General features: G+C 37.3%; 55 protein-coding genes and 3 tRNA genes (2 of these 58 running past the window's edge). 34 read left to right on the forward strand and 24 right to left on the reverse strand.

Annotation, left to right across the window (positions count from 1 at the left end; translation table 11 throughout):
- The 11 genes from BXY82_RS13445 to BXY82_RS13500 all read left to right on the forward strand — a co-directional run.
- A protein-coding gene (locus tag BXY82_RS13445) for a glycosyltransferase family 2 protein (RefSeq protein ID WP_243835842.1) crosses the window boundary here: on the forward strand, positions 1–1,199 show its 3' portion. It extends 91 nt beyond the left edge of the window; 1,199 of the gene's 1,290 nt are visible here — the last part of the coding sequence; the start codon falls outside the window, past its left edge; its stop codon occupies positions 1,197–1,199.
- Between the two features lie 148 nt (positions 1,200–1,347).
- Entirely contained in the window at positions 1,348–2,439 is a 1,092-nt protein-coding gene (locus tag BXY82_RS13450) for a glycosyltransferase family 4 protein (RefSeq protein ID WP_133758759.1), read from the forward strand.
- The gene (locus BXY82_RS13455; RefSeq protein ID WP_133758760.1) at positions 2,436–3,560 is read left to right on the forward strand and encodes a glycosyltransferase; all 1,125 of its coding nucleotides are present in this window, start codon (positions 2,436–2,438) and stop codon (positions 3,558–3,560) included. Before BXY82_RS13450 ends, BXY82_RS13455 begins: the two co-directional genes overlap by 4 nt.
- An 80-nt stretch (positions 3,561–3,640) precedes the next feature.
- Positions 3,641–4,447 carry a transglutaminase domain-containing protein gene (locus BXY82_RS13460; protein WP_133758761.1) on the forward strand — a complete coding sequence of 269 codons (807 nt, stop codon included), beginning with the start codon at positions 3,641–3,643 and terminating at the stop codon, positions 4,445–4,447.
- Positions 4,448–4,535: 88 nt separating this feature from the next.
- Complete coding sequence (locus BXY82_RS13465; RefSeq protein WP_243835843.1) at positions 4,536–5,900, forward strand: O-antigen ligase family protein; 1,365 nt, start codon at positions 4,536–4,538, stop codon at positions 5,898–5,900.
- Entirely contained in the window at positions 5,851–6,876 is a 1,026-nt protein-coding gene (locus tag BXY82_RS13470; RefSeq protein ID WP_133758762.1) for a glycosyltransferase family 4 protein, read from the forward strand. The genes BXY82_RS13465 and BXY82_RS13470 overlap by 50 nt, the downstream gene beginning before the upstream one ends.
- Before the next feature lie 249 nt (positions 6,877–7,125).
- On the forward strand, positions 7,126–8,517 hold the full coding sequence (locus BXY82_RS13480; protein WP_133758763.1) for an exopolysaccharide biosynthesis polyprenyl glycosylphosphotransferase: 1,392 nt from the start codon (positions 7,126–7,128) through the stop codon (positions 8,515–8,517).
- Between the two features lie 284 nt (positions 8,518–8,801).
- Positions 8,802–9,248: a DUF2061 domain-containing protein gene (locus BXY82_RS13485; RefSeq protein WP_133758764.1), complete on the forward strand. Its 447-nt coding sequence runs from the start codon at positions 8,802–8,804 to the stop codon at positions 9,246–9,248.
- 4 nt (positions 9,249–9,252) lie between these two features.
- Positions 9,253–9,852: an adenylyl-sulfate kinase gene (gene cysC, locus BXY82_RS13490; protein WP_133758765.1), complete on the forward strand. Its 600-nt coding sequence runs from the start codon at positions 9,253–9,255 to the stop codon at positions 9,850–9,852.
- A complete protein-coding gene (gene cysD, locus BXY82_RS13495) occupies positions 9,849–10,754 on the forward strand; it encodes a sulfate adenylyltransferase subunit CysD (protein ID WP_133758766.1) in 906 nt (301 codons plus the stop codon). The genes cysC and cysD overlap by 4 nt, the downstream gene beginning before the upstream one ends.
- Before the next feature lie 88 nt (positions 10,755–10,842).
- A complete protein-coding gene (locus BXY82_RS13500) occupies positions 10,843–12,099 on the forward strand; it encodes a sulfate adenylyltransferase subunit 1 (RefSeq protein ID WP_133758767.1) in 1,257 nt (418 codons plus the stop codon).
- A 190-nt stretch (positions 12,100–12,289) separates the two neighbouring features.
- On the opposite strand, the gene lnt is transcribed toward BXY82_RS13500, so the two are convergent.
- Complete coding sequence (gene lnt / locus BXY82_RS13505) at positions 12,290–13,879, reverse strand: apolipoprotein N-acyltransferase (protein ID WP_133758768.1); 1,590 nt, start codon at positions 13,877–13,879, stop codon at positions 12,290–12,292.
- A 36-nt stretch (positions 13,880–13,915) separates the two neighbouring features.
- Between lnt and BXY82_RS15490 the strand changes: the two genes are divergently transcribed.
- The gene (locus BXY82_RS15490) at positions 13,916–14,137 is read left to right on the forward strand and encodes a hypothetical protein (protein ID WP_166643307.1); all 222 of its coding nucleotides are present in this window, start codon (positions 13,916–13,918) and stop codon (positions 14,135–14,137) included.
- A 14-nt stretch (positions 14,138–14,151) separates the two neighbouring features.
- On the opposite strand, the gene BXY82_RS13515 is transcribed toward BXY82_RS15490, so the two are convergent.
- Positions 14,152–15,189, reverse strand: coding sequence for a putative type IX sorting system protein PorV2 (locus tag BXY82_RS13515; protein ID WP_133758770.1), 1,038 nt, complete (start codon positions 15,187–15,189; stop codon positions 14,152–14,154).
- A 239-nt stretch (positions 15,190–15,428) separates the two neighbouring features.
- Here BXY82_RS13515 and BXY82_RS13520 point away from each other — a divergent pair, with 239 nt between their 5' ends.
- Positions 15,429–16,190, forward strand: a complete 762-nt coding sequence (locus tag BXY82_RS13520; RefSeq protein ID WP_133758771.1) for a CDP-alcohol phosphatidyltransferase family protein — start codon at positions 15,429–15,431, stop codon at positions 16,188–16,190.
- A 28-nt stretch (positions 16,191–16,218) separates the two neighbouring features.
- Positions 16,219–17,094, forward strand: a complete 876-nt coding sequence (locus tag BXY82_RS13525) for a DUF808 domain-containing protein (RefSeq protein ID WP_133758772.1) — start codon at positions 16,219–16,221, stop codon at positions 17,092–17,094.
- Positions 17,095–17,300: 206 nt separating this feature from the next.
- On the opposite strand, the gene lptB is transcribed toward BXY82_RS13525, so the two are convergent.
- Genes lptB through BXY82_RS13545 form a run of 4 tightly spaced genes read right to left on the reverse strand, consistent with a single transcriptional unit; the run spans position 17,301 to position 20,195 of the window.
- Positions 17,301–18,041 (reverse strand): LPS export ABC transporter ATP-binding protein, encoded by a 741-nt coding sequence (gene lptB, locus BXY82_RS13530; RefSeq protein WP_133758773.1) that lies wholly within the window; start codon positions 18,039–18,041, stop codon positions 17,301–17,303.
- A 48-nt stretch (positions 18,042–18,089) separates the two neighbouring features.
- Positions 18,090–18,440, reverse strand: a complete 351-nt coding sequence (locus tag BXY82_RS13535; RefSeq protein ID WP_133758774.1) for a carboxymuconolactone decarboxylase family protein — start codon at positions 18,438–18,440, stop codon at positions 18,090–18,092.
- A complete protein-coding gene (gene tatC / locus BXY82_RS13540) occupies positions 18,433–19,257 on the reverse strand; it encodes a twin-arginine translocase subunit TatC (RefSeq protein WP_133758775.1) in 825 nt (274 codons plus the stop codon). The genes BXY82_RS13535 and tatC overlap by 8 nt, the downstream gene beginning before the upstream one ends.
- Positions 19,257–20,195, reverse strand: coding sequence for a KpsF/GutQ family sugar-phosphate isomerase (locus tag BXY82_RS13545; RefSeq protein WP_394345933.1), 939 nt, complete (start codon positions 20,193–20,195; stop codon positions 19,257–19,259). The genes tatC and BXY82_RS13545 overlap by 1 nt, the downstream gene beginning before the upstream one ends.
- A gap of 114 nt (positions 20,196–20,309) precedes the next feature.
- Between BXY82_RS13545 and recQ the strand changes: the two genes are divergently transcribed.
- The gene (recQ, locus tag BXY82_RS13550) at positions 20,310–22,511 is read left to right on the forward strand and encodes a DNA helicase RecQ (RefSeq protein WP_133758777.1); all 2,202 of its coding nucleotides are present in this window, start codon (positions 20,310–20,312) and stop codon (positions 22,509–22,511) included.
- A 129-nt stretch (positions 22,512–22,640) separates the two neighbouring features.
- Here the strand turns inward: recQ and BXY82_RS13555 are convergent, their stop codons facing one another.
- Positions 22,641–23,159, reverse strand: coding sequence for a hypothetical protein (locus BXY82_RS13555; protein ID WP_133758778.1), 519 nt, complete (start codon positions 23,157–23,159; stop codon positions 22,641–22,643).
- Positions 23,160–23,361: 202 nt separating this feature from the next.
- On the opposite strand from BXY82_RS13555, the gene BXY82_RS13560 reads away from it, so the two are divergent.
- Positions 23,362–24,363, forward strand: a complete 1,002-nt coding sequence (locus BXY82_RS13560; protein ID WP_133758779.1) for a lipoate--protein ligase — start codon at positions 23,362–23,364, stop codon at positions 24,361–24,363.
- A 131-nt stretch (positions 24,364–24,494) separates the two neighbouring features.
- On the opposite strand, the gene azu is transcribed toward BXY82_RS13560, so the two are convergent.
- Positions 24,495–25,007, reverse strand: coding sequence for an azurin (azu, locus tag BXY82_RS13565; RefSeq protein ID WP_133758780.1), 513 nt, complete (start codon positions 25,005–25,007; stop codon positions 24,495–24,497).
- A 222-nt stretch (positions 25,008–25,229) separates the two neighbouring features.
- Between azu and BXY82_RS13570 the strand changes: the two genes are divergently transcribed.
- Positions 25,230–26,162 (forward strand): peptidylprolyl isomerase, encoded by a 933-nt coding sequence (locus tag BXY82_RS13570; RefSeq protein ID WP_133758781.1) that lies wholly within the window; start codon positions 25,230–25,232, stop codon positions 26,160–26,162.
- A gap of 335 nt (positions 26,163–26,497) precedes the next feature.
- On the opposite strand, the gene BXY82_RS13575 is transcribed toward BXY82_RS13570, so the two are convergent.
- Complete coding sequence (locus tag BXY82_RS13575) at positions 26,498–26,737, reverse strand: hypothetical protein (RefSeq protein WP_133758782.1); 240 nt, start codon at positions 26,735–26,737, stop codon at positions 26,498–26,500.
- A complete protein-coding gene (locus tag BXY82_RS13580; RefSeq protein WP_243835844.1) occupies positions 26,730–27,110 on the reverse strand; it encodes an SRPBCC family protein in 381 nt (126 codons plus the stop codon). The genes BXY82_RS13575 and BXY82_RS13580 overlap by 8 nt, the downstream gene beginning before the upstream one ends.
- A 421-nt stretch (positions 27,111–27,531) precedes the next feature.
- Between BXY82_RS13580 and BXY82_RS13585 the strand changes: the two genes are divergently transcribed.
- The 7 genes from BXY82_RS13585 to BXY82_RS13615 all read left to right on the forward strand — a co-directional run bounded on the left by BXY82_RS13585 (position 27,532) and on the right by BXY82_RS13615 (position 37,007).
- The gene (locus BXY82_RS13585) at positions 27,532–29,481 is read left to right on the forward strand and encodes a peptidylprolyl isomerase (RefSeq protein WP_133758784.1); all 1,950 of its coding nucleotides are present in this window, start codon (positions 27,532–27,534) and stop codon (positions 29,479–29,481) included.
- Entirely contained in the window at positions 29,478–30,347 is an 870-nt protein-coding gene (locus tag BXY82_RS13590; protein WP_243835845.1) for a peptidyl-prolyl cis-trans isomerase, read from the forward strand. The genes BXY82_RS13585 and BXY82_RS13590 overlap by 4 nt, the downstream gene beginning before the upstream one ends.
- Positions 30,310–31,761: a peptidylprolyl isomerase gene (locus tag BXY82_RS13595; RefSeq protein WP_133758785.1), complete on the forward strand. Its 1,452-nt coding sequence runs from the start codon at positions 30,310–30,312 to the stop codon at positions 31,759–31,761. Before BXY82_RS13590 ends, BXY82_RS13595 begins: the two co-directional genes overlap by 38 nt.
- Before the next feature lie 4 nt (positions 31,762–31,765).
- Entirely contained in the window at positions 31,766–32,719 is a 954-nt protein-coding gene (locus tag BXY82_RS13600) for an AAA family ATPase (protein WP_133758786.1), read from the forward strand.
- A gap of 40 nt (positions 32,720–32,759) precedes the next feature.
- On the forward strand, positions 32,760–33,869 hold the full coding sequence (locus BXY82_RS13605; RefSeq protein ID WP_133758787.1) for an acyltransferase family protein: 1,110 nt from the start codon (positions 32,760–32,762) through the stop codon (positions 33,867–33,869).
- 240 nt (positions 33,870–34,109) lie between these two features.
- Positions 34,110–36,374: an aconitate hydratase gene (locus tag BXY82_RS13610; RefSeq protein WP_133758788.1), complete on the forward strand. Its 2,265-nt coding sequence runs from the start codon at positions 34,110–34,112 to the stop codon at positions 36,372–36,374.
- Between the two features lie 66 nt (positions 36,375–36,440).
- The gene (locus BXY82_RS13615) at positions 36,441–37,007 is read left to right on the forward strand and encodes a TlpA family protein disulfide reductase (protein WP_133758789.1); all 567 of its coding nucleotides are present in this window, start codon (positions 36,441–36,443) and stop codon (positions 37,005–37,007) included.
- On the opposite strand, the gene BXY82_RS13620 is transcribed toward BXY82_RS13615, so the two are convergent.
- The 6 genes from BXY82_RS13620 to BXY82_RS13645 all read right to left on the reverse strand — a co-directional run bounded on the left by BXY82_RS13620 (position 36,993) and on the right by BXY82_RS13645 (position 42,102).
- Positions 36,993–38,150, reverse strand: coding sequence for a lycopene cyclase family protein (locus BXY82_RS13620; RefSeq protein ID WP_243835846.1), 1,158 nt, complete (start codon positions 38,148–38,150; stop codon positions 36,993–36,995). The two genes, BXY82_RS13615 and BXY82_RS13620, sit on opposite strands and share 15 nt — an antisense overlap.
- 19 nt (positions 38,151–38,169) lie before the next feature.
- Positions 38,170–38,619, reverse strand: a complete 450-nt coding sequence (locus BXY82_RS13625) for a sterol desaturase family protein (RefSeq protein ID WP_133758790.1) — start codon at positions 38,617–38,619, stop codon at positions 38,170–38,172.
- 8 nt (positions 38,620–38,627) lie between these two features.
- Complete coding sequence (locus tag BXY82_RS13630) at positions 38,628–39,467, reverse strand: phytoene/squalene synthase family protein (RefSeq protein WP_133758791.1); 840 nt, start codon at positions 39,465–39,467, stop codon at positions 38,628–38,630.
- The gene (locus tag BXY82_RS13635) at positions 39,451–40,938 is read right to left on the reverse strand and encodes a phytoene desaturase family protein (protein WP_133758792.1); all 1,488 of its coding nucleotides are present in this window, start codon (positions 40,936–40,938) and stop codon (positions 39,451–39,453) included. Before BXY82_RS13635 ends, BXY82_RS13630 begins: the two co-directional genes overlap by 17 nt.
- A gap of 45 nt (positions 40,939–40,983) precedes the next feature.
- Entirely contained in the window at positions 40,984–41,886 is a 903-nt protein-coding gene (locus tag BXY82_RS13640; protein WP_133758793.1) for a MerR family transcriptional regulator, read from the reverse strand.
- Positions 41,887–42,017: 131 nt separating this feature from the next.
- Positions 42,018–42,102 (reverse strand) — tRNA-Leu (locus tag BXY82_RS13645).
- Positions 42,103–42,534: 432 nt separating this feature from the next.
- Here BXY82_RS13645 and ku point away from each other — a divergent pair.
- The 4 genes from ku (at position 42,535) to BXY82_RS13665 (ending at position 47,691) form a co-directional block, all read left to right on the forward strand.
- Positions 42,535–43,308 carry a non-homologous end joining protein Ku gene (ku, locus tag BXY82_RS13650; RefSeq protein WP_133758794.1) on the forward strand — a complete coding sequence of 258 codons (774 nt, stop codon included), beginning with the start codon at positions 42,535–42,537 and terminating at the stop codon, positions 43,306–43,308.
- A gap of 3 nt (positions 43,309–43,311) precedes the next feature.
- Positions 43,312–45,738: a DNA ligase D gene (gene ligD / locus BXY82_RS13655; RefSeq protein ID WP_133758795.1), complete on the forward strand. Its 2,427-nt coding sequence runs from the start codon at positions 43,312–43,314 to the stop codon at positions 45,736–45,738.
- Positions 45,739–46,116: 378 nt separating this feature from the next.
- The gene (locus BXY82_RS13660; RefSeq protein ID WP_133758796.1) at positions 46,117–46,584 is read left to right on the forward strand and encodes a hypothetical protein; all 468 of its coding nucleotides are present in this window, start codon (positions 46,117–46,119) and stop codon (positions 46,582–46,584) included.
- 156 nt (positions 46,585–46,740) lie between these two features.
- Complete coding sequence (locus BXY82_RS13665) at positions 46,741–47,691, forward strand: helix-turn-helix transcriptional regulator (RefSeq protein ID WP_133758797.1); 951 nt, start codon at positions 46,741–46,743, stop codon at positions 47,689–47,691.
- Here BXY82_RS13665 and BXY82_RS13670 read toward each other — a convergent pair.
- Positions 47,688–48,302 carry an SOS response-associated peptidase family protein gene (locus BXY82_RS13670; RefSeq protein ID WP_133758798.1) on the reverse strand — a complete coding sequence of 205 codons (615 nt, stop codon included), beginning with the start codon at positions 48,300–48,302 and terminating at the stop codon, positions 47,688–47,690. The two genes, BXY82_RS13665 and BXY82_RS13670, sit on opposite strands and share 4 nt — an antisense overlap.
- A gap of 207 nt (positions 48,303–48,509) precedes the next feature.
- On the opposite strand from BXY82_RS13670, the gene BXY82_RS13675 reads away from it, so the two are divergent.
- From BXY82_RS13675 to BXY82_RS13685, 4 genes are all read left to right on the forward strand, one after another.
- Positions 48,510–48,746, forward strand: coding sequence for a hypothetical protein (locus BXY82_RS13675; protein WP_133758799.1), 237 nt, complete (start codon positions 48,510–48,512; stop codon positions 48,744–48,746).
- Between the two features lie 50 nt (positions 48,747–48,796).
- The gene (locus BXY82_RS15495; RefSeq protein WP_166643308.1) at positions 48,797–48,973 is read left to right on the forward strand and encodes a hypothetical protein; all 177 of its coding nucleotides are present in this window, start codon (positions 48,797–48,799) and stop codon (positions 48,971–48,973) included.
- Between the two features lie 217 nt (positions 48,974–49,190).
- Positions 49,191–49,829: a hypothetical protein gene (locus tag BXY82_RS13680; protein ID WP_133758800.1), complete on the forward strand. Its 639-nt coding sequence runs from the start codon at positions 49,191–49,193 to the stop codon at positions 49,827–49,829.
- A 12-nt stretch (positions 49,830–49,841) separates the two neighbouring features.
- Positions 49,842–50,630, forward strand: a complete 789-nt coding sequence (locus BXY82_RS13685) for a YlmC/YmxH family sporulation protein (protein ID WP_133758801.1) — start codon at positions 49,842–49,844, stop codon at positions 50,628–50,630.
- Between the two features lie 125 nt (positions 50,631–50,755).
- Here BXY82_RS13685 and BXY82_RS13690 read toward each other — a convergent pair whose 3' ends face one another.
- The 5 genes from BXY82_RS13690 to BXY82_RS13710 form a co-directional block, all read right to left on the reverse strand.
- A complete protein-coding gene (locus BXY82_RS13690) occupies positions 50,756–51,913 on the reverse strand; it encodes a baeRF7 domain-containing protein (RefSeq protein ID WP_133758802.1) in 1,158 nt (385 codons plus the stop codon).
- 373 nt (positions 51,914–52,286) lie between these two features.
- Positions 52,287–53,567, reverse strand: coding sequence for an MFS transporter (locus BXY82_RS13695; RefSeq protein WP_133758803.1), 1,281 nt, complete (start codon positions 53,565–53,567; stop codon positions 52,287–52,289).
- 293 nt (positions 53,568–53,860) lie between these two features.
- Entirely contained in the window at positions 53,861–54,709 is an 849-nt protein-coding gene (locus tag BXY82_RS13700) for a universal stress protein (protein ID WP_133758804.1), read from the reverse strand.
- 231 nt (positions 54,710–54,940) lie between these two features.
- Positions 54,941–55,013 (reverse strand) — tRNA-Lys (locus tag BXY82_RS13705).
- Between the two features lie 125 nt (positions 55,014–55,138).
- Positions 55,139–55,211, reverse strand: a tRNA-Lys gene (locus tag BXY82_RS13710).
- A 126-nt stretch (positions 55,212–55,337) separates the two neighbouring features.
- Between BXY82_RS13710 and BXY82_RS13715 the strand changes: the two genes are divergently transcribed.
- On the forward strand, positions 55,338–55,856 hold the full coding sequence (locus tag BXY82_RS13715; RefSeq protein WP_133758805.1) for a shikimate kinase: 519 nt from the start codon (positions 55,338–55,340) through the stop codon (positions 55,854–55,856).
- Here the strand turns inward: BXY82_RS13715 and BXY82_RS13720 are convergent.
- Both BXY82_RS13720 and BXY82_RS13725 read right to left on the reverse strand, forming a co-directional pair.
- Positions 55,848–56,351, reverse strand: coding sequence for a phosphoribosyltransferase family protein (locus BXY82_RS13720; protein ID WP_133758806.1), 504 nt, complete (start codon positions 56,349–56,351; stop codon positions 55,848–55,850). The genes BXY82_RS13715 and BXY82_RS13720 overlap by 9 nt on opposite strands.
- A gap of 39 nt (positions 56,352–56,390) precedes the next feature.
- Positions 56,391–56,768 carry an RNA-binding S4 domain-containing protein gene (locus tag BXY82_RS13725; RefSeq protein ID WP_133758807.1) on the reverse strand — a complete coding sequence of 126 codons (378 nt, stop codon included), beginning with the start codon at positions 56,766–56,768 and terminating at the stop codon, positions 56,391–56,393.
- A 155-nt stretch (positions 56,769–56,923) separates the two neighbouring features.
- Here BXY82_RS13725 and BXY82_RS13730 point away from each other — a divergent pair, with 155 nt between their 5' ends.
- Positions 56,924–57,671, forward strand: the 5' portion of a protein-coding gene (locus tag BXY82_RS13730; RefSeq protein ID WP_133758808.1) for an FKBP-type peptidyl-prolyl cis-trans isomerase. Its footprint extends 314 nt past the window's final position; 748 of the gene's 1,062 nt are visible here — the first part of the coding sequence; its start codon is at positions 56,924–56,926; its stop codon lies off the right edge, out of view.

Here is a 57,671-nt window from a genome sequence, read left to right on the forward strand (position 1 = left end):
CCTCCCAATTAGCTAAAGATTATGATTTATCATATCAGGCTGTACAGTTAGGTTATATAGGCGTGGCTGATACGTATACTGATTTTGAATCTGTTTCAATACGGGATAACTATCATTTTATTCGCAAACACTTCCACCCTGCCTGGGTGTTTTATGTTATGTTGATGCGAATTGTAACACACCATAATCCGATTAAGGAATTGCGCGCATGGTGGCAAACATCGTCTGTTAACCGCTCTGTTTCCAATTTAAATCCTCTAGTCTACCCCGAATGGCAATCTTATACCTCCAATTTAATAGCCCAACAGCCTTTAGTCAGCGTAATCATTCCAACTTTGAATCGTTATGAATATTTAAGCGATGTTTTAAAGGGTTTTGAAAAACAGGATTACGGGCATTTTGAAATTATTGTGGTAGACCAGTCGGAGCCCTTTCAATCCGATTTTTACAATAATTTTGATTTAAACCTTCGGGTCATTCGTCAGGACGAAAAAGCGTTGTGGTTGGCACGGAATAGAGCCATACAAAAAGCTAAAGGTGCGTTTATTGCGCTATCTGAGGATGATGTACGCATCCAACCTGATTGGATCTCGACACATTTAAAAGTGTTGGACTTTTTTAAGGCGCAAGTGTCGGCAGGTGTTTTTTATCCAGAAGAGCAAAGCATCCCAAAAGAAAGGTCTTATTTTGCATTGGCAACACAGTTCGCTACAGGCAATGCCATGCTTTATAAATCAGTTTTTGAAAAGGTAGGATTATTCGATCGACAATTTGAAAAACAACGGATGGGTGATGGTGAATTCGGTTTACGTGTATATTTAGCGGGTATTAAAAGTGTTTCTAATCCGTATGCGAGTTGTATAGATGTAAAAGCAGGAACCGGTGGATTAAGAGAAATGGGAAGTTGGGATGCGTTTAGGCCATCCTCGTTTTTTGCACCAAGACCTATCCCTAGCGTATTGTATTATTTTAGAAAATATTATGGCAATTCAGCGGCCCGATGGGCATTGCTACGAACGATACCTTTGTCAATCATGCCGTATCAGTTTAAAAAAAACAAACCACTGTTGTTGATTGGAGTGCTCTTGAGTATCTTGCTACTGCCTGTAGTGCTTGTTCAGGTGATGAGAAGTTGGCGCTTGGCGAGTGAAAAGTTGAAGGAGGGGGACCGGATTGAAAGATTAGAGATTGAAGATTGAAGATTGAAGATGAATTTACGACCCTATGGTGGTCGTTCCAATAAGGGATTGCCACGCTGCGCTCGCCATGACGATTGGTGGAGCTTCGCTCGCAAGGACTGAGATTGCTTCGCTACGCTCGCAATGACTGATTAAATAATTAAACGCGTTGAAGAAAAAAATACTTATCGTGACTTCAGAATTTCCACCACAGCCTGGGGGGATAGGCAATCATGCGTATCATTTGGCGTTGTATTTGTCTAAAAACGATTATGAGGTAACTGTTGTTGCGGATCAGCGTGGGGAGGAACAAGTGGAGAATAGGTTTGATGCTGGTTTGCCATTTGTAGTTAAACGGATTGCACTGCGTCATCTACGATTGTGGATGTATTTGAATAGGATTATAGAAACTTTAAAGGTTTTGAAGAGTTCAGATGTTGTGATTGCGACAGGAAAGTTTGCTTTATGGAATGTCGCTTTTTGTTCACTTTTTTATAAGTTCCCCAAGATGGCAGTGATTCATGGCACGGAAGTGAATTTTAAGTCAGCTATTTTAAAAAAAACAATTGACCTATCCTTGAAACGTTTTGAATCTATTATCGCTGTATCGCATTATACGAAACAATTAGTAGTGCATTTGAAACGAGACGTACACATCATTCCTAATGGCATTGATATAAGTGATTGGTTAGTTGACAATGTTTCTAAGGTGCCATTGAAGGGGAGCCCTGTGTTAACTACAGTGGGGCGGGTGAGTTCACGTAAAGGGCAATTACAAGTTATTCGATTGTTACCGGAATTGAAGAAGCAATTTCCAGATCTTCATTACCATTGCATTGGAATTCCAACACAAGCCGAAGCGTTTTTAAGTCAAGCGAAAGTGTTAGGAGTAGACGCCAATGTGACTTTTCATGGCGCTGTGGATGATGCCACTTTAAAAGCATCACTTTTAGCTACGGATGTTTTTGTGATGTTAAGTACAGAGAGCAAAACCGGCGATGTGGAAGGTTTTGGAATAGCCATTTTAGAGGCCAACGCTTTAGGAGTACCGAGCATCGGTTCTAAAGGGTGCGGGATACAAGATGCCATCAATGATGGTGTTTCTGGGTTCTTGGTTGATGCTCAGGATGTGGCTGCCGTCGGTGCGAGTATTAGTGCATTAATCGGTCATCCTCAAATATTCAAGTCTCAAGCAGAACAATGGGCTCAGCAACATAGCTGGGACCATATTATACAACAGTATCTCATACATTTGCCATGAAAACCTTAACCATAATCTCTCATACAGAGCACTATCTGCTTCCTGACGGAAGTGTTGTCGGGTTGGGGTCTACAGTGACAGAAATCAATCATCTTTTACAAATTTTCGATAGCATTACGCATGCGGCCATGTTGCACGATTCACCAGCACCGCCCAATACGATGCCTTATCTTTCTGATCAGATTACATTTGTGGCATTACCTGCGGTTGGCGGGCGTACTATAAGCGCTAAACTGGGAATCCTAATTCAAATTCCAAAAGTCATTGCGATTATCCGAAAGGCTCTTAAAGGAGCTGACTATTTTCAATTTAGGGCCCCTACAGGGATAGGTGTGTTTGTAATACCTTATTTATTATTTTTCAGCCGTAAAAAGGGATGGTATAAATATGCCGGAAACTGGAAACAAAGAAATGCGCCTCTAGCGTATTCAATTCAAAAATGGCTTTTAGAAAAACAATTGCGCCCAGTCACTATTAATGGATTTTGGGAAGATCAACCAAAACACTGTTTAAGTTTTGAAAACCCATGTTTGACTGAACAAGAAATCAAAATAGGACAAATGGTAATGTCCTCCAAATCGCTTCAGTTTCCTTTAGAACTCTGTTTTGTTGGACGTTTGGAAGCGGCAAAAGGGGTAGATTTAATCATTGCTGCTATAGAAGAGCTAGAATTAGAGACACGGAAAAAAATTGGGGTCATTCATTTAGTGGGTTCTGGACCAGAAATAGACACCTATAAAAAACGTGTGGATGCCTTAAAATTGCCGTTTATAATTTATGGCCATCTCTCCCGAGTGGCAGTGCATCAAATTTACATGACATCACATGCTATTTTATTGCCATCAGCATCTGAAGGCTTTCCAAAAGTGATTGCTGAGGCCATGAATTATGGTTGCATTCCTATAGTTTCAAATGTGTCTTCCATTAGTCATTATATCAGGGATGGTGAAAATGGATTTGTCATGACAGGCGTAAATAGTTCAGCCTTAAAGCAGTGTCTATTAAAATTAGTGTCTATGAGTCCGTCTACTCATCAATGGATGAAAGGGAATTCTATAGACTTTATTAGACGCTGTAGTTACGATTATTATAATCAACGCATATTAAATGAAATATTATAAAATTCATTTTTATAAACATGGCCCCTCTTTTAAATAAAAATGATATTTTTAACTCAAACTAATTCTAAGTCATTTAGTTAATGTTTTTAAAAAAACTACATTGGACTTTTAAACGCCATCCATTTTTATATATCAGCCGATTTTGGTTGTTATCCAAAAATTCAAGCGCATCAGCTATAGCCAATACTTCTTATAATACATTGAATACTAAGGAGTCGATTCCATCATGCTTTTTTAAAGTTAATGAACGTATTTTTGAACACGGTAAACCGGATACAGATTTGGAGTGCATTAAAAAGTTGGTCACATGGTTAAATCGTCATACACATGTAGGCCCTGGTGTAAGTGCTCCTTCAGATCGAGCCCTTCAAATTATGATGTATGGAAAGGGAGGTGTTTGTAGTGATATTGCACAAATATTTAATAATTTTTGTGTGATTAATGACATTCAGGTAAGAGAATGGGGCACTACAAGTGTACCTTTTAATGTAGGCAATGGAGGACATTCCTTTAATGAGTTTTATAGTAAAGAATTACAAAAATGGATTCTAATCGATGCTTCCCTAGGAGTATTGTTTTATGGTGCCCAAAACAATCTTTTATCAGTATTAGGGCTCTATAAAAAAGTCAGATTAGGACATGCTATTGAGTACCGTACTATTTTTAAAAATAATGCAATTGAGAATGAACAAATTGTAAAAAATTATTTGAATTCAGATATTACGCCATTCTTAATTTGTGATTACAGAAATGCAACTTACGATCGATTTTTGAAAATTGGAAGACCTTTTATACCTGTATTTGTAATTCATTTTTTAGTGTATTTGCTTGGAAAAAGCTATCATTACAAGTTTCCATTAGACAATTATAAAAAAATTTTTAACTAATGGCGCTTTTAATTTGGATTCTGCCACCTTATAATCGTATAAAACTATCTTCCAATCGTATCTAATTTAAATTGCAATCCACTTTAATTTGAAGACTAATATTACCTATATCAGTATTGTTGGGTTCCATGTCGCTCTGGGAATTTTAATTTACATGAATGAAAGTCTTGCTAAACTCTATTTTTTTGCGGCAGTAATTTATTTCACCTATCGCATCATAATAGTTTCTGGGAAAGAAAAAACATTTGAAGTTTTAAAGGCCTGTGCCTATTTTGTGGGTGCTGAGGTGTTTTTAAGAACTACTAAAGGAGCCATTTCTTATGAGGCGGGAAAATATATGGTTATTCTATTTTTATTGATAGGGATGTTCTATAAAGGACTTTCAGGAAAAGGGTATGCGTATTTTATTTACCTCATGTTTTTGGTTCCCTCTATTTTTGTTGCCTCTACGACTTTAAGTTTTGATGCCAATTTTAGAACAAATATTGCCTTTGTGTTAAGTGGTCCTATTTGTTTAGGTTTAGCAGCCTTATTCTGTTATGATAAAAAAATTAGTCATGCACAGCTTTCCCAAATATTACTGTTCATGGTGCTTCCAATTTTAGCACATACAGCTTATATTTATCTATATACACCTAACTTGCGGGATGTTTTAACAAGTACTGCGTCTAATAGAGCTGCAGCAGGAGGTTGGGGAGCAAATCAAGTGGCTGCGGCATTAGGTCTCGGAATGTTTATCATGGCGATTCGTCTCTTTACCAAATCGCCGAGCCTGGCATTGAAATTATTCAATGCTACCTTACTAGGTTTGATTTCATTTAGAGCGATTACCACTATGAGTCGTGGAGGGGTAATTGCTGCTATTGCTGCCGTTGGCATATTTTTATTATATTATTTTCGCCACGCCAAATCTCGGAAGCGTCAGGAAGTTATTGCAGTGTTTGGGTTGTTTTGTATCAGTTTAATATTCACATGGGCAGTTAGTATAAATCAGACGGATGGATTAGTGAATCTACGCTATGCAAACAAGGATCACTTAGGACGCGATAAAGAAGATTTAACCACGGGGCGTGGTGAATTATTTCAAGAGGAGCTGTCCGGTTTTATTGCAAGTCCATTTTTGGGCATCGGTTCTAGTCGCGCTAAAGATCAGCGGATTGAAGATGAAGGACAGGGGGTCACCTCTCACAGTGAAGTGAGTCGCACTTTAGCGGAGCATGGTATTTTTGGGGTTATTATTCTAGTCATTCTTATTTTTAAACCTTTAGATATTCGTTCCCGAAATAAAGGCAACTATTATTTCTATGCCTTTTTAGCATTTTGGTTTTTAACCGTGAACCATATGTCCATGCGTATTGCAATGCCTGCCTTTATTTACGGCCTCGCCTTATTAAACGTTACTCATGAAAAACGTACTCTACGTAGGAAACCATCTCCAGAACTCTCAGAGTAATACTGGTTATAGTTCTGTTTTAGGACCTTTGCTTGAGCAAAGTGGCTATGACGTGCGTTATACTTCTGAGAAGTCTAATAAGGCCTTGAGACTTTTAGAGATGCTTTGGACAACATTTAGCACTCGAAAAAAGACAGCTGTTGTCCTTATTGACACTTATAGCACTCAGAATTTCTATTATGCAGTGTTGGTGAGTCAACTGTGCCGGGTTTTGAAGTTACCATACATCCCGATTCTTCATGGTGGTAATTTGCCATTCCGTTTAAAGAAGACTCCTTATTTGTCCAAAGCACTTTTTAAAAACGCTTTGGTTAATGTGTCTCCGTCTACATATTTAATAGAAAACTTTGCAACATTAGGATATCAAAATGTGGTTTATATTCCGAATGTCATCACTCTAGAAAACTACACATACAGTCCAAAACCAGTTGATGTTCCAAAATTGCTTTGGGTGCGCTCTTTTTCTAAAATTTACAACCCTAAGCTAGCAGTTGAGGTTTTAAATGAACTTCAACAACGTGGTTATAAAGCTACATTAGCAATGGTTGGTCCTGATGCAGATGGGAGTTTAGTTGAGGTCAAAACTTTAGCCAATGCACTCAATGTAGAAGTTGCTTTTACAGGAAAGCTTTCAAAAACAGATTGGATTGCACTTTCTAAAGACTATAATGTATTTATCAATACCACCAATTACGATAATACACCTATTAGCGTGATTGAAGCTATGGCCCTGGGGCTTCCTGTAGTTTCTACAAATGTGGGTGGGATGCCGTATTTGATTACTGATGGTGTTGATGGAATTTTAATCCTACCTGATGATAAAGTAGTAATGGCAGATGCCATTTGTGCGCTTTTTGAGAATCCTTCTCATGCTGCAGCATTAGCGGATAATGCAAGACTTAAAGTGGAGCAATTTGATTGGCGGAAGGTTCGGGGGCTTTGGGATGAAGTGTTGAGAGTAAAGAATAGAGAATAAAGAATAAAGAATAAGGAATAGAGAGAAGAGAGAAAGGGGAATAATGAATACTGAATTTTGAATAACGAATACCGTATTTTGAATAACGAATAACGAATTTTGAATAGCGAATACTGAATATTGGATTCTGAATACTGAAGACTGAAGACTGAGGACTGAAAACTGAATACTGCGTTAAAGGCATAATTTCTTGAAAATTCTTGCATAATTGTGTAGACTTATTATCTTCGCCTCAAGTCCAACCTAACCATGTCAAAGAAAGCCATTCATTTTCAAGTATCCGAGCGAAAACTTATGCTCAGAGCTATGGATTTGTTTTTCATAGTGTTCGGGCTTTATGTCTTGGGTACTTTTTTTCCATACGCGTATTTGGAGATATCATGGAACAATCGCGTGGCCATTTTTGTACTCTTTTTTTATATCCTGGTTTTTGGAACTGTCTTTGAAATTTATGACCTTCAGAAATCGAGTCAGTTGGATGTGTCATTTAAAAATATAGTATTGGCTGTGTCTACTGCGGTCATATTTTATTTCTTAACACCCGTACTTACACCTTTTCTACCCGAACGCCGACTTCAAATTGTCTATTTCTATCTCACCATTATAGTGTTCATGTTTTTCTGGCGGATAACCTATGTCAAGTTAATAGCTTCTCCCAGATTCTATAAAAAAGTTTTGATGATTGGCGAAGTGGCCTACTTAAATGATTTTGTGGAAGGCCTTGTCAAATCTGATCCTAATTACAGAATCGTCGGTTTTATCAGTTGCGAAAATAAAGTCAACCCTAATAAAAGCAACAGGGTAATTCAAGAATATGCCCCAAAGGATTTAATGAGGGTTATAGAGGAAGAACATATTTCAGAGGTGGTGGTGGCCAGCTATAATTCTGAGACCATTACTGAAGACATCTATAGTGATTTAATGTTGCTGTTAGAACGTGGTTTTACCATTAGAGAATACACCCAAGTATATGAAGAGATTACACATCGGGTGCCCTTACAGTTTGTAGGCAAGGAGTTTTATAAATATTTTCCCTTTAGCCGAAGCAATCATAACACCTTGTACATGTTTTTTAGTCGCGTGTTTGATATCTTGTTTTCAATAATTGGCCTAGTATGTGGACTGTTTCTATTGCCTTTTGTTATGATTGGTAATTTTTTTGGTAATAGAGGTCCGCTTCTTTATAGACAAAGACGCGTTGGTAAAAATGGTACCATTTTCGAAATTATAAAATTAAGGAGTATGGTAATTGACGCGGAAACCAATGGTGCACAGTGGGCCGAGCGCAACGATGTGCGCATCACAAATTTTGGAAGGTTCTTACGTCGAAGTCGGATTGACGAAATTCCACAATTTATCAACATCATAAAGGGGGAGATGAGTGTCATCGGCCCACGACCCGAACGCCCGGTATTTGTTAAGGAACTCGCCCGTACCATTCCCTTTTATGAAACGCGCCATATTGTAAAACCTGGTCTTACTGGGTGGGCCCAAGTGAAAACCCGTTACGGTGCTTCGGTTGATGAAAGCTTATTGAAATTACAGTACGATCTATTTTATATCAAGCGAAGAAGCTTCTTTTTGGATTTGAATATCATGGTCAAGACCATTAGTACGGTGTTGTATTATAGAGGGCAGTAGATTTGAGAGTTACGATTTTCGACCCGTCCGAACATCCCTTTTCTATACGGGCGGGTTGAAGATTGCTGAAGTTGAAATTGAAGCTGAAGTTGAAATTGAAGTTGAAGTTTAATGTGGGAATGTTTTTACTGCTTCGTGAAACTTAGTGTTTGTTATGTAATTCTTTATGTAGTAACAAACGAGCCATATAAAATGTAGTGAACTTTAGCATAAGGGTGTTCATCATTTATTTTAAACCAAAAAGCCTTCTCGTTGCTAACATTGAGGAGTGTAAAAAGAAATTAATGCAATGGGAAATATTGAAAATTAGCAAACGGCATTTTGCCAAAACCATTTCATATAGAATATTAGGGACCTTAGATACACTTTTGTTATCCTGGTTTATTTCAAGCGATATTACTGTTGGAATTAAAATAGGTGTTTTGGAGCTTGTTACAAAAATGATATTATACTATTTTCATGAACTTTTATGGTTTAGATCAACAATAATATCCTCTAATCGGCGCCATATATTAAAAACACTAGCTTGGCGTGGCATTGGCACATTGGATACGTTTATACTGGGATGGATAATCACCGGAGATCCGTTAATAGGTCTAAAAGTTGGAGGTGCAGAACTAATTACTAAAATGGTGCTTTATTTTCTGCATGAAAAATTATGGTATCGAATTGATTATGGTTTGGATGACAATATGCGAAGATCGAGAAGAATAAAGTTAAAACGCACTTAGAAACATGAGTCTTAATTTATACGATTATAATTATAAAATTACGAGAGCTGATCGTGAAAAGCTTCATGGACATGAAGGGTTTTTGATTTGGTTTACCGGATTGTCAGGTTCTGGGAAATCTACTTTGGCAAATGCCGTGGAAACCCAACTACATAAAATGAACATTTCTACCTTTACTTTAGACGGCGACAATGTTAGACAAGGTATAAATAAAGATTTGGGCTTTTCACCTCAAGACAGATCTGAGAATATAAGACGAATTGGAGAAATTGCCAAGTTAATGGTAGATGCAGGTGTGGTTACCTTAGCGGCGTTTATTTCACCTTATATAAAAGATCGCCACGCCATTAAAACAGTTGTAGGCAATGGTAAAGTTATTGAAGTTTATGTGAATACTTCTTTGGAAGAATGTGAACGACGGGATGTGAAAGGCTTATACAAAAAGGCTCGCGAAGGAAAAATTAAAGAAATGACCGGCATTTCTTCCCCTTATGAAGCACCAATAAGTCCAGATCTTGAAATCGTCACAGATCATCAATCTGTAGAAACATCTGTTGCATTAATTCTAGAATTTATCATCCAAAAATTAAAGAAGGGAATATGAGTAATTATGTTATTAGTCATCTGAAGGAACTGGAATCGGAAGCTATTTACGTTATTCGTGAGGTTGCTGCCCAATTTGAAAATCCAGCCATTTTATTTTCGGGCGGCAAGGATTCAATTGTGTTAACACATTTAGCTAAAAAGGCATTCTTTCCAGCCAAAATCCCATTTCCTTTAATTCATATTGATACTGGTCATAATTTCCCTGAAACTATCGCATTTCGTGATGCATTGGTTGAAAATCTAGGGGTGAGGCTCATTGTTGGATTGGTACAGGAAGCTATTGATAAAGGCCGAGTTAGAGAAGAAAACGGTGCTGATGCCTCGCGCAATTCGCTTCAAATAGTCACCTTGTTAGATACACTCGAAACGTATAAAGTGGATGCTGCCATGGGGGGCGCAAGAAGAGATGAAGAGAAAGCGAGAGCCAAAGAGCGTTTTTTTTCACATCGTGATGAGTTTGGTCAATGGGATCCTAAAAATCAGCGACCTGAGCTGTGGAATTTGTTTAATGGACGTCAGAATTATGGTGAGCATTTTAGAGTATTTCCAATTTCTAATTGGACTGAAATGGACGTATGGGAATATATCAAACAAGAGAATATTGACTTGCCCTCGCTTTATTTTTCGCACCAACGCGATTGTGTACAAAGAGATGGCGCAATATTAGCCAATTCTGACTATATCAAGTTAAAGGAAAACGAGAAAGTCATGCCCATGACCGTTCGTTACCGTACATGCGGCGATATGACCATTACAGGAGCTGTAGAATCAACAGCAGATTCTTTAGATAAAATTATCAAAGAAATTGCAACCACCCGTACCACTGAACGTGGTGGACGTGCCGATGATAAACGCGCAGTAACCGCTATGGAGGATCGTAAAAAACAAGGATATTTTTGAATGATGGAGAGATGTGAACTTCCGATTTTTGACGGTAGCATCTATCATAAAATTGGAATACAAATAGAAAATTGAGAATAGAAAACGAATGGAATATCAGGATATAGAACTTTTACGATTTACGACGGCAGGAAGTGTTGATGACGGTAAAAGCACCTTGATTGGTCGGTTGTTATATGATAGCAAATCGATTTTTCAAGATCAACTTCAAGCTGTAGAAGAATCGAGTAGAAGCAAAGGGTATGATTACGTAGATTTATCCTTACTTACAGATGGTTTAAAATCTGAGCGAGAACAAGGTATAACAATTGATGTAGCCTATCGCTATTTTGCTACTCCCAAGCGTAAATTCATTATTGCGGATACCCCGGGTCATATTCAATATACTCGCAATATGGTAACAGGAGCCTCTACGGCCAACTTGGCTATAATTTTAATAGATGCCCGAAAAGGGATGATGGAGCAAACTCATCGTCACGCCTTTATCGCATCCTTGCTACGGATTCCACATGCAATAGTGTGTATTAATAAAATGGATTTGGTGGATTATAGCGAGCATATTTATAATGATATCGTGTCAAGTTTTAAAGCGTTTTCATCCAAATTAAGTATCAAGGACATTCAATTCATTCCAATTTCTGCGTTACACGGCGACAACGTGGTCAATCGATCCAAGAATATGGACTGGTATGCGGGAAGCACTCTGATGTATCATTTAGAGAATGTTCATATCTCCAGTGATCTTAATCTGGTCGATTGCCGCTTTGCTATTCAATCAGTCATTAGGCCACATACCTTTGATTATCAAGATTATAGAGGTTTTGCAGGACGTATTGATGGGGGTGTGTTTAAGCCTGGAGATAGAGTAAAATCTCTGCCTTCAGGATTTATATCTACAATAAAAACGATTGAGCTCAATGGTGAGGAAATATTAGAAGCATTTTCGCCAATGTCTGTAACTATTACATTGGAGGACGACATTGATAACAGTCGAGGAGATATGATTGTGCGCGAAAACAATGTGCCAAACATTGGTCAGGATTTGGAAGTTTTAGTTTCTTGGATGAGTACGAAGCCTATTCAAACTCGTACAAAAGTTATCATCAAACATACCACTAACGTATGTGTGGCCATAATAAAAGAGCTCAAATACAAAATAGACATCAATACTTTACATCGAATTGAAGGCATTGATCAAGTGGAGATGAATGATATTGCGCGAATGTCTATTAGAACCTCAAAACCTATTTTTTATGATTCCTACAAAAGGAACCGCCAAACAGGTAGTGTCATTATTATAGATGAACAGACTAACGAAACGATTGGCGCAGGAATGATTATTTGAAGTTCAAGTTGAAATTGAACTTGAATTTGAAAATGATATTGATTGAGAGATTGTTTTTGTTGATTGATTATAAGCTGTGATAAGAAGTAAGTAGGATTTTTCGGCCTCAAAACGAAATTTCGAACTTCTACACTTCTCACTTCTCACTTCTCACTTCTCACTTCTCACTTCAAACCTCACACCTCAAACCTCACACCACTCTGCTCCTTCTAAACATCGTAATCAAAAACACAAACAGCGCCACAAATATGGCGATGCGTGCTATATAATCGCCGGCCCATGTGTAGAAGGTAATTTTCTCGTTGCTAGTTAACGTTCCTGCTAAAGCACCTTGGGTATTATAAGCTAATGACGAGGTGATTTCCCCCTTTGCATTTATCAACGCTGAGATGCCCGTATTGGCGCTTCTCACAATATCCCGACGTGTTTCTATCGCTCTTAACCGTGCATAACTTAAATGCTGTTTATGGCCTTGTGTTTCGCCCCACCACGCATCGTTGGTGATGATGGCTAAAATTGTAGCGCCATTTCTGACATAACCTGTCACAAATTCGCCGTAAACCGATTCATAACAGATGATGGGCGCGGCAATAAGGTTCGGCTGGTCTGTCGTAAACACGCTACGCTCTTCTTGGGTGGTTTTCATGGCCAAAGTGCCGCCCAAATCGATCATAAAATCGCCAATTAATGGTTTTATAATCTCCTGATAGGGTAAAGTCTCCACCCCAACTACCAACTTCGATTTATGATATAATTGTACACTATCGCTTTGATTAAGAAGCATGGCAGAATTATAATCGTCATACCAAATGCCGCTCCTGTGATAGTTGGATTGTTTTCGTATTTGTGAAGAGTCGGTGATAAAATTGATGAATGAGATGCCGGTTAAAAGATTAGCATTAGGATGCTCAGCGAGGTAAACATCCAATTTCCTCTTAAAGTACATGTCTTCCAATTGATGAATCTTGACATTGTCAGCAAAAACAGTTTCTGGTGCCACCACAAGATCTGTTTGGTCGGTGATTTTTGTATCCGTCAATTGTAATAACAAGTCTGCAATGGCTTCATTGGGGACGTTATATTTTTCAGAATACGGATCGATATTAGGTTGTAAAGCGATAACATTCATTTTTTCGCCTTCAATGGTATAGCTGTGGAAGATGGCCAATGAAATTAATATTGGTCCTACAATGATGCTGAGTATCAGAATAGCATTGCTTTTAAGTGCTAGAATCGATTGGTCGGTAAGATATTTTATTACGGTTTTAAAGATGAGAATGTTAACGACCCAAATCCATAAGCTTCCGCCAAAGGTCCCGGTGTACTCGTACCACTGAATCCAAGTGAAGTATTCTGAAAAGCCATTCCCTAAATTCAACCATGGCCACGAAAAATCCCATCCTAAATGCAGTTTTTCAAACGCCATCCATAGACACATTAAAAACAATAGGCTAATGTTGGCAGTGGTACGCTTGGCAATGCTGTGGTAAAACACCATTAGTATGGCCATCAACATAGAGTTGACCAAAATGGCAAAGCTCGCGCCAAATACATCAGCATATTGCAGCCAGTTGGTGGTGATGTAATTCCAGATGGCAAACGCTGTATAACTCAATCCGAAAACGGCTAGTTTTTTCCAGCGTAGTTTGGAAGTTCTTATGCGGTGCTCGGCCAATAAAAGCGGCACAAACCCTATAAAAAGCAAAAGCGGAAAGCCGTAAGTGGGCCAACCAAAGGCCAAGATGAATCCTGAAAGTAGCGCTAATAAGAAATTTTTCATTGGGTAAATTTACAAACTAATTGGTTAGGATGGAATATGGAACAGCGAATACAGAACAGAGAATATAGAACAAAGAATATAGAACAGAGAATTAAGATACAAGTATTAAGAATTAAGAACAAAGAATTAGGAATCAAGAACCAAGAACCAAGAATCAAAAACCATGAACCAAGAAGTAAGAACCAAGAACCAAGAACCAAGAACCATGAACCAAGAAGTAAGAACCAAGAACCAAGAACCAAGAACCAAGATACATAAAACCTGAAACTAAATTATCTAAACACGCTGAAATCTAATTTTAATGAAAACACGTTGGAGTAGAGGGCTGCGCTTTGGTCGCCAATATCCGTAAACGCATAGTCTATTTGAATGCCTCTATATTTAAAACCCACTCCAAAATTGGGTTGAAAAGTTAAATCTTCAGAATTGTCAAGTTGGAGCTCATTTTGAAAATTGCCAACTCCTGCTCTTAAAAACACTAATTCTGTATAGCCAAATTCAAAGCCCAATGCAGGTGTGATGCTTGCAAACGAACTGGAAATGATATCGTTATTTTGCTCAAAACGCACATTTAAATCGAGTGCGGTTTCTAATGTGTAATCATAGTGAAATACAAATTTCTTAGACATGCCTAGCTGTAATTTCGGAATGGTCAATTCCGTAGTTTCGGGAACGGTCTGATTTTGACCTTCCACAGCATCCTCAATAGTGGCAAGTTTTTCTTTATTAAACGACCAGGCATTGAAAGTCGTGGTGATGTCTCTCGCCATCAATCCAAATTTCCAGTCGTTTTGTGATTGGAATTGTATGCCTAAATCAAGTCCAAATCCCCAAGAAGACGCAAAATCGCCAATAAGTCGTCGGATCACTTTTGCATTGACCCCATAACTAAAACCGTCTATAGGCATTTTACGGGCGTAGGAAAATGTTAAGCCATAATCGGCAGTAGAAAACAAACTGATCCGATCGTAATTGATATTGCCTTGATCATCAATTAATTGTGTCGTGTCTAAAATATCATCCACACCAAATCTGATCAACGAGATACCCACCGCACTTCTATCATCCAAAGGCATGGCAAAAGCCATATAATTATAATTGGCAATATTGGCAAAATAGCTAGAGTGCATTAGGGCTATCTGGTTATCTTCCAGTTCTGTTAAACCTGCGGGGTTCCAATACCCAGAATTGACATCAGCCGATTGCGATACCACTGCATTACTCATGCCCAAAGCGGCAGCATCTACGCCAATATTCATAAATTCATTGGAATATTTACGGGCCGTCTGTCCATAAATCAATGTTGCCATGAGGAAAAATGCTAGGAAAGCAAGCGTTTTCAATACTTAAAGTTTTTACAAAGATGCATAATATTTTTATTCTAAATACCTTGAGGGGGTATCTGTTGTTGCGATAGTGTTAGTAACAACAAATATTCAACCTTAATAGGAATGGATAGAACCAAATATTTGATTATTAAGGACCTCAAATATGCCAAATAAGCATTTTCTTATAAAAATAGTTTGTTATTTTTACACAAACTTATACCATGGCTCTAAAAAGACATCTTCCAAATATTATCACGCTCCTGAATTTATTTAGTGGTAGCATTGCGGTACTATTTGCCGTTCAAAATAATTTTATTGCAGCTGCCTTATTTGTATTCTTAGGCATCTTTTTTGACTTTTTCGATGGACTGGTGGCCAGAAAACTTAATGTTCAAAGTCCACTAGGTCTGCAGTTAGATTCCTTGGCTGATATGGTAACTAGCGGATTGGTACCTGGTATTGTCATGTTTAAGTTACTCACCTTGGCCACTGATAGCCATACCTACACGTTTGGTGATGAGTGGGGTAGCGCGATGCATTGGATTTCAATTAAATTTTCTCCAATAGCCCTAGTCGGACTCTTTATTACCTTAGCCTCAGCTTACCGATTGGCTAAATTCAATCTGGATGAAGACCAGCAGACTTCATTTACAGGGCTACCAACACCTGCCAACGCCTTGCTGATAATGTCATTACCATTAATTATGGAATTCCAAAATAGTAACGCCATCAATACCGTTATTCTAAATCCTTGGTTTTTGGTAGCCATGACCTTTTTGAGTTGCTATTTGTTAAATGCTAACATTAATCTCTTTGCCTTGAAATTTAAAGATTGGAGTTTTAAAAGCAATGCCGTTCGCTATATTTTCATCATTTTAAGTGCAATTTTTATCATACTGTTCAAATTTGTTGCGATACCGATCATTATCGTTTTTTACGTCTTATTATCTTTGTTTTCTAAAACCTTAACAAGGCAAGCTTAAAACAAACTTATAATACTACTATAACGCTATGGCTTCAGGATTTTTTGCATTATTGGATGATATTGGTGTCCTTATGGACGATGTAGCCGCTATGGCTAAGATTTCTACTAAAAAGACTGCGGGAATTTTAGGTGATGATTTGGCTGTTAATGCCGAAAAAGCTTCCGGATTTGTTGCCTCACGAGAAATACCTGTGCTCTGGGCCATTACAAAGGGATCCTTTATTAATAAGCTCATTATTTTACCTGTGGCTTTCTTACTCAGTGCCTTTTTGCCTGTAGCAGTAACAGTCATCTTGATCTTAGGAGGTATTTACCTGGCTTATGAGGGCGCAGAAAAGTTGTATGAATATTTGGTGCCACATCAGCATGGCGTTGAAACGGTGCAAACGGTAGGTCTGTCTGAAGCCGATATCCTTGAAATAGAAAAATCCAAAATCAAGTCGGCTATTGTTACAGATTTTATCTTATCTGTAGAAATTGTAATTATTGCATTGGGCAGTGTTGTTGGTCAATCGCTGATCGTTCAAATTTTAGTGGTGAGTATTGTGGCACTGATTGCAACAGTAGGTGTTTATGGGATTGTAGCATTAATTGTTAGAATGGACGATTTTGGCTACCGATTGATCCACTTAAATGATAAGGATAAGAGTGTCTCTGATTTCTTTGGACATTTATTGGTCAATGCGCTGCCTTGGGTCATTAAAAGCCTTGGTGTTATTGGTACGATTGCCTTGCTGCTCGTAGCTGGTGGTATTTTTGCTCATAATTTAGAATTTTTACACCACGTTTTAGAGTCGTGGCCGGGTCTACTAAGAGAATTTGTAATTGGACTGGCTGTAGGGTTGGTAGCTTTTTTGATTTTTACTGGCGTTAAGAAGCTGATTGCGGTTTTTAGGAAGTAGGGAGTGTTGTGCTGGTTTAGAAGGTTTAGATGAGAGTTTAGGGAGTTTAAAAGTTGAGGAGGTTTAGAGGGATTATAGTTTGCTGATTTACTTACAACAACAGAATGGTATTAACTAGTGTCTAAATTAGTTTAGGAGTTTTAGGTGTGGGTGTGTTGAAAAATTCAGCTAATTAAAACTTCGCATGAGTGAGGTAAATTAACGCTCTAAAAAAGGATTTTCTTCTTACGCAGCTCGAAATTCTGACCCAAATATACTTTACGGACCATCTCATCTTCAGCCAATTCTTCAGGTTTTCCGGCTTTTAAAATATTCCCTTCAAACATCAAATAAGTTCTGTCTGTTATGGCTAAGGTTTCTTGTACATTATGATCAGTAATAAGAATACCAATATTCTTTTTGGTCAGTTGCGCAACAATACGCTGAATATCCTCAACCGCCACAGGGTCTACACCTGCAAACGGCTCATCCAATAAAATAAAGTTAGGGTTTGTGGCTAGTGCCCTTGCAATCTCCGTACGACGACGTTCGCCCCCCGATAATAAATCGCCTCTACTTTTTCTGATGTGTCCCAATCCAAATTCTTCAATTAACGACTCCATCTTGTCCAGCTGTTCCTTTTTAGAGAGTTTTGTCATTTGAAGCACACTCAAAATATTATCCTCAATACTCAACTTTCTAAATACAGAAGCTTCTTGCGCTAAATAACCAATGCCATGTTGTGCGCGTTTGTACATTGGGAATTTAGTAATTTCCTGATTGTCTAAATGAATTTTTCCACCGTTAGGTTTAATTAAGCCTACAATCATATAAAATGAGGTGGTTTTTCCAGCACCGTTAGGGCCTAACAAGCCTACAATCTCTCCTTGATTGACTTCTAAAGAGACATTTTTTACAACTTGGCGCCCACCGTAGGACTTCATTAAATTGGTTGCACTTAACTTCATCTGATGTATTTATTGAACAAACTTACAATTTTTATTTTTTAGAAGATGCTAAGAGTGTTGTTCTAAGGCTTCCCAAAATTCGTAAGCTTTACGCAAATGTGGTACTACAATGGTACCACCAACTAACGTAGCAATTCCTAATGCTTCATTGATTTCAGCTTTGGTGAGGCCGTGCTTGTAGCTAGTTTCTAAATGGTATTTGATACAATCATCACAGCGCAGGACAGCCGAAGCTACCAAGCCTAAGAGTTCTTTGGTTTTTACATCTAGAGCACCTTCTGCGTAGGCATTAGTATCTAAATTAAAAATACGCTTGATGATTTTGTTGTTATCATCGGCCAAAATTTTTTCGTTCATTTTGGTGCGATAGGTATTGAATTCATTTACAATGTCAGACATGTTTCTTGGCTTTACGTTTTTGATTTCTGACCACAATGGCCGAGATATAAATACTAACTTGATATAAGATCAGGATTGGGATTGCGACGATTACCTGACTGGCGACGTCTGGTGGAGTGATTACCGCAGAAATAATCAGCACGCCTACAAGAGCAAATTTTCTATATTTTCTAAGAACTTGAGGGGTTACTAAGCCTACTTTGGTTAGGAAATAGATAATGATTGGCAACTCAAATACCAATCCTGCAGCAATGGAAGACGAACGTACCAGACTAATATAAGAACTGATATCAAATTGATTGGTAATCTCACTACTTACGGAATACGTTCCTAGAAAATTTATAGATAATGGCGTGATTACGTAATACCCAAAAAGTACTCCTAAAAAGAATAATAATGAAGATATGATGATAAAACCACGCGAGCTCTGACGCTCATTGTCCAATAAACCTGGGCTAATAAAGCGCCACAACTGGTAAATAATGTACGGGAAGGCAATCACAAATCCCGCATAAATAGACGTCCAAATATCGGCAGAAAATTGCCCACTCATGGTTCTACTCTGAATGGTAAAAGGAAAGGATTCTGCACAGAATGTAGAATCCATATTGAAAAACGTGGATAATTTACAAAGGTACTTATAGGTTGGGAAATCCATGCTTTTCGGACCAAAAATGATCACATCAAAAATCCATCTTGAAAATATGAATGCTACCCCTCCAGCAATAACAATGCTCAAGGTGATGCGGATTAAATGCCAGCGTAAATCTTCGAGATGGTCTAAAAATGACATCTCATTAATGTTTCTTTTTGCCATTATATAATGCCTTCTTTAATGAGGTCATGAATGTGCACTACACCAGCATACTTCCCATCGTGTTCTACTAATAGTTGCGAAATTCCATTGCTTTCCATAACATCCTTAGCATCTACAGCCATGGCATTGTCATCTATGCGTTTTGGATTGGTACTCATAATGTCTTTTGCGGTCAGGTGAATAAAGGCATCACTTTTGGTGAGCATCCGCCTTAAATCGCCATCTGTTATAATTCCGATAATTTTCCCATCTTCCACAACTGCGGTTACCCCCAGCATCTTTTCAGAAATTTCAACTATAACTTGCTTGACATTTGTATCTGCTTCCACCTGCGGTTTTTGGTTCATAGAGGATAAATCGCTTACCCTCATATACAAACGCTTTCCAAGGGCACCTCCAGGATGGTATTTGGCAAAATCTGTACTGGAAAAGCCTCTGAGTTCCAAGAGGCAAACCGCCAATGCATCGCCAATAACCAATTGGGCAGTAGTACTTGTAGTGGGCGCCAGATTGTTGGGGCAAGCTTCCTGCTCTACATATGCATTTAACACATAGTCAGCCTGTTGTCCTAAAAAGGAAGAAATATTACCTGTAATGGCAATCATTTTATTTTTTGCATTCTTTATCAATGGCACTAAAACCTTAATTTCAGGAGTGTTCCCACTTTTTGAAATACAAATGACCACATCATCCTGCAGGATGAGTCCTAAATCGCCATGAATAGCATCTGCAGCATGCATAAAAACGGCTGGTGTGCCTGTTGAATTTAGTGTGGCTACAATTTTATTGGCAATAATGGCGCTCTTTCCAATACCTGTAATAATAACCCTTCCCTTCGATTTGTAAATGAGCTCTACAGCGTTGGCAAAATCATCATTCAATAAATTGGCAAGATTGGAAATTGCTGTGCTCTCTAAGTTGATGGTTTTTTTTGCCATACTTAGAATAGAATTTTTAATATTCAAAATTTATTGATTTTTCGGTTTGATGCATATAAAGAATATTGTATCTTTAATCCTATGCAAATGTATATAAAATACTAATAGGGATTAATGAACAAAGAAGAAATTGACTTACATGCATCACTAAAAAAATACTTTGGATTTTCGAAATTTAAAGGTCTTCAGGAGGGTGTTATTAAAAGCTTAGTTGCTGGAAATAATACTTTCGTAATCATGCCAACCGGTGGTGGCAAGTCATTATGTTACCAATTACCTGCTTTAATAAAAGAAGGTACCGCAATTATTGTTTCACCGCTAATTGCCCTAATGAAGAATCAGGTAGATGCCATTAGAGCGGTCTCCCAACATGACGGTGTTGCCCATGTGTTAAACTCCTCGTTAAATAAAACTGAAATAAAACAGGTTAAGGAAGATATTTCCAATGGCATTACAAAACTGTTATATGTTGCGCCAGAGTCCTTAACAAAGGAAGAAAATGTGCAATTCTTAAGATCTGTAACCGTCTCTTTTATGGCGGTAGATGAAGCACATTGTATCAGTGAATGGGGGCACGATTTTAGACCTGAATACCGAAATCTCAGACATATCATTAAACGCATTGGTGATAATATTCCCATTATAGGGTTGACCGCTACAGCAACTCCTAAAGTGCAGGAAGATATTTTAAAAAGTTTAGACATCACAGATGCCAATACTTTTAAGGCGTCGTTTAATAGACCAAACCTCTATTATGAGGTGCGACCAAAGACTAAAAATGTCGATTCTGACATTATACGTTTCGTTAAACAGAATGAGGGTAAGTCAGGCATTATCTATTGCTTGAGTCGTAAACGCGTGGAAGAGCTAGCACAGGTACTGCAAGTAAACGGTATTAAAGCGGTTCCTTATCATGCAGGATTGGACGCTAAAACCCGTGTAAAACATCAAGACATGTTTTTGATGGAAGATGTAGATGTGGTGGTGGCCACCATTGCTTTTGGGATGGGAATAGACAAACCAGATGTGCGCTTCGTAATTCACCATGATATTCCAAAAAGTATTGAAAGTTATTATCAAGAAACTGGGCGTGCGGGACGTGATGGTGGCGAAGGTCATTGTTTGGCGTTTTATGCCTACAAGGATATAGAAAAATTGGAGAAATTCATGTCTGGTAAGCCTGTAGCGGAACAGGAGATAGGGCATGCCTTATTGCAGGAAGTAGTTGCTTTTGCAGAAAGTTCTATGTCTAGACGTAAATTTATCCTTCATTATTTTGGCGAAGAATTTGATACGGAAACTGGTGAGGGAGGTGATATGGATGACAATGTACGGTTTCCTAAAAAGTTACACGAGGCGCAGGACGATGTGGTGGTACTGTTGCAAACCGTATCCCAAACCAATGATAAGTATAAGTCTAAAGACTTGGTCCATGTTATTACAGGAAAATCAAATGCCTTGATTGCGTCGCACAAAACAGATACCTTACCATTTTTCGGGATTGGTCAAGACAAAGATAAGCGCTATTGGATGGCACTTATTCGTCAGGTTTTAGTGGATGGATTGCTTAAAAAAGATATTGAAACCTATGGTGTACTCCGGTTGACTGAAGCGGGAAAAGAATTCCTGAAAAAGCCAAAATCTTTTATGATGTCTGAAGATCATGTGTTTGACATTGCCACTGATGACAGTATCATTACGGCAGCCAAAGGTGAGGGTGGTGTAGCCGATGAACGTTTAATGGCCATGTTAAAAGACCTCAGAAAACGTAATGCCAAGAAATTGGGGGTGCCGCCTTTTGTAATTTTTCAAGATCCTTCACTTGAGGATATGGCGCTGAAATATCCTGTGACATTGGAAGAATTGAGTAATGTACATGGCGTTGGTGATGGTAAGGCGAAAAAATATGGACCAGACTTTTTAAACTTGATAGCACAATATGTTGAAGATAATGATATTGTAAGACCTGATGATTTAGTTGTTAAGAGTACCGGTACCAATTCGGCTTTAAAGCTTTATATCATTCAGAATATCGATCGGAAATTGCCTTTAGATGATATTGCATCTGCAAAGGGAATGTCTATGAAAGACTTTATTAAGGAATTGGAAGCCATTGTCTATTCTGGTACGAAATTGAACATCAATTATTGGATTGATGATATTCTCGATGATGACCAGCAGGAGGAAATTCACGACTATTTCATGGAATCTGAAACTGATAAAATTGATGTCGCAATTGATGAGTTTGATGGCGATTATGATGACGAGGAATTGCGCTTGTATCGCATTAAATTTATAAGCGAAGTCGCAAATTAATTAGGAGTTATAAAGGTCTTCCGCAATTATGACGTGTAAGGGTGTTTTTCAATATTGAAAGCTTTAATTTCTATTAATCGTACTTGTCTCTAATGGTAGATCATCCTATACATTTTCTGAATTAAAATATTAATGATCCTTAGCGGGTTCATCAATATCATTGGCGTCTTCTAACAATCCAGCTGTAGAAAGGCCTTCGTCATAACCTCCTTCAATAATAGAAAAGGTTAGATGGTTTTTTTTGGCGCTGAATTCAATGCTTTGAACACTCTCCCTTGAAATTTTAGAAATAGCGTCTTTATCAATTTCAAAATCAATTCTGGTAAGGCGACGATCAGATCCAATAGTCGCTTCAGATTCCAGTTCTTCCATGTCAGATTTTAACTCTAATTTGTAGTCGGAACCATTTATTATCAATGTCGCACCTTTAAAAGTTTTTAGTTGCAATGTGCCAATAATGATGGTTTTAAAATAGTGATACCCCGCTAACTCACTCAGTCCGGCGTACATTACATTAGTATCAGAAATTGCAAATGGCACCCCTTCTACATCTTTAATAATGTCATCAACGTAGGATGCTGCCACGGAATCATTTGTTGTTTTGGAGTTGCTAAAAGCAGATCGAAGCTTATTAATGGAAAATTTCATGGATTTATGTTCAATTTTGGTAAAACTAAACTTATAAATCTGAAAAACCAAAGATCGGTTTTTTTATAATTATAAGAAAGCGCTATAGAGAACGAGAGTTTAAACTACAAAATTTCAAGGCTCTACTAGCAGTAATTACTACTTGTAAATGGGCTGTTTTCGTGCCGCAATTATTTATATTTGTTTAAAACTCGAAAGCCTTATGATTTTTATTGAAAACGATGGCCATACCAATCCGAAGTTAAATTTAGCCTTAGAAGAATATGTATTGAGGCATTTTAGCGCTGATCAGGATTATTTACTGTTCTACGTCAATGAACCATCCATTATTATTGGTCGTAATCAAAACACTCTAGAAGAGATTAATTACAGCTATGTGGAAGAAAATGACATTCATATTGTTAGACGTATTTCTGGAGGTGGTGCGGTATACCACGATTATGGCAATTTAAATTTCAGTTTTATCACCAATCATGATGCAAAAAGCTTGAGTAACTTTAAGAAATTTACGGCGCCCGTTATCAAGGTGCTCAATAGCTTGGGGCTTAATGCCGAATTGAAGGGTAGAAATGACATTGAAGTGGACGATAGAAAAATATCAGGTACTGCTCAATTTTCTACGGGCAAGCGCATGGTGAGTCATGGTACTTTATTGTTGGATACTGATTTAAATGAAGTTGCTAAAGCATTGAATGTTAAAATGAGTAAGATTCAATCTAAAGGTCATAAATCAGTGAGAAGCCGTGTCGCCAATATTTCCGAATTTTTGAAAACGCCCTTAACCATTGAGGCGTTTCGTCAGTTGGTTTTGGAAGGCTTATATGATGAAAGCGAACCCTTTCAAACCTATCAACTGACTTTAGAAGAGTGGAGCGCCGTTCACCAATTAAAGGCAGAAAAATATGACACTTGGGATTGGAACTATGGGCGTTCTCCAAAATTTAACATCCGTAGGAGCAAACGGTTTCAGATAGGTGAAATTGATCTCAGAATTTTTGTAGAGAAAGGTTATATTACTGATTTTAGAATTTACGGCGATTTTTTTGGCAAAGAGCCTGTAGCGCATTTAGAACAATTACTCACAGGAGTGCGCTATGACTATGTTGATATTACTGCAGCCTTGAAACCTGTTGATTTAAAGGATTATTTTGGAGAGGTCAATAAAGCAGAATTTATTGATTTGGTCTATGGAGAAGATGCGTAAATAGAGGAATGAATTGAGTTTTATACGAAACAAGGTCTACCCAATCGTATTTAGGACAAAAAAAATGTCAGTTTCATTTGAAACTGACATTTTTTATGGCCCATAAAAAGGGCTTTAAAGTATAATTTTAATTATTCAACTATAAACTTACCTTGCATTAAGGCATAGTGGCCAGGGAAAGTACACATAAAGATATATGTTCCGGGTTCAGGCGCTTCAAATTCTATAGTTTCGCTCTCGCCGCCACCAAGCATTTTAGTGTGAACAATAAATTTATCAGTCATATCAGCAGGAATATAATCGTTGTCCACAGCAGTTGCGGCAGCTTGTCCTACGGTAGCCATATCAGCATCTTTTGTTAATAAGGCCCAGTTATGACCCATAACCGCTTTTTCCATTTTACCAACATGCTTTAATGTAAGTTTTACAGTTTGTCCGGCCTTAACGCGAATGATGCTCTTATTGAATTTCATCTGGTCATTACCTTCAATTGTTACTTCGGCTACTTTGGCGTCAGCAGTTTCAACAGGTGTTGCTTTCTCTTCAATTCGAGTGTCCGCATTCATTTCAGTTTTATTCTCTTTTTTGCTCTCGCCACAGCTAAACGATACGGCGGCTAAGAATACTAAAATTAATTTTTTCATTGGTCTTAAATTTAAGATTATTACTAAGTTAACTACAAAATTAAGGGCAATTTTCAGCATTGCAAAATCATTCCTCATAATTCTTTCACATATTTACGACTGGATTGTCCGAATTAAGTAGGTTTTGTGAAATTTTATTCCTCTTTGAGGTAATTCCCTATTCAAAAATAATTTTTACCAATCAATTTGTATCTTTGCAACTTCAAATAAAAATAAAATACAATGCAAGACGGCTTATATGCGAAATTCATCACCAACAAAGGTGAGATTTTAGTGAATTTAGAATACAAAAGAACTCCAGGTACAGTTGGAAATTTTGTGGCTTTAGCAGAAGGAGATTTAGAAAACTCTGCAAAACCACAAGGCAAACCTTATTATAATGGTTTGAAGTTTCACCGCGTTATTCCTGATTTTATGATTCAGGGCGGGTGCCCTCTAGGTACAGGTACCGGAAATCCAGGATATAAATTTGAAGATGAGTTTCATCAAGATTTGAGACATGATGCACCAGGTGTATTGTCAATGGCTAATGCAGGGCCTGGAACTAACGGAAGTCAATTCTTTATTACTCATATTGCAACGCCTTGGTTAGATGATAAACATACGGTATTTGGACATGTTGTTGAAGGACAAGATGTAGTAGATGCTGTAGCACAAGGAGATGTTATTGAAGCTGTGGAAATTGTAAGACAGGGGGATGAGGCTAAGGCCTTCAATGCCATTGAGGCTTTTAGAACTTTTGAAGGTTCAAGAGAACAACGTTTGGCAGAAGCACGCAAGGCGAATGAAGCTGAACTTGATAAATTAGCAGCTGGTTTTGAGCGTACCGATAGCGGTTTGCGTTACCAAATTCTCCAAAAAGGCAATGGTAAGGCAGCTGAGAAAGGCAACATGGTTTCTGTGCATTATAAAGGCCAATTGGCTGACGGCACGGTATTCGATTCGTCATATAAACGCAAACAGCCTTTAGATTTTCAAGTTGGTGTTGGTCAGGTTATTGCAGGATGGGATGAAGGCATCTGTTTGTTAAATGTTGGTGATAAGGCTCGATTGGTTATTCCTAGCGAACTAGGATACGGTGCTCAAGGCGCGGGCGGCGTCATTCCTCCAAATGCTATTTTAGTCTTTGATGTGGAATTGATGGATGTTAAATAACGATCAGTCACGATAAAAAAAAAACGCAATGCTTAGGCTTGCGTTTTTTTTTTGTTTAATTTTTTGAACAGAGAGAATAACAGAGAGAATAGAACAGAGAGAATAGAACAGAGAAAAGAGAATAGAGAAAAAAGAATAGAATTGTATTTCAGATCAGAATCGTATCAAAATTAATTTTACATAATTACTACAAATTGAACTTCTAACTCTTCAGCCTTCAGTATTCAGTATTCAGTATTCAGTATTCAGTATTCAGTATTCAGTGTTCAGTGTTCAGTCTTCAGTTTTCAATCTTCATTCTAACTTCTAACTCCAAACTTCTAACTCCAAACCCCTCATTCCTCACTATACACCTGGCCTCGATGTGGTTTTAGGGCATCGCGTAAAGGTTTCATTTGATCTTCAGGTATTATTAGAAAAGCAATGGCATGTACGTCAGTCAACGCTTCAAATCCAATAGGCATATGTTTATAATTTTCAATTTCTGCAAATTCCTGTAAATGTTTAGCGTGATGTTCTGCTATCTTAAGACCATCAGGACCTTTAAAATCCCATATTAATTTTAGTTTACGCATGTGCTACTGAAGTTCCGTTTTCAACAAAGGTCTTAAAATCTTTCATGTATTGCAAAGACTGCTTTTTGAAAGTTTTAGGCATGAGCAGGATCATTAACCGGGTCATAAAGCTGAGTGGAAGAAATTCGTTGATGCTTATCCACTGTGTATGGTTTTCTGGTGTCGCCTCAAAATAGTTTTCTTGAATATTATCCATGCCCTCAGTGCTGTAAATGGCATGCCATTCGTGCGGGATGCGTTTATGTGTTATAGTTTCAAGCAGCACCATTTGGCGTTTCCCTAGCTCATAATGCAATTTCATTTTTGCTCCAAACTCCCCTGGAGTCCCTGAAACGTGTTCCATAGATTGTAGGCCGCGTTGCCAATGTTTCATGTTTTCTGAATTGAGAAACGTTTCAACACATGTGCGCAACGGTACTTTTATTATAATGTCGCATCTATATTTCATGATAACTATCAAATGGTCAGTTCCATAAATATACAATGGATAGCTGATTGGGTGCGCATCTCAAAGTTCAACAGTTAAAAAATACTGTTCAGTGGTTTTATTAGCCTTCAAATGTACAGTATCACAAAAGTGGGCAATACCTTGTTCGCATTTTAAGATGTTAGTTTAATGGGATATAAAATACTAAAATTGAATATCAACCGTTTGAAAAAGCAACTTGTATAATACGCTAATTATATTATTTTTGCAGCCATCACCAACTGAGTTTTCTATTAAAAAGTTGAGGTTGTTCTTTAATGAATTGAAAAGAATAGCGTATCTTAATTTAACGATATCAATAGCGTACATGAAATTATATGTTAGTTTACTGTTGTTTTGGTTTATAACTACGATGGCTACAGCACAAATGTCTTCATCAGATGTGCTCATTACGGTTGATGGTGATCCAATACGTGCAACAGAATTTATAAGGGTTTACAACAAGAATTTAGACTTGGTAAAAGATGATTCACAAAAAGATATTGATGGATACCTCAAACTGTTTATTAATTACCAATTGAAACTTAAAGAAGCTAAACGTCTTGGTTTGCACAAAAAGGCTAGCTATCTTAAAGAATTTGGCAATTACAAGGCGCAACTGGTCAAAAATTATGTTTCAGATTCTAGAGTCACCGAAGCTTTGATCAAGGAAGCATATAATCGAATGAAGTACGATGTAAAAGCTTCGCATATTTTAATACGATTGGATGAGAATGAAACTGACACCTTAAAAGTTTATCAGGAGTTAGAAAATCTTAGAGACCGCGTCCAGACTGAAGGCTTTGATAAGGTAAAAACCGATGTCCATGATGGGCAAACAGTTTTTGCTGAACATTTAGGTTATTTCTCAGCTTTTAAGATGGTATATGAATTTGAAAATGCGGCGTATACTACTAAGGTTGGAGATGTATCTATGCCTTTTAGAACGCCATTTGGATATCATATTGTAAAGGTTGAAGATAAACGGCCTAGTCTAGGGGAGGTGACCGTTGCCCACATTATGGTCAATACATCAAACACTGATACGGTTGTGGACGCTGAAACCCGGATTGATGAGATTTATAGAAAGGTTAAGCAAGGCGAACCCTTTGAATCTTTAGCAAAACAATTCTCTGACGATAAAAGTTCAGCAAATCAAGGAGGTGAGTTGTCGCCTTTTACTGGAGGACAGTTAAGTTCGCCTGAATTTGAAGCTGTAGCTTTTAACTTGTCTACCATTGGAGAGGTCTCTAAACCTTTTAAAACCAATTACGGTTGGCATATTGTGAAGTTATTGGATAAAAAAGGAACCCCAAGTTTTGAGGATGCTAAAATTGAAATTGAAAATAAAATAAAGCGCGACTCCCGTTCTAAACTGATCAATACAACCTTGGCAAATGATTTACGCAATACCTATAAGGTGGTCCTTAACCCAAATGCGAAAACTTATTTTACGTCCATTTTAAATCCTGACTTTTTCTCAAGATCTTGGGCGCTACCTGATCATTTTGATAAAGAATCGACTTTGGTCATTATAGAGAGAGACACGCTCAGATATGAAGATTTTGGTAATCATTTACTAAAGATCCAGCAGGTATATGCCGGTAAAACTATGCCTTTTAAAACCGTTATTGAAAAGGAATACACAGGGTTTGAGGAAGACGCGATCATTGCGTATCATAAAGAACATTTAGAATTTGAGAATGAAGAATTTGGGTTTATTCTCAAAGAATATAGAGATGGATTATTGCTATTTGACTTGATGGAGCAAGAAGTTTGGAATGCTGCAGCTTTAGATACGGTAGGATTGAAACATCATTATAATACGCATAAAGATTCCTATTTTTGGGAAGATCGCGTAGAAGTGGTTATTGCAACTTCAGCTAAAAAAAATAATATTAAAACCGTGGAGAAACTGTGGACGCAAGGTATGGCATATACAGATATTAACGCTCAATTAAATACGGACTCAGAGCAGAAAGTTATCTTTACCGAAAGTATTAAACCATTAGATTATCACGGTTTTCCAAAAGGCGTAAAGCTGCAGAAAGGGCTTTCCAAAGTCTATTTTTACAATGATGCCTATCATTTGGTTAAGGTTAATAAAATGCTCCCACAAACGGCTAAAACTTTTGATGAGGCCAAAGGAAAAGTAATTAGTGATTATCAAAATGTTTTAGAAGCCAACTGGTTGAAACAGCTTCAGGAACGCTATCAGGTTACTGTAAATACCGATGTATTGCAACAGGTGAAAGCACAGCTGAACGCCACAAAATGAAAAATAATAAATTGATTAAAAGCACTGTTTTAATAGTCTTGGTAAGTTGTTTTCTGATGTCCTGCGATTTTTTCAGACAGACGGATGACAGGATCCCCATTGCCCGAGTTGGAGATAACTATCTTTACGAAGAAGATGTTGAAGATTTGGTTGTAGAAGGCACATCTGTAGAAGATAGTACACTATTAGTAAATGGCTATATAACCCGTTGGGCAACGCAATTGTTATTGGTGGATGGTGCTAAAAGGAATCTGCCAGAAGAGCTGCAGGAGGAATATCAGAAACTGGTTACACAATACCAAAATGATCTCTATACCAAGGCTTATATTGAAGCTTTGGTAAAGCGCAATATTGACACTTCGGTCACCTTGTCTGAGGCCCAAAAAGTGTATGAAAATAACAAAGAATCGTTCAAGCTTAATGAAGAATTGGTAAAATTGAGGTATATCAATTTGCCGCAAAATGCTATTAACAGGGACGAAATTGAAAAGCGTTTTAAGAGATTCAATACCAAAGACAAGCGTTATCTAGATTCTTTACATGTCCAATTCAAATCGTATTCCTTAAATGATACCATCTGGATTAAGGTGGCACATGTGGTTCAGAAAATCCCTGTGGTGAATGCTGATAACAAAAAAGAACTGTTAAAAAAATCTAATTTTATACAGCTCAAAGATTCAATAGGACTATATTTGATCCAAATTAATGAGGTCCTACAACAAAACGATTATGCACCATTAGAATATGTTAAACCGACGGTAAAACAAATCATAATCAATCGTAGAAAATTAGAACTCATCAAGCAATTCGAAAAAGATATCACAAGAGATGCCATTAAAAACAACCAATTTGAAATTTACAACTAAACTGAGGTTCGCCCTAACATTAGCTGTTCTAGTAACCTATACATTTAGTTCTGCTCAAGAAGTCATCCAAGATTCCATAGTCAAAACAGAAATCGCACAAGAAACTTCTACTCAAAAACGTGTCAAAATTGACGGAGTAGTGGCTGTTGTGGGCGATTATATTGTTTTGGATTCTGATCTCGATAAGCAATTTGCGCAATTGGAAGCGTCTGGGGTATCTAAGTCAGATTTGCCTACCCGCTGCCAATTGTTTGGTAAACTTTTGGAAGATAAATTATATGCTCATCATGCCATCCAGGATAGTATCGTGGTGAATGATTTGGAAGTCCGCTCTCAAATTGATCAACAATTCAGTTATATTTTGGAACAGATGGACGGAAATTTAGATAAAATGCTAAAGTTCTACAATAAGGATTCTGAGCAAAGCTTACGCGATGAAATGTTTGAAATCAATAAGAGTCAGCAGCTTGCAGCGCGAATGAAAGAGAAAATTGTTGAGGATATTGAGGTAACTCCTGAAGAAGTGAGGCAATATTTTAACGATATTCCTAAGGAAGAACGTCCATTTTTTGGTACCGAATTAAAGGTAGCCCAAATTGTAGTCATTCCTAAAATTGCGCAGGCTGAAAAGCAAAAGGTTATTGATAGATTAAATGAATTTAAGGCTGACGTTGTAGAGCGCGGTGCAAGTTTTACATCAAAAGTGGTTTTGTATACAGATGATGTTGCTTCTCGTAAAACGGGTGGATTGTATACTTTAAACAGAAAACGTCCGCAAATGGTTAAAGAATTTAGAGATGTGGCCTTCTCAATGCAGGAAGGTGAAATTTCCGATCCGTTTGAGACTGATTTTGGATACCATATTATTTACTTGGAAAAAATTAGAGGTCAAGAATACGATGTACGCCATATTTTGCTACGTCCAGAAGTGACTACAAAAGCAATTAAAGAGGCGAAAGAAAAGATTGAGTTGGTGCGTAAGCGTATTGTTGATAAAGAAATAACGTTTGCACAGGCGGCTAGAGAGTTCAGTGATGAAGAGGAAACCCGAAATGATGGTGGACAGTTGATAAATCCGAGAACCCAAGATTACAATTTTGAGTTGACAAAAATGGATCCGGAGCTTTACACCCAAATTCAGAGTTTAAAAGACAATGAAATTACACCTGTTCTACAGGATGAAGATCGTGTCAACCCTATCAAGTTTAAAATCATGACAGTTACAGATCGTATTGATGAACATGAGGCTGATTTTGCTAAGGATTATCTGAAAATTAAAAATTTAACAGAACAGGACAAACAGTTTAAAGCTATAGAGAAATGGGTGAATGAGAAAATCATGGACACATATATCAATATTAATGGCGATTATAGAAATTGTGACTTCCAAAGTAATTGGTTAAAAAAGGAATAAAGATATGTCAGACGTTGCTGCCGTAGAACACTTTGTAAAAAAATACAAAGCCTTAAAAAGTGAAGTAGCCAAAGTAATTGTAGGACAGGATGATGTGGTTAACCAAATCTTGATTTCTATTTTCTCAGGCGGACATGCACTTTTAATTGGCGTTCCCGGATTGGCAAAAACATTAATGGTCAATACCATTGCACAAGCACTGGGGCTCGACTTTAAGCGCATTCAATTTACACCTGATTTGATGCCCAGTGACATCTTGGGGAGTGAGATATTAGACGAAAATAGACAGTTTAAATTTATTAAAGGTCCCATTTTTGGCAATATTATTTTGGCCGATGAAATCAACAGGACGCCTCCTAAAACCCAAGCTGCTTTGTTAGAGGCCATGCAAGAACGTGCTGTTACCGTTGCAGGACACCATTACCAATTAAACTTACCTTATTTTGTATTGGCCACCCAAAACCCTATTGAACAGGAGGGAACGTACCCATTACCAGAAGCGCAGTTGGATCGGTTTATGTTTGCCATAACCTTAGCCTATCCATCTTTTGCTGAAGAAGTACAAGTGGTTAAAGCGACTACAACCGATATCAAAACGACGGTCAATCCGTTATTTACCGCTCAAGAAATTACCGATTTTCAGAATTTAATCCGTCGTATCCCGGTTGCCGATAATGTCATAGAATATGCGGTAACCATGGTAGGTAAAACTCGGCCTAATGAAGACACAGCGTCCAATTTGGTGAAAGAGTTTGTAGACTGGGGTGCAGGTCCACGAGCTTCGCAAAATTTGATATTGGCGGCGAAGACCCATGCAGCAATACGTGGAAAATTCTCACCTGATATTGAAGATGTTCAGGCGGTATCTAAAGGCATCCTTCGCCATCGAATTATTAAAAACTACAAGGCAGAAGCTGAAGGTGTCTCCGATGAGCAAATTATTGAGAGTTTGTTCTAATGCTAGTTTAAGAATAACCGCATAACACGAATACTCAAAAATGCAAAAAGAGCGTAATTTTGGTTTAGACTTATTGAGAGCCATAGCCATTACGTTAGTTGTTGTTTCCCATTTAACTTATGTATTTGTCCAGGAGTCTGATCACCCAATCATTTTAATGATTAGAACGTTAGGGGCTGTAGGTGTCGACTTGTTTTTTGTGTTGAGTGGTTTTCTTATTGGTGGCATTTTGTTAAAAGGTATTGAAAATGATCGCACCAGGTTTCCTGATTTGATTACTTTTTGGAAACGGCGGTGGTGGCGAACACTGCCCAATTACTTTTTAATGCTTCTGGTAAACATTGCCATCTATCATCTTTTTACTAAAGAATTGCCAATAGATATAGGTTCCTTTTTTGTCTTTACCCAAAATTTCGCGCATCCCCAATCTGAATTTTTCACAGAATCTTGGAGTTTGTCTATTGAGGAATATGCTTATTTAGTATTGCCCTTATTAATGTTTTGTGTGCTGGCCGTTTTTAGAACAAATGGTAAATTGGTCTTTTTATATACCACCTTAAGTGTGGTTTTTGTGGCCTTTTTACTTAAATATCAGTTCTATCTGAACACTGAAATATTAACGTATAAGAACTGGAGCGGAATGTTTAGAAAGGTGGTTATTTATAGGTTGGATTCTATTTACTTTGGGTTCTTACTTGTGTATGTCATGCGGCAAAAAATGGACTTTTTCAAACGACATAAATTCAAGGCGCTAGTCTTGGGTGGACTGACATTTTTAGCAGTCCACCTGAGCATCTTTATGTTAAATTTGCAGCCAGAATTGCATCCCGGATTTTTCGTGTTTTTATATTTGCCATTGATCTCGCTTAGTTGCGCATTAGCGTTTCCCTTTGCAGTACATATGAAACGAAGCGCTGGTTTTAATCCACTCGTTTATTTCGTGAGCACACGTTCTTACGCCATTTACTTGGTTAATTTTTCAGCTATTCTTTTATGCATCCATTATTTAATTGATCTTGAAACGGCTGCACTGGCCTTAAAGCTAGTGTTGAGTGTGGTCTATTTGGGAATGACCATTGGTATTTCCAATCTGATTTATAATTATTTTGAAAAACCAATTTTAGATTATCGGGATAGAAACATTCGTTGAATTTGATTTTCTCAACTGTTTTTGGGTTGTTGGCCAATCTAAAAATTATTAATTTAGTATTTTACATATCGCATTATTATAAATAGACTTGTATTTTGCTTAAATAATCAGCATTTATTGAATAATATGCAAGGCTTTTTTTGATATGGTTACTTATTTTCAAAAGTCTTCTAAATTTTGTAAATTTGCACTCCTCGAGACCTCGAGAACTAAATAAACAACAACCTTAAAATATACTCTATGGCATTTGATATTGACATGATTAAAAAAGTTTACAAAACTATGCCTGAACGTGTGGATAAAGCGCGTCAAATAGTTGGTAAACCTCTAACCTTATCTGAAAAGATTTTATATACCCATTTATGGGATGGAGAACCTACAAAAGCTTATACAAGAGGCAAGGATTATGTGGATTTTGCCCCAGATAGAATTGCATGTCAAGATGCTACGGCTCAAATGGCTTTGTTGCAGTTTATGCAAGCTGGTAAACCTAAGGTTGCAGTACCCACCACGGTACACTGCGACCATTTGATTCAAGCAAAACAAGGTGCTGCGCCAGATTTAAAGCGTGCTAATGAAACAAGTAGTGAGGTTTTTGACTTTTTAGCGTCAGTATCTAATAAATACGGTATTGGTTTCTGGAAACCAGGCGCAGGTATCATTCACCAAGTTGTATTGGAAAATTATGCATTCCCTGGCGGAATGATGATTGGTACGGATTCTCACACTGTTAACGCAGGTGGATTAGGAATGGTAGCAATTGGTGTTGGTGGTGCAGATGCTGTTGATGTGATGGCAGGAATGGCTTGGGAGTTGAAATTCCCTAAGCTTATCGGTGTTAAATTAACAGGAAGCCTTAACGGATGGACCGCCTCTAAAGATGTGATCTTAAAAGTGGCTGGAATCCTCACTGTAAAAGGTGGAACTGGTGCCATTGTAGAATACTTTGGCCCAGGTGCTAAAAACCTATCTTGTACAGGAAAAGGTACCATTTGTAATATGGGTGCTGAAATTGGAGCCACGACTTCAACTTTTGGTTATGACGATTCTATGGAGCGCTTCTTAAGAGCCACTGACCGTTCTGAGATTGCTGATGAAGCTAACAAAATCCGTGAATATCTTACTGGAGATCCTGAAGTTTACGAAAATCCAGAACAATATTTCGACCAAGTTATTGAAATTGATTTAGATGCCTTACGTCCGCATTTAAATGGTCCTTTTACGCCAGATTTAGCAACTCCAGTTGGAGAACTTGGTAAACTTGCGAGAGAAAAAGGATGGCCAATTAAAGTAGATTGGGGATTAATCGGATCTTGTACCAACTCTTCTTATGAAGATTTAACACGTGCAGCGTCTATTGCCAAGCAGGCCGTAGATAAAAAAATTGTCGCAAAATCAGATTTTGGGATTAACCCAGGTTCTGAGCAAATCCGCTATACAGCAGAGCGCGACGGTATTTTGAAAGTTTTTGAAGATTTAAATGCCACTATATTCACCAATGCTTGCGGACCATGTATCGGTCAGTGGGATAGAAGTGATTTAAAAGGTGAAGAAAAAAATACAATTGTACACTCGTTTAACCGTAACTTCTCAAAACGTGCTGATGGAAACCCAAATACCCATGCTTTTGTAGGTTCTCCAGAAATGGTAGCTGCCATTGCAATTTCTGGTCGTTTGGATTTTGATCCGATGAATGATACATTGATCAATGAAGATGGTGAAGAAGTGAAATTGGATGCACCACAAGGTATTGAATTGCCACCAAAAGGATTTGATGTTGAAGATGCAGGTTATGTTGAGCCAGTTGAAGATGGAAGTAAAGTAGATGTATCTGTGAGCCCAACTTCTGAACGTTTGCAATTATTGACACCATTTGAGCCAATAGGAAACTCTATTAAAGGAGCTAAACTATTGATTAAAGCATTTGGTAAATGTACAACTGACCATATTTCTATGGCGGGACCTTGGTTACGTTATAGAGGGCATTTAGATAATATTTCTAACAATATGCTTATTGGAGCGGTTAACGCTTTCGGAATGAAAACCAACTTCGTTAAAAATCAATTAACAGGTGAATATGGTGGCGTTCCTGACGTTGCAAGAGATTACAAAGCTAAAGGCATCTATTCTATAGTTGTGGGAGATCATAACTACGGTGAAGGTTCTTCTCGTGAGCACGCGGCAATGGAGCCAAGACATTTAGGTGTTGCGGCAGTATTGGTAAAATCATTTGCTCGTATCCATGAAACAAACTTGAAGAAACAAGGGATGTTAGGATTGACTTTTGCTAATGAAAGTGATTATGATTTAATCCAAGAAGATGATACTATCAATTTCTTAGATTTAGATCAATTCTCTCCAGAGAAGCCTTTAACATTAGAGTTTGTACACGCTGATGGAACAAAAGATATCATCGTTGCAAATCATACTTATAACCAATCTCAGATTGATTGGTATAATGAAGGATCTGCTTTAAACTTGATTAAAAAAGAGAATGCGTCTTAATTTGAGACCATAAATAATTTTTAAAAAACTCCTGATAGCCATCGGGAGTTTTTTTATTTTAAGGCTATGAAAATTTCAAAGAGTCAGCGTAACAATATTATTTTTTTGGGTATCATTTTGATCATGATCATTCCGCAAACGCGACAACCTATTCAAGTGTTTTTACAAAAGGGATTGGCCATGTTTAGTCCGTCTATTGTGGATGAAGAAGACCGCATCACTTTAAAAGATTACAATTGGCAATTGGTAGATGAACACGGTATGCGCTACGATTTTAATGAGGCTAAAGGGAAAGTGGTTTTTATCAATTTTTGGGCAACCTGGTGTCCGCCCTGTATTGCAGAAATGCCAAGTATGGAAAAGCTCTATCAAGATTATAAAGATGATATGGTGTTTCTTTTTGTGTCTAACGAACAGCAAGAGGTCATTTCAAAATTTAAGCAGAAAAATGACTACGATTTTTTAGTGCATGCTTCAATTACTGCAAATCCAGTACAGTTGGAAACTTCAGCTATTCCGAGAACCTTCGTCATCGATCAGCAAGGACATATTTTGATTGATAAAACAGGGGCTGCAGATTGGAATAGTAAAAAAGTAAGGGGTTTGTTGGATGAGCTTTTAAAACTTGAATAGCACTTTAAAAAAAGCCTTGATAAACGCCATGGAGAATAAGGATTTCATAATGGCCAGATCTTCTATAAAAGTAGTTTCTTCATCTAAAAACCGAAACATGGTTTGGATGGAGTTTTTCGAATAGAAGCGTTCAAAAATCCATACGCCTTTTTCGTTTTCATCGTGGAGCACTTTTAGAAATATCTTGTCGTAAAATTTATATTTCCTTTTGAATAGCTTGTGTGATGGTGCATGGCCAGCCTTAATATTGGCAATCAGCTTGGCTACGTTTTTTTCGGTATGCTTAAAGGAGTAGCCCGTAGAGCCTTTAACCCAACCGGCACCGGTACCAATTTTAGTGACGCTATTAGTGTGATACTTCCAGAAAAGGAAATCCGTCATCGGGATATTGCCCACTTCAGTTTCAATAATTCTATAATTTTCAAGATTATGTTCTTCTAAAAGATAGCGCTTTAAAAATGCATCGTAAATATCCGATGCTACAGTAAACGGAGTGAAAAAGGTATATTCCACGAGCGCTTTTGTTTCAGAAAAAGGAAGCAGATAAATAAAGCTCGTCGAATTTTTATACTGAAATCTGTAATCCATCATGGTAAAAGCTAACGGATTGAAACGCGGGGTATCGGTTTCAATAATCCAACCTTTAAAATGTTGGTGTATCAGGGTGTGCTCATCAGTCGCCGTATAAAATTCTTTTGGAACCCTGCTGTCAAAAATATGAGTTGCAGAATAGCTCTGTTTTTGTCCAATGACTTTAGCAGTTGTGCCTTCTTGAATTTCTGCTACCGTATCTTCTATAAATTTAATATTGGAATGCTTTGATAGTTGGGTTTTCGAAGCCTCATAAAATTCTAGCGATCTTATGGTTTTGTAACAGTATTCTTGAAGCGGAATTTCTAAAGATATTTCAGACGATTTAAATTTTGCCGTATGCCAAGTTTGTTCAACAATGGCATCCCATTGGCCGGCCCCTATTTCCCAAAAACTCCAGGTTTTATCATTACTATCTTTTGGGGAAGGATCAATGAGTCCAATAGTGTGCGATTTGAAAAACGGGTCTTTGGCAAGTTGTAGAGCCAATTGCAACCCAGCAAGACCATTTCCAATGATAATATAATCAAAAGACAATTTGTCTTGCATCATGATAACCTGCCTAAACTGTTTATTTTTTGAAATATTTAAATGGCACTACCAACATCCCAAAGCATTCCCCATCGTCCTTACCTAAATGTTTATGGTGCATCTTATGGGCGCGTCGCACGCCTTTGGCGTACCAATTATTAGCGTTTCTGAATATTTTAAAGCGTTGGTGTATAAAGATGTCGTGCACTGTAAAATAAGCGATGCCGTAAGCTAAGATGCCAAGTCCTAATGGCAGACAGTACCAAATGTTTTCATAGCTCCACAAATAGAAACAGATCATGCTGATAACCGCATAGAAAATAAAAAAGGCATCATTGCGCTCAAACCAACTTTTGTGATCTTTATGGTGATGATCCTTATGAAGGCTCCATAAAAAGCCATGCATGATGTACTTATGGGTAAACCACGCATTAAATTCCATGATGGCAAAAGTGCCAAAAAATATCAGTATCCAGAGAAAAATTTGCATGTCTAAATTTACATTAAATTGAGTTGGTATTTGACGTAACTTCGGGTTAAAAGTTCAAACTTTTTATAGTTGGGAACCCTAATTCTGGTCGATTTAATGTCCAACGCTGGGGTGTTTCTCAATTTCTTGAGGAGTTGGTTATAATATCTGTAAGCCATAAACACACCGAATTTGGCTTCAATTGGCAATTCCTTGATACCTTTTAGTCCCAAAGCAAAATCATGTTCAATATCATCAATGATAGCTTTTTTAGACATTTCATCCAAATGGTTCAAATTGGTATTCGGAAAATAGGTGCGACTTAAATCTTCATAATCAGCTTTCAGATCACGTAAAAAGTTGACCTTCTGAAAGGCGGAACCTAAACTCATTGCGCTTTCTTTGAGAACCTCGTATTGGGCATGATCGCCTTTTACAAATACCTTTAAACACATTAAGCCTACCACATCAGCTGAGCCGTAGATGTACATTTTATAATCGGCTTCCGTTAAATAGTCGCTTTTGTGTAAATCCAAGCGCATGCTTTCCATAAAAGAATCTACAAGATGCTTGTCAATATTGAACTTGTGATACGTTTCCTGAAAGGCATTCAGAATGGGGTTCAAACTGATTTTTTGCTCCAATGCCAATTCTAAATCTTCCTCAAAACGGTTAAACAGGGATTGCTTATTATAGTCATGAAAGGAATCGACAATCTCATCAGCAAAACGTACAAAACCATAGATATTGTAAATATCCTGACGTATACTATTGGCCAACATTTTGGTGGCAAGAGAAAATGACGTGCTGTAAGAGTTGGTCACGGCCTTACTACATCGATGGGAAACGGTATCAAATAGCTGTTTCATAATTTTTGAGGGTATGATGTTTCTTAATAAGCTCTGAAACCAATTTACCAGAAATGAGCGAAGGGGGTACTCCCGGTCCTGGTACGGTTAATTGTCCCGTAAAATAGAGATTCTTTACTTTTTTACTTTTTAATTTAGGTCTTAAAAAAGCGGTTTGGAACAGGGTGTTTGCCATTCCGTAGGCGTTGCCTTTATAAGAATTGTAATCTTGAATAAAGTCATTGACGCAGAATGACTCTTTAAATATAATATTTTTTCGGACACTTTGCGAAGTTAAGTTTTCAAACCTAGCGATAATCTTGTCAAAATAAAGGGTTCTCAATGCTGGAGTATCCTCTAATCCGGGAGCCAGTGGAATCAAGAAAATTCCCGCCTCCTGACCTTCAGGTGCCACCGTTTGATCAGTAAGCGAAGGGAAACTGGCGTAAAATAAAGGATCCTTGGGCCATTGTGGTGTATCGTATATTTCTTTGGCGTGCACTTCAAAATCGACATCAAAAAATAGTGTATGATGGTTCACATTGTTTAATTTCCTGTTAAAACCCACATAAAATAAGAGCGAAGAGGGCGCGAACACTTTCTTTTCCCAATACGTTTCAGAGTATTGGCGATGGGTGGCATCGAGCAAGGTTTCGGTGTGATGATAATCGGCACCGCTCAATACAATATCAAAAGGAAGAGTTTCGCCATTTGCTGTAATGCTCGTCACGTTTTCATTAGACACACTTATCTTATCAACTGATTGTTCAGTTTTAATGGTAACACCTAGACTAAGTGCTAATTGTTCCATAGCTAGAATGACTTGATACATTCCTTTTTTAGGATGAAAGGTGCCAATTCCGAAATCGGCATAATTCATAAAACTATAGAAGGATGGTGTGTTATCTGGTTTAGCGCCTAAAAAGAGGACGGGAAATTCTAAAATTTTTGCCAAGCGTTCATTTTTAAACTCCTTACGCACATCTTTTTTAATGGTGCTAAAAAATTGATCTAATTTTTTAATGGTCACAGGCGTCATCAACTCAAAAGGCGTTACACCCGGTCTGTACACCAAATCTTTTATGGCAACTTCATAATTGTGCTGCGCATTGTCGATAAATTTTCTAAGTTTTAACGAACTTCCTGGTTCTTCCTGTTCGAAGGTTTGACAAATTTTTTCTAATGTATCTGCAATGGTGATATAATCGTCCTTGCCGAAATAAACACTATAGGCGGGACTCAATTTATCGAGCTGATAGTAATCAGAAGGCTTTTTCCCAAAATCGGCAAAAAAACGTTCAAACACGTCGGGCATCCAATACCAGGTTGGACCGATATCAAAAGTAAATCCTTCTTTTTTAAGTTGTCTGGCGCGACCACCAATCGTTTTATTTTTTTCAAAAATGGTCACCTTGTAGCCGTCTTTCGCAAGATAGCAGGCAGCAGAGAGTGCAGAGAAACCAGAACCAATAATAGCAGTGTTGTTTTTCATTGTTTAACAAATGTATTAAAAAGTTAAACAAAAAACAATTTAATTTTATGAAATTGTGGCTACTAAATTGCCAATAGTTTTAAAAGTAGTGATGGAGGTTGGCAGGTTTTGGGAATCAATGTATTGGGTCATCTGCCCAAGTACCCATAATTGATTGTTGTTCCCGTTCAAGAGTTCAGACTCAAATTCGGCCAAATAGGAAGCCAATTCTTCTTTTACTGGTTTTATTGTGAAATAGGATAGAAACGTTATATCCTTGTAATAAGGTAAAATATCAGTTAAGCTACTAATAGGGACGCTTGATCCTAAAAAGATGGAACGATGGCCTTTTGCTACCAATTTATAATGAACAAACATCAACCCAATTTCGTGAATTTCATTGTCTGGTAAAAATAGCACAAAAGCATTGTTGTGTTCAATCTCGTTTTGCGCTTGTAGCATTTCCGTATTGATCAAAATCTTTTGACGAATGAGCGACGAAATGAAATGTTCATGGGCAGGGGTAATGGTGTCCGTTTGCCATAGTGTACCAATTTCTGAAAGCAAGGGTAAAAATAATTCATAAAAAACCTCAGATAATGATTTTGTTTTGATCAGTGCGTTGTAGGTTTTATTGAACAGCTCCTGATCAAAATCCAACATGGCCAATTTAAAAGTGTTGATGGCATGATTTTCAAGATGTCCCTTACTGGCCAATTCCCGCACTTGTAGGTGGATGTCCTGAGTAGATAGGGAAGCTATTTTTGAAATTTTGTGACCATTATTATTAAGGAAACTGATGTTCAATAATTTTTTTAAATGGTCTAAATTGTAGAATCTGATGTTGGTATCTGTACGTTCCGGTTCGAGCAATTGATAACGCTTTTCCCAAATTCTGATGGTGTGTGCCTTTATTCCTGTAAGGTGTTCTAAATCCTTTATACTGAATATGGTCTTAATATTGTTCATTCTTTTATAAAAAATATGAAACAAAATTACATTATTTTATGACAACTTGTTGAAGAAATTATAATTTAAACTAGTGATGGGATAAATAAGGATGAAAGCGGCAGAGGTGAAGTACTAAATCTGCATAATAGTGCGCACGAGAAGACTCGAACTTCCACGATCTAAGCGATCACCAGCCCCTCAAGCTGGCGCGTCTACCAATTCCGCCACGTGCGCATAATATATAAGTCTTATGAGCTCAAATTGATAATAGTATTCAATTTTGAGGTCTTGGTTGGTATCCAAAACAAATCTTCTAGGACTTTAGCGCTGCAAATATAAAAAATCAAATATTTTAATTTGGAAATTTTTAATTTACTTTTTAGTAAATCGGGTTTATTTCTGACTTTATTCTTTCTATAATGTCATAGTTGAGGTTTGGGTGCTCAATCTTAACACTTTGTACTATAAGGTTTGGTAATTGATATTGTTGAATTTAGTGCAACTCGTGATTACGCTACAAAAAATATGCATTGCAATCATTCGCCAAAATAGGAAGTGTTAAATTCTATCGCAAAAAAATGGATGCACCGTGTGGAAGAATCATCTGCGGAGTGCATAATAGAAACAAAACGCATTTGCACTTACTATTTATTTAAAATTAATACTATGAAATCAGTTTGGAACGGCACCGTAAGTTTTGGCCTTGTATCAATACCCATTAAAATGTATTCGGCTTCTGAAAGTCGAAACTTAGATTTGGACATGCTCGATAAACATGATCATGCACGCATTAGGTATAAAAGGGTAAATGAAGAAACCGGAGAGGAGGTAGAATGGAAGGATATCGTGAAAGGGTTTAAAAAGGACGATGCATACGTCATTTTGGAGAAAGAGGACTTTGAAAATGCGAATGTCAAGAAAAGTAAGACTATTGACATAGAGGAATTTGTAGAAGAGACTGAAGTGGCAGATATGCTGTTTAAAAATCCCTATTATCTCGAACCTCAAAAAGAAGGGGGTAAGGCTTATAACTTATTGCGGGACGCTCTCAAGAAAACCGGTAAGTTAGGTGTTGCCACCTTCGTGATGCGTCAAAAAGAAAATCTATCGCTGATTGGGGTTTATAAAAATGTAATTGTTTTGCACGTTATTCGATTCGCCGAAGAAATTCGCGATCCGAAGGAAGTGAAAATTCCGAAAACCAAAACTTCAGACAAGGAAATTGCCATGGCCGAGGACTTGATTGAAAATTACACCGAAAAATTTAATTTCAAAAAATACAAAGATGTTTACAATAGCCAATTGCTCAAAATTATTGAGTCTAAAGCTTCAGGCAAAAAAGTAAAGGTTGAAAAAACAAAGAGTGAGCCAACTGCAGCCAAAGATTTAATGGCCAAATTAAAAGCAAGTTTGGACCAACGCAAAAAGAAAGCCTCATAAATTATGAGCCTGCAAGATTACCGAAAGAAACGCAATTTCAAGGATACCCCTGAACCCAAGGATATTCTAAATGATGATGATAAGCATCGGTTTGTTGTTCAACGCCACCGTGCCAGCCATTTGCATTACGATTTGCGATTGGAAATGGAAGGGGTGCTAAAAAGCTGGGCAGTTCCGAAGGGGCCTTCCATGAATCCGAAAGACAAGCGCCTGGCTGTACACACTGAAGACCACCCCGTGGCCTATCTCACTTTTGAGGGGATCATTCCCAAAGGAAATTACGGCGCCGGTAAAATGACGATATGGGATAGTGGGGTTTATGAGAATCTTTATAAAGAGCATAATCTCAGTTCAGATTATGCCGAAGGAACATTAAAACTCGTTTTACACGGCGAAAAATTGAAAGGCATTTTTACCTTGGTGCGTTCGTCTTCAATGAATAAAAAGAACCAATGGTTATTGATTAAGCATGACGATCAATTTGCGACCGCATTAGATTACGATGCCGAAGATTTTAGCTTGGAAGCATTTTCTACTGAAGCTTCAGATCAGTCTGCACAACTTAGTTTAAAGTCCTTGGTCAAACCGATGCTGGCATCGCCAGGCACCAAGATTTTTAACGATAAAAACTGGATTTACGAACTGAAATACGATGGCTATCGAGCCTTGGCAACCATTACCAATGGCACGGTGGAGTTGTATTCTCGAAATGGCATTTCGTTAAATGAAAAATTTAAAGTTATTCATCAACAATTAGAGCATTTGGAGCATACAGCCATATTGGACGGTGAGATTGTGGTGTTGGACCAAACCGGTTTACCCCAATTTAATGCTTTACAAAATTATGACTCTGACCGGACGGAAGGTATCTTGGTTTATTATATTTTCGATTTACTTCACCTCAACGGTCACGACACCGTAAATCTGCCATTATTAGATAGGAAAGCGTTGCTAAAGGAGTTGTTGCCTGATGTGTCGCATATTCAGTATTGCGATCATGTGGAAGCTATGGGGATTACGGTGTACCAGCAGGCCATCAACATGGGTATGGAAGGGGTTATCGCCAAAAAAGCCGATTCAACTTATGACATCAATGTGCGTTCTTCTCAGTGGTTAAAATTCAAAAAAATTGAAAATACGGAAACCATCATTTGTGGCTACACGCTGTCTACCAACAAATCACGGAAATTTGCATCCCTTATTTTAGGAATGGTGGAAGATGATGAGCTTGTATATGTGGGTACCTGTGGCTCAGGATTTTCAGAAAATCAAATTTCTGAGCTTTACAACAAGTTTAAGGTACTGGAAACCGACACCCCAATATTTGATATTACTAAACATCTTAAAGGACGTAAAGCAGTTTGGTTGGTACCTAAATTAGTGTGTGAGGTCAAATTTTCTGAATGGACACCGTCCAGAGTGATGCGACATCCAGTTTTTTTAAGAATGAGGGAAGATAAAACCATTGCGTTTGATAGTCTTTCAAATGAAGAACCATCGCCTAAAAAACTATCGTCCTCTCACTCCGAATTTTCATTAGATATTGACGGTATAACCGTACAAATTACCAATCCCGATAAATTATACTGGCCCAATCCGCCGTTGACAAAGTATGATCTGCTCGATTACTACATCAAAATATCCGATTATATTTTGCCCTACCTCAAAGACCGACCGGAAAGTCTGCACCGGCACCCCAACGGCATTTTAGAAGATTCCTTCTATCAGAAAGACCATGAGAATCTACCAACCTGGATTGAAACCATCGAAATTCCGTCAAAATCTTCAGGTAAGCATATTAATTACCTGCTGTGTCAAAACCAGGCCACTTTACTTTATATGAATAATTTAGGCTGTATTGAATTGCATCCGTGGCATTCTACGATCTATCAGTTAAATCAGCCTGACTATGCCATCATTGATTTAGATCCGTCAACTGAAAACAGCTTTGAAGAGGTTATTGAAACCGCTTTAATGGTCAAACAAGTTTTGGATCGGGCAAAAATTAAAGGATTCTGTAAAACCTCAGGTGCGTCGGGACTTCATATATATATTCCCATGGGAGGGCTGTACACCTACGAAGAGGCACGCGATTTTACTAAACTGCTGTGTGTATTTGTCCATGAGGCCTTACCTGAAATTACAACATTAGAGCGCTCCTTAAAAAAACGCGGACCAAAAATTTATTTGGATTATTTGCAGAATAGGAAGGGGCAAACTATAGCATCAGCATATAGCGTGCGCCCTCAAAAACTAGCAACGGTTTCTACGCCTTTGCAATGGTCTGAAATTAAACCAGGGTTGGAAATTCAAGACTTTACAATGAAAACCGTACCAGATCGGTTGGCGACCATCAAAGATGTATTTAAAGGTGTACTGAAAAAAGGGATTGATATGGAACAAGCATTAAATAATCTGATGGAATCTTAAAAATGTATTTTTTGAGCGCTAATTATTTTTTATCGGATCCTATCTTAATCCCCTTATTAGGTAATTTTAATTGGAACTTTAAAACATATTTAAATATGAGCACTCAAGACAAAAATCAAAAAAAGGACGCGCCTAAAAAATCAGATCCAAGATCCGATTCTAAAAAAGCATCAACTACGTCAAAAGCGTCAACTCCAAAGAAAAAATAGAGCACTGTTTTTTTTAAAAACTGTAAACTCCTGATCAAATAATGATCAGGAGTTTGTTTTTTAAGTTCGATTTTGGCCTAATTTGATTTAGGTTAATAATTTGTTCATATGAGAAGATGAAAATTAAATTGAGGATGTAATTTTATATGAATTTAAAAACCAGGCTATTATGAAATGTCGTGCTGAAATATTGATGTTTTTTTTAATCATTTTGGTGACCTCATGCGATTTCGGGACCAATAATTCTCCAAGTCACAGTACTGAGGGGAGAACGGTTTCCGAGAATGAAGAAATCACTAATACTACTAATTATAAAAAGACAGGAAATTTTGATGCTTTAGATGAAGCAGGCATTGCTAATGGCAGAATTACAGATAGCTTGAATGAAAATTGGAATTTGGACAACCCTAAACGGAGAGAAACCTTGTATTCTCGTTTCAATATGAGTCCAGAACAAATAGAGCGTTATGAAAACGCCCTCCGTACATGGAGAGAATCGCAAAAGGATGATGCCTATAAGCTATTATCGGCCAACGAAAAAATTAAAGAAGAGAACCGGATATTAAAGACCATTTTAGACGGCGATCAATACGATCAGTACAGGCAATGGTCCAAGCTAAATGATTTGAGAAATTAATATATTATTTATTATGGTGGTTAAAAAACCCTTATTTACTTGAGGGTTTTTTTGTAGTCTAAAGTTATTTTTTGAGTGAATAAAGATAACGCGATATCTAAATTAAATGCACATTTGTAACCCTGATTGAATTAAACAAACTAAAACATTTTTGCTATGAATGATTTAAAAAGTTTTGAAATTCGGAATGGTCAGACTAAAAACGAACGTTATTTTAAAGGGTATATAGAGAAGCAACAATTGCCCTCGCGAATGCATTATTATGGATTTCAGTTACACTGCCATGATGCTATCAAAATAAATCTTCAGACAGAAAAAGAGTCGTCAGTCTATTTATGTATAAATCTTGCGGAAAAATCCCACTTAACCATGTCATGTGGCATTCAAGAATTTTCAGTGCCGCCTTATGCAAGTGTACTAGTGCCGTTTAAAAGGACAGAGACCGTTGCATTTCATTGTGACGTAAATAAACGATACGATTTTTTACTCTTAAAAATGGAAAAATCTGAATTAGACACAGATCAAACGGTATTACTCCAAAAGTTACAAGACCATGGTCTATTATTAGATGCATCCATAAATTCAAAAACTTTAGCTCCCAATCTAGCACTGTGCGAAATAGCGCGTACACTAAAAAAACTTGACAAGGCAACTTGTGAAAATAAATTTATTGCGAAAGGTTATTGTAATATTTTATTTGGGCTAAAATTAAAGGAACTGCTACAAATAAAGGAAACCTCTAGCAAGTTGCCACATTTACGAAATTTTGAGATTCAACAGTTGGAAGCGCTCACAAACACAATTAAAACATATCCGCACAGACAATACACCATTAAGAGCTTGTGCAAACAAACAGGTCTGTCTGTTTCTAAACTACAGTTAGGATTTAAGGAGATGCACAATTGTACGGTTGCTATTTTTATTAGAAACATCCGGTTAGAAAAAGCGTTGGACATGTTGCGCAATACAGATTTAAATGTGTCTGAAATAGTCTATTCTGTCGGATTGACCAGCAGAAGTTATTTTTGTAGAATATTTAAAAAACGATTTAAATGTTCACCTAAGACCTATCAGCAACAGTTGCGTCTTTCTGCAATGGCTTCTTAAATATCGATACTGTTGTATTTGGATGTAAAAAGCACATCATCAGAGGCACAAAGGCTCTCCAAGGGCCTGTAATTGTTTAAAAAATCTGTATAATGTTGCTTGTCTATAATTATAGGTCGCGCATGTTTTAAGTAAGATGTTGCATGTGTACTGGTATGGGAAAGAATACTATAACTGATAAATCCATCTTCCAAAATATTATATATGCCACCAAAGCAAAATATATGCTCATCTTTTATAGAGGTGTAATAGGATTGCATGATATTATTTTCAACTTCACCTGTATAAAACCCTGTAGCAACAATTAAACAGCGTCTATGTTTTAGAGGCTCGTAAAGCCATGATGTGTGTGATACTGATGCAGGAGCAATTTCCAAAGTGTTATAGAGCGATTGAAAACTTTTCCAACTGTCTTTATAACCATGAGGTAAAATACCCCAAATGCCATATTGAATCCGGTGTGGTGCATCAGCCGTCACAATACATACAGAAGCTTCCTTTCTACCATCAATGTGGTCTGTTGCTTTGTAGAGGTTATCATAGTCAAATTTAGAATGGAGATGTTCTTCAATCTCATGTAATGGTGCGTTATTTGAAATCTTATATAGCATACCATAAAATAAAGTGATAGTTAGGTTTTAGAGGTGTTGTAAAAGATAAATTTTTAGCCTTACCCGTCATTTCTGCTTATAGTAAATGTTCAGGCATAATGCATATAATGTTAATTATTTATTCGATTAGTTTTTTTAGGGATAGGACACATGTTGTTGATGATGAATACCTAATTTCAAGCTCATTAAATAAACAATAGAAAGGTTATGGATAACATCAAACATAAAGGAGACGGTCAATTGGAATCTAAATATGATTCAGGATTGGAAGACCGTTGGTCTACAATTAGAGAAGAATACAGGAGGCACTATCCAAGCATAACAGATAAGGATGTTGACTTTAGAACTGGAGAGTTTGACCTGTTGGCTCAAAACATTGCTAGAAGAACGAATAGAAGTCGCGATCAGGTCTTGGAAGAAATTAAAAACTGGCAGATGCAGTAGCAAATTAATTGAATCTATATAAAAAGTTTAATTTAAAAATACGATATAAAATGACATATAAAACTGATAAAAATGAATTTAATCCTGAACAGGATAAAGAGGTGAAAAAAGGGCCGCTTAAACCGGAGCATAAAAATCAATACGGAAAAACTTCTGACTCCAGAAAAGAACGCAATATGTCAGAACGGGTTACGGGTGAAAACAATCGTAAGGATACCAATAGATAGGAGGCATTTGTTGTTTGCTTTAAACAATTAACAATTGCGGTTGTTTACCTGCATATGGTCTTGTTTATATTCTACGCATACTGATAGCCATATCTCAATTGTATTTAATTGAGTTAACATCTAATTCTAAAGAGCAGTTATAGCGTATATTTTTGAATTAATTTTAGTGTAAGTTGCTGAATGTCAATCAGCGCATTATTAATCTAAATATTAAATCATGGCAGAAATTAAAATTGAAAAGAAAAAACCAGTATGGCCTTGGGTCATTCTAATTTTGGTGGTTTTGGCAATTATCGCTTACCTAGTGTATGACAACGATAATGATATGGATGATGATTTTGATGATGATTATTCTGAAGAACAAGTTATCGATTCGCTTAACACGCAATCCACTTATGATCCTTATAATAATAGTGATACATCATCTACCTATGACCAATTTACAGCATATGATGAAGCTATTTCCGACTCCACGAGGGTTGCAATCGACTCCTCATATACCAAAAATGCTTTTGCTAATTTAGCAAAGGTAGTGGTCCATAAAGCAGATGAGCATGCCATAGCAGAATCTCCGGCCTTAACAGATTTAAGAAATTTCTCATCCTTAAAAACATCTATTTCTACAACTACCAAGGAAACGGAAGGGTTTAAGAACTTTAAAACAGCCACTGATAAAATTGTTACGGTGATGGAAACTGTTCAGCAAAAAAGTTTTCCTTCATTACAAACGCAAATGGCCGATTTAAAGCAATCGGCATCTAAAATTGATGGTTCTAAAGCATTAAAAGAACAACAACATCAAATTTATACTTTTTTTAGACAGAGCAGGGACGTATTAAAAATGATGAACAATTAAAATTATATAACTATGGCAGAGCACAATAAACATCTCTATTATATCACTGAATTATCTGACTATAAAATTTCAGATGGTTATCCAGATGTAAGAGGTTGGGATGTAAAGGATATTGATAACCGCGTTATTGGTAAAGTAGATAATTTACTAGTGAATAAAGACGCAGAACGTGTCGTGTATTTAGACGTTGAGGTTGATAAAAGCATTATTGATTCTAAATATGATCCATACGGAAGACCAAATCAAACTGATATTAGGGAATTTGTAAATAAAGAAGGTGAAAACCATATTATCATCCCAATCGGTTTAGTAGATATCAACGAAGATTCAGATTTTATATATACAGATATTATTGATCATCGCACTTTTGCAGAGACCAAAAGATATCGCAAGGGCGACGTCATTGACAGAAGTTACGAGAATCAGGTTTTAGGTTCATATAGACGTCGACAGGATTACCGAAGGACAGATGATGTCACGCATGCAGATCGTGACCATCAATATGTAGAGGATAATCGTGTTGATCATAAAAGTAACCTATTACATGATGAGCAGCGTTTGAGAGAGATTATTCGGGATGAAATTAGAAAATATCATCATGATACCGATAAAATTAAAACCTACGGCACTGCTGAAGATTACTATCAAGCAACAGATGGCGATCATGATCAAACGTTTTCAAATGACGAAAGAGAGATGAGACGTCGTCGCGAGAATAACGACGTTTATGACGACGATAATTTTTATGAACGTCGCGAATTTGATGATAGACGGTTTAATAAACGTACGCCAGGCTTGTAATTAAGTCTATACTCGCGAATAAAAAAAGAGAATTTACACCCTGTTAATTCTCTTTTTTTTACTTTTTTAGTTACATCGGAACGAAACGATCAGCACCACATGGTTATGATATACTATTGTCTCCACTAATATCTATATAGAGCATTTACCCTTGAATTTGGATTGGGCATTTCTCCTTTTTCTAACAGATATACGTCGCCTCCGTTAAGAAAGGTGTTAATGGCTGCCAAATTCATTAAAGAAATTGTTGTGCCGTCATCACTACCTTCCAAAACTTTTATAACCTCGTTTTCCTTCGTGAAGACTCCTAAAATATCTTCGTTATTTTCACAAAACAAGGCTTCAATCTGTCCGTTTACGGCGGCAGGTAAAATTTCACCTATGCCAATGGCTATTTTTCCTTCACCTTGGTGTTCCAAAAAATGAGCTATTTTATCTTTTCGGGGTTTATCGAACACAGGTTCCATGCGCTCCCAAGCCATTTCGTGAATATCAAACATGTCCGTACTGTTAAAATCCACCACAAGATTCTCTTCCATAAGATGCGCATACGTGTTCACTTCTTTATACATATCAAATAGCGGCCTTTGTGCCACAATTAGCAATGGCATGGTATGATCTCTAAAAATTTCCTCCAAACCATCGTTTATTGCTCGAAAGTACTTTTTTATTTCATTCTTTCTCTTTCCTGTTGCTGCTTCCTGACCATGGTACATGGTCTGGCCAGAACCTGTTGCGCCTGATCTGAATTGAAGGTTTTTCTCTTCATAATCAAAACCTACACGGTCTTGTTTTGATGCTGGAATTAAATCTTCAATATCATATGCAGTAATACTATGTTTTGTGCACTCATATAATTTTACATCATCTCTATTTAATGATACTAAAAAGAAGCTACCATCACCTGTAAACATAGGCATTAATGGTTTTAAATAGAACGCATTTGAAACGTAGTTAAATTCCTGGAAATACACTGGTAGTGTATACTTATGAAAATCACCATCTGCAATAAATAGTGCCAGACCATCTGACTGCTCTCTCCAAAAAGAGGTATCTTCAATGAGCTTTTGGATGGGGTCTATAAATTTTGCGATGTCATCGGCATTGAGATCTTTCTTATCTAATTTATGTTTTACATCCTTTAACTGGTTCTTTAAAGCTAATGGATCTTGCTCTTGAAGCACTTTTTTACCTCCTCTATGGGTAGGAATAAAAATTGAAATACAAATGTTCTGGTTGACGTTGTGCAAATCCTCAATTTCCTTCTTCGTTATCAATGTCATTTTGTTTATTTTAACGGTTAATAATTCAAAAACAATAAATCGTACTTTTTTACAAAAAAAACAATTAAAATATTATAAAATACTGATTGTCAGTTGATAATATAAGCAAATTATATCACTATTCAAAGGTAATTGCCCATAAAGACCGATGATTGAAAATGCGGCTGTGACCATATTTGTTTTGACTGCAAATTTCTAATTATTGTCATAAATAAGGCGAACCAAGGTTAGGTTGTGGGTGGGTTTTATGCCATAGATGTGCATTGGGTTATAGTGATAGTAGAGTAGAAATTGATAGACCTACTTTCTAGGAATTGATTACGACAATTATTACGATGAAACATTTAGGACTAAAAAATCAGATATTGTCTTATCAGGATTTCGGAGTAATTGGTGCATTGGACAACCTCAAGCTGATTAAAAATCCAAAACTTAATAAGACAATACCGGCCATATAAGTTCTGGGTCCAATCATTTCTGGAGATGTCGCATAAAAATCGCGTATAAAGGCTGCCATTTGAGGGCCTACAATGCCACCAAACGACCATGCTGTGAGAATTACTCCGTAAATAATTGGCATATGCCTTGCTTTAAATACTTCCAATATATAAGAGGGCATCGCGCCAAAGCCACCGCCATAACAAAGAAGCACATAACACACCAAGCTGCCAAATATCCATGGGTTGGTGGTATTAATTAAAAACAGAAAAGCCACAATTTGCGATCCTAGAATCCATCTAAATACTTCAATTTGTCCAATTTTGTCCGATAACCCGCCCCAAAAGAATCGGCCAACGCCATTAAACAAAGCGCTGATAGCTATTAAAGAGCCACCAGCCATGGCGAGCGCTTCAGTGCTCATACTTTTGTCATGGCTCTTAAATAGGTCCTGAATCATTGGCGATTGCAAGCCTATAAATATAATTCCTGCTGAAATGTTCAGAAAAAACATGAACCACATCCCCAAAAATTTTATTGAGATTAGGCTTTTGTACAGGGTAAATTGTGCCTTTTCATCCTTTTGATCAATATTCAGGTCAGCAACCACAAATCCTTCAGGACTAAAGTTGTTGGGTGGATTTTGCATGCATAGCCCAGCGGGAACGCCAATGGCTAACACAACTAAGGCAATGTAGAAGAATACATGAATCATATTGCCTTCAGTAAGACGTATTAAAGTGGGTGCAATCAGTTTAGACATAAACAGTGCACCCAAGCCAAAGCCCATGACCACCATTCCCGTAACGAAACCTTTTTTGTCAGGAAACCATTTGGAGACAGTTGCTACAGGCGTAACATAGCCAAGACCCAAACCCATGCCACCAATGCCCCCAAAACCTATATAGAAAAGCGCTAAGCTATTAATCTGCATGGCATAGGCACTAAGTAGATACCCAAGACCGTATAGAAGAGCTCCAATGGAAGCCAGTTTTTTAGGTCCGTATTTTGGTAAAATGATGCCGCCAAGAGCCGCAGATAATCCAAGAAATAGAATAGACAGACTGAAGATCCACATAGTTTGTACATTGCTCCATCCGTAGGCTATGATTATCGGTTTTTGAAAGTAGCTCCATGCATAAACGGTTCCTAAAACCAGTTGCAGTAGGGTGCCCATAATTGCAATAAACCACCGATTGGTTAGGGTTTTAATCATAACTAGTAAAAATTAGGTTCAGGATAGGTTTGTCAAAAGAGGGTTGCATAAGTAGCCAAAAATACTAGTATTGACAAAGGTTTCATAATTTCTGCATTAGAAATTATGGCGGCCATGTAGAGTGTTGACTAGATAACTGCTTTTGAGTTTGTGAGTTTATCTATCTTGGTAAGACGCTGAGTGGTGTGCTGGCTATAGGTTTAGTCCTTTACCCATTTTAAATTCGGTAACAACCAATGCTCCAGTATTGCTAAGCTTTAATGAAGACACTATTATGCAAACTGAATATGTTATTAAACCCTATGTTTCAACACCAATACAGGAACTCGAGATTGGTAACCTAATTCTTGCACTAGAGGTTTGGAGAGCAATCTGCTAAAAAACGTTTTCTTTTGATGGATAAACGCCACAATATCACTGTCTCGGCTGTCAATAAATGCATTAATGCCCTCATGTACGCTAGCGCTTTCTACTTCATGAAAGCTATGCTCAATATCTTTAAAAAGCGCTGTTAACAACGCTTTATGTTGTAATTGCTCTTTGTTCAGTTGTGCAGTTTCCTTAACATATAACACACGTATGGTAGAGTGGTGCAATTGCGTGATATTGATGAGGTATTTGAGTTCACGTCGTTTAAACGGAATTCTAAAGTCTGTGGGAAAAACAATTTCTTTAGGTGCTAAAAGCCGAACATCTTCAGGGATGGCTAATACAGGGCAAGCCGTTATATTTTCCATGACGTCTATAGTGTTCATTCCAAAAATTACCGTCCTGGAACTGGTCACTCCCTTTGCACCCATAATGACTATATCAATATCGTTTTTTGAAATGACATCGTTAACGCCCCTTACAAGAGTGTTATTGGCCGCAATGGTATAATATTCGTGAATGGGATTTGGATCGTGCAGTCTAAGGATCTGTACCAGTTTTTTAAACTGCTCTTCCGTATGGGGCTTTTGGACATCAAAGGAACGCTGACCGGAATGTAGGTAAGAATATCCCTCAATACTGTAACTGTCTTCGTGGTACGTGTTCAAGAAATAAAACGTGCATTGACGATCCTTGTACAAATCTAATGCGTACCTAGCCGCATTTAATGCAGTTCTAGAAAAATCAGTAAGAAGAAGTATTCGTTTGTCCATATCCTAAATAGCTAATCCAAGCGCAAGAACCTACAAAATGAGGTCCAGGCACGATTAAAGGTTAAGATAGTGATTTAAAAGGGAATGGTAAATCAAAATTATGGAAAAATATGAGGCCTATAGTTTGATTGTTATCAATTTTAAAAGAAGTGTAAGGACAAAAATATGGAGATAAAAAAAACCTTGCCAATTTGATTATTAGCAAGGCTTAGTCATTGTAGTTCCACTTTGTGACCCGACTGGGGCTCGAACCCAGGACCCTAACATTAAAAGTGTTATGCTCTACCAACTGAGCTATCGAGTCAATGCCTCTGAGGAGGTCTATGTTTAATCTCATCAAGATGAAACCGTAAGATGAGGTTCCGTTCTAAAAGGAAAAAAACCTTGCTAATTTAAATTAACAAGGTTTAAAATAGTGTTTCCACTTTGTGACCCGACTGGGGCTCGAACCCAGGACCCTAACATTAAAAGTGTTATGCTCTACCAACTGAGCTATCGAGTCATTTCCCTAATGAGGGTGCAAATATAAAAGCTTTTATCAATATACCAAACCCTTTTTTAAATTAATTTTTTGTTTTTTTGCAATGGCTAAGGCTATGTTTTTAAGAATCAATTTATAACAAAGTTTATGAATATTATTATAATAGGTTATATGGGGTCAGGAAAATCGACCATAGGTAAAAACCTTTCCAAAATCCTTAACTATGACTTTATTGATTTGGATGATTACATTCAGGAAAAGGAGCATTTAACCATTCCGGAACTTTTTGAAAAGAAAGGTGAAATCTATTTTAGAAAGAAGGAACAACTATATTTAAAGGAGGTTTTAAAGGAGACCAATCTCGTGTTGTCATTGGGGGGTGGTACACCGTGTTATGGCACAAATATGGACACTGTTTTAGCTACTGACGGGGCGCGTAGTATCTATTTAAAAAGTTCCATTCCAAATCTTGTTCAGAGATTGACACCTGAAAAATTAACCAGACCTCTAATTGCACATATTCAAACCGATGAAGATTTAACAGAGTTTATAGGAAAACATCTCTTTGAGCGCTCATTTTATTATAACCAAAGCCATCACACTATAGTAACGGATCATAAATCAGTTCAACAAATAACAGAAGAAATAATAGCAGGGTTATTTTAAGAAGGCTTCGTATGTTTTACCTGTCAAGATGACTTCTACATGCTCATGTAATGATGTAGAAAGCGAAATACCCTTAAAATCGGCTTTAACTGGGAATTTCTTGTGATTCCGATTGACGAGTACCGCAGTCTTGAATTGTTTCAGAGGGACATTTAAAAAGTGTTTTACACCATAAATAAGGGTTGTACCAGAATTTAAAACATCATCTATGAGAACAATGGATTTGTTTGTGTATTCTGAAGCATCAATAGATGTAGTGATTGGGTTTAACGGACTTTTCTTGTCAATACCCACTTTACAAAGCACAGTATTTAAATCTGAAATCTTATCGAGGTTAGTTTTTAGCTTTTTGGCAAGAATATACCCGTTGGAATCAATGCCGGCCAGTATTACTTCAGTACCATCAACGTTGCTCTCATATATTTGATAGGCAATACGTCTTATCTTATGGTTAATTTCCTGATGGCTTAAGATTACTTGTTTAGACACGGTCATGCTAAGTTTTGTTTTTTCAAAGATAAATAAAGCGTTTATTTAATCCTCGTCATCCGTCTCATAAAATTCGTCTATGTCCCGTCTGTCCTTCTTGGTTGGTCGGCCAACACCTTTTTTACGGTAATAATCTTTAGAAAATTTTAAGAGTTCTTGCGCTTCAAAGGCTTCTTTTGGCGTAGTATCCGTTCTGTAAATATCAACCAATTTTGCTCCTAATCTACTTGCAGGAATATCATTAACGGTCAGCTGATAATTAATTTGATTTTTTCGCAATTCAATCTTATCGGTAGGAAAAACCTCCCTACTGGGTTTGGCCACTTGGCCGTTAATTTTGATATGACCCTTTTTACATGCTTCTGTAGCAATAGTGCGTGTTTTATAGTATCTGACGCACCATAGAAATTTGTCTATTCGCATATTAAAATTTTTAAAACAACGTTAATGTTGTTGTGCAAACATATTATATTATTGTATCTTGCCGGCAAAAATAAGCAATATTGAAACAATACTTAAGAATGGGTTTTACGCATACAAGGTAATGGTTTTGAGTTCAATGCAAATTGCTTTTGAAAATGAATAAAATTAAATTGATGAAATTAAAGACCTACGTCCTCTCAGCATTGTGTTTTTTAGTAGTAATGTCTTCCTGTAAAAAAGACGATGATGATAATTCACTAGAACTCATTCCAGAGCGTGACCGCGCAGAACAACAATTAGCAGATTTTGATTCTCTAAAAGTCTATTTGCAAACCCATTACTACAACCGTGCAACTTTTGAAGCTCCTGGCAATCATACCATAGCAGAACTTGTTATATCTGAATTGCCTAAAGATGATAGCGGCAATTACCAACCCATGCCTGATCCTGACACTAACCAATTGTTGAGTGAAGCCGTGAATATTGACGCGCCATTGACCACAACTTATATGGATACGGAATATCAATACTATATTTTAGAATTGAATAAAGGTGGAGGTGTTAATCCAAATTTTTCTGATATGGTAAGGTTGAATTATAACGGGTTTCTGACTGATGGAACCTCTTTTGATGGTACCGTTACACCTACCGATTTTGATTTGATGAATCTCATACCGGGTTGGAGAGAAGCTATCCCACAATTTAAAACCTCTGAAAGTTTTGTTGAGAATAATGATGGCACGGTAACCTTTGAAAATTATGGACTTGGAGTTATGTTTTTGCCTTCTGGGTTAGCTTATTTTGGTAATCCTACAGCTTCAATACCTGCATACTCCAATTTAAATTTTGCGTTTGAGTTGTACCAATCAGAAATTGCAGATCATGACGGTGACGGCATTCCTT

It is taken from the genome of Gelidibacter sediminis (assembly GCF_004364975.1).
GTDB classification, from domain to species: Bacteria; Bacteroidota; Bacteroidia; order Flavobacteriales; family Flavobacteriaceae; genus Gelidibacter; species Gelidibacter sediminis.

Bases quoted from the DNA above. Each gene is read 5' to 3' on its own strand.
- BXY82_RS13545 (WP_394345933.1), bottom strand. From the start codon at position 20,195: ATGGCAAAAAAAACCATCAACTTAGAGAGCACAGCAATTTCCAATCTT.
- BXY82_RS13595 (WP_133758785.1), top strand. From the start codon at position 30,310: ATGCCATTAAAAACAACCAATTTGAAATTTACAACTAAACTGAGGTTC.
- BXY82_RS13660 (WP_133758796.1), top strand. From the start codon at position 46,117: ATGAAATGTCGTGCTGAAATATTGATGTTTTTTTTAATCATTTTGGTG.
- tatC (WP_133758775.1), bottom strand. From the start codon at position 19,257: ATGGCAAAAAGAAACATTAATGAGATGTCATTTTTAGACCATCTCGAA.
- BXY82_RS13600 (WP_133758786.1), top strand. From the start codon at position 31,766: ATGTCAGACGTTGCTGCCGTAGAACACTTTGTAAAAAAATACAAAGCC.
- BXY82_RS13520 (WP_133758771.1), top strand. From the start codon at position 15,429: ATGGCTCTAAAAAGACATCTTCCAAATATTATCACGCTCCTGAATTTA.
- cysC (WP_133758765.1), top strand. From the start codon at position 9,253: ATGAGTCTTAATTTATACGATTATAATTATAAAATTACGAGAGCTGAT.
- lptB (WP_133758773.1), bottom strand. From the start codon at position 18,041: ATGAAGTTAAGTGCAACCAATTTAATGAAGTCCTACGGTGGGCGCCAA.
- BXY82_RS13625 (WP_133758790.1), bottom strand. From the start codon at position 38,619: ATGCAAATTTTTCTCTGGATACTGATATTTTTTGGCACTTTTGCCATC.
- ligD (WP_133758795.1), top strand. From the start codon at position 43,312: ATGAGCCTGCAAGATTACCGAAAGAAACGCAATTTCAAGGATACCCCT.
- BXY82_RS13635 (WP_133758792.1), bottom strand. From the start codon at position 40,938: ATGAAAAACAACACTGCTATTATTGGTTCTGGTTTCTCTGCACTCTCT.
- BXY82_RS13535 (WP_133758774.1), bottom strand. From the start codon at position 18,440: ATGTCTGACATTGTAAATGAATTCAATACCTATCGCACCAAAATGAAC.
- BXY82_RS13515 (WP_133758770.1), bottom strand. From the start codon at position 15,189: ATGGCAACATTGATTTATGGACAGACGGCCCGTAAATATTCCAATGAA.
- recQ (WP_133758777.1), top strand. From the start codon at position 20,310: ATGAACAAAGAAGAAATTGACTTACATGCATCACTAAAAAAATACTTT.
- BXY82_RS13720 (WP_133758806.1), bottom strand. From the start codon at position 56,351: ATGACCGTGTCTAAACAAGTAATCTTAAGCCATCAGGAAATTAACCAT.
- BXY82_RS13615 (WP_133758789.1), top strand. From the start codon at position 36,441: ATGAAAATTTCAAAGAGTCAGCGTAACAATATTATTTTTTTGGGTATC.
- lnt (WP_133758768.1), bottom strand. From the start codon at position 13,879: ATGAAAAATTTCTTATTAGCGCTACTTTCAGGATTCATCTTGGCCTTT.
- BXY82_RS13665 (WP_133758797.1), top strand. From the start codon at position 46,741: ATGAATGATTTAAAAAGTTTTGAAATTCGGAATGGTCAGACTAAAAAC.
- BXY82_RS13715 (WP_133758805.1), top strand. From the start codon at position 55,338: ATGAATATTATTATAATAGGTTATATGGGGTCAGGAAAATCGACCATA.
- BXY82_RS13480 (WP_133758763.1), top strand. From the start codon at position 7,126: ATGTCAAAGAAAGCCATTCATTTTCAAGTATCCGAGCGAAAACTTATG.
- BXY82_RS13700 (WP_133758804.1), bottom strand. From the start codon at position 54,709: ATGGACAAACGAATACTTCTTCTTACTGATTTTTCTAGAACTGCATTA.
- BXY82_RS15495 (WP_166643308.1), top strand. From the start codon at position 48,797: ATGACATATAAAACTGATAAAAATGAATTTAATCCTGAACAGGATAAA.
- cysD (WP_133758766.1), top strand. From the start codon at position 9,849: ATGAGTAATTATGTTATTAGTCATCTGAAGGAACTGGAATCGGAAGCT.
- BXY82_RS13620 (WP_243835846.1), bottom strand. From the start codon at position 38,150: ATGATGCAAGACAAATTGTCTTTTGATTATATTATCATTGGAAATGGT.
- BXY82_RS13485 (WP_133758764.1), top strand. From the start codon at position 8,802: ATGCAATGGGAAATATTGAAAATTAGCAAACGGCATTTTGCCAAAACC.
- BXY82_RS13675 (WP_133758799.1), top strand. From the start codon at position 48,510: ATGGATAACATCAAACATAAAGGAGACGGTCAATTGGAATCTAAATAT.
- BXY82_RS13460 (WP_133758761.1), top strand. From the start codon at position 3,641: ATGTTTTTAAAAAAACTACATTGGACTTTTAAACGCCATCCATTTTTA.
- BXY82_RS13555 (WP_133758778.1), bottom strand. From the start codon at position 23,159: ATGAAATTTTCCATTAATAAGCTTCGATCTGCTTTTAGCAACTCCAAA.
- BXY82_RS13605 (WP_133758787.1), top strand. From the start codon at position 32,760: ATGCAAAAAGAGCGTAATTTTGGTTTAGACTTATTGAGAGCCATAGCC.
- BXY82_RS15490 (WP_166643307.1), top strand. From the start codon at position 13,916: ATGGAACAGCGAATACAGAACAGAGAATATAGAACAAAGAATATAGAA.
- BXY82_RS13455 (WP_133758760.1), top strand. From the start codon at position 2,436: ATGAAAACCTTAACCATAATCTCTCATACAGAGCACTATCTGCTTCCT.
- BXY82_RS13695 (WP_133758803.1), bottom strand. From the start codon at position 53,567: ATGATTAAAACCCTAACCAATCGGTGGTTTATTGCAATTATGGGCACC.
- BXY82_RS13500 (WP_133758767.1), top strand. From the start codon at position 10,843: ATGGAATATCAGGATATAGAACTTTTACGATTTACGACGGCAGGAAGT.
- BXY82_RS13630 (WP_133758791.1), bottom strand. From the start codon at position 39,467: ATGAAACAGCTATTTGATACCGTTTCCCATCGATGTAGTAAGGCCGTG.
- ku (WP_133758794.1), top strand. From the start codon at position 42,535: ATGAAATCAGTTTGGAACGGCACCGTAAGTTTTGGCCTTGTATCAATA.
- BXY82_RS13640 (WP_133758793.1), bottom strand. From the start codon at position 41,886: ATGAACAATATTAAGACCATATTCAGTATAAAGGATTTAGAACACCTT.
- BXY82_RS13670 (WP_133758798.1), bottom strand. From the start codon at position 48,302: ATGCTATATAAGATTTCAAATAACGCACCATTACATGAGATTGAAGAA.
- BXY82_RS13725 (WP_133758807.1), bottom strand. From the start codon at position 56,768: ATGCGAATAGACAAATTTCTATGGTGCGTCAGATACTATAAAACACGC.
- BXY82_RS13560 (WP_133758779.1), top strand. From the start codon at position 23,362: ATGATTTTTATTGAAAACGATGGCCATACCAATCCGAAGTTAAATTTA.
- BXY82_RS13690 (WP_133758802.1), bottom strand. From the start codon at position 51,913: ATGACATTGATAACGAAGAAGGAAATTGAGGATTTGCACAACGTCAAC.
- azu (WP_133758780.1), bottom strand. From the start codon at position 25,007: ATGAAAAAATTAATTTTAGTATTCTTAGCCGCCGTATCGTTTAGCTGT.
- BXY82_RS13575 (WP_133758782.1), bottom strand. From the start codon at position 26,737: ATGCGTAAACTAAAATTAATATGGGATTTTAAAGGTCCTGATGGTCTT.
- BXY82_RS13590 (WP_243835845.1), top strand. From the start codon at position 29,478: ATGAAAAATAATAAATTGATTAAAAGCACTGTTTTAATAGTCTTGGTA.
- BXY82_RS13570 (WP_133758781.1), top strand. From the start codon at position 25,230: ATGCAAGACGGCTTATATGCGAAATTCATCACCAACAAAGGTGAGATT.
- BXY82_RS13580 (WP_243835844.1), bottom strand. From the start codon at position 27,110: ATGAAACATTGGCAACGCGGCCTACAATCTATGGAACACGTTTCAGGG.
- BXY82_RS13525 (WP_133758772.1), top strand. From the start codon at position 16,219: ATGGCTTCAGGATTTTTTGCATTATTGGATGATATTGGTGTCCTTATG.
- BXY82_RS13685 (WP_133758801.1), top strand. From the start codon at position 49,842: ATGGCAGAGCACAATAAACATCTCTATTATATCACTGAATTATCTGAC.
- BXY82_RS13470 (WP_133758762.1), top strand. From the start codon at position 5,851: ATGAAAAACGTACTCTACGTAGGAAACCATCTCCAGAACTCTCAGAGT.
- BXY82_RS13610 (WP_133758788.1), top strand. From the start codon at position 34,110: ATGGCATTTGATATTGACATGATTAAAAAAGTTTACAAAACTATGCCT.
- BXY82_RS13585 (WP_133758784.1), top strand. From the start codon at position 27,532: ATGAAATTATATGTTAGTTTACTGTTGTTTTGGTTTATAACTACGATG.
- BXY82_RS13680 (WP_133758800.1), top strand. From the start codon at position 49,191: ATGGCAGAAATTAAAATTGAAAAGAAAAAACCAGTATGGCCTTGGGTC.